The 43,794-nt window shown below is 66.3% G+C and carries 37 protein-coding genes; 12 read left to right on the top strand and 25 right to left on the bottom strand.

Translation table 11 applies throughout. From position 1 onward, the window contains the following. The 3 genes from I7X43_RS15780 to I7X43_RS15790 all read right to left on the bottom strand — a co-directional run. On the bottom strand, nucleotides 1-877 hold an 877-nt coding region (locus I7X43_RS15780), incomplete at its 3' end, for a biotin/lipoyl-containing protein (RefSeq protein ID WP_375140400.1). 13 nt (nucleotides 878-890) lie between these two features. Next, nucleotides 891-3,572 carry an alpha-ketoglutarate dehydrogenase gene (mdeB, locus tag I7X43_RS15785; protein WP_198101919.1) on the bottom strand — a complete coding sequence of 894 codons (2,682 nt, stop codon included), beginning with the start codon at nucleotides 3,570-3,572 and terminating at the stop codon, nucleotides 891-893. 19 nt (nucleotides 3,573-3,591) lie between these two features. Continuing rightward, nucleotides 3,592-4,809, bottom strand: a complete 1,218-nt coding sequence (locus I7X43_RS15790) for a methionine gamma-lyase (protein ID WP_198101920.1) — start codon at nucleotides 4,807-4,809, stop codon at nucleotides 3,592-3,594. 109 nt (nucleotides 4,810-4,918) lie between these two features. On the opposite strand from I7X43_RS15790, the gene I7X43_RS15795 reads away from it, so the two are divergent. Further along, nucleotides 4,919-5,410: an Lrp/AsnC family transcriptional regulator gene (locus I7X43_RS15795; protein WP_310737588.1), complete on the top strand. Its 492-nt coding sequence runs from the start codon at nucleotides 4,919-4,921 to the stop codon at nucleotides 5,408-5,410. 10 nt (nucleotides 5,411-5,420) lie between these two features. Here the strand turns inward: I7X43_RS15795 and I7X43_RS15800 are convergent, their stop codons facing one another. From I7X43_RS15800 to I7X43_RS15820, 5 genes are all read right to left on the bottom strand, one after another. After that, the gene (locus I7X43_RS15800; protein WP_198101921.1) at nucleotides 5,421-5,957 is read right to left on the bottom strand and encodes an OsmC family protein; all 537 of its coding nucleotides are present in this window, start codon (nucleotides 5,955-5,957) and stop codon (nucleotides 5,421-5,423) included. Between the two features lie 16 nt (nucleotides 5,958-5,973). Beyond that, entirely contained in the window at nucleotides 5,974-7,290 is a 1,317-nt protein-coding gene (locus tag I7X43_RS15805; protein ID WP_198101922.1) for a trans-sulfuration enzyme family protein, read from the bottom strand. A gap of 139 nt (nucleotides 7,291-7,429) precedes the next feature. Further along, nucleotides 7,430-9,439 (bottom strand): alpha/beta hydrolase family protein, encoded by a 2,010-nt coding sequence (locus I7X43_RS15810; protein ID WP_198101923.1) that lies wholly within the window; start codon nucleotides 9,437-9,439, stop codon nucleotides 7,430-7,432. A gap of 116 nt (nucleotides 9,440-9,555) precedes the next feature. Continuing rightward, complete coding sequence (locus I7X43_RS15815) at nucleotides 9,556-12,186, bottom strand: TonB-dependent receptor plug domain-containing protein (RefSeq protein WP_198101924.1); 2,631 nt, start codon at nucleotides 12,184-12,186, stop codon at nucleotides 9,556-9,558. Nucleotides 12,187-12,375: 189 nt separating this feature from the next. Continuing rightward, complete coding sequence (locus I7X43_RS15820) at nucleotides 12,376-13,515, bottom strand: branched-chain amino acid ABC transporter substrate-binding protein (protein WP_246480475.1); 1,140 nt, start codon at nucleotides 13,513-13,515, stop codon at nucleotides 12,376-12,378. Between the two features lie 194 nt (nucleotides 13,516-13,709). On the opposite strand from I7X43_RS15820, the gene I7X43_RS15825 reads away from it, so the two are divergent. Beyond that, nucleotides 13,710-15,290 (top strand): sigma 54-interacting transcriptional regulator, encoded by a 1,581-nt coding sequence (locus tag I7X43_RS15825; RefSeq protein WP_198101926.1) that lies wholly within the window; start codon nucleotides 13,710-13,712, stop codon nucleotides 15,288-15,290. Between the two features lie 16 nt (nucleotides 15,291-15,306). On the opposite strand, the gene I7X43_RS15830 is transcribed toward I7X43_RS15825, so the two are convergent. Continuing rightward, nucleotides 15,307-16,767 (bottom strand): S8 family serine peptidase, encoded by a 1,461-nt coding sequence (locus I7X43_RS15830; RefSeq protein WP_198101927.1) that lies wholly within the window; start codon nucleotides 16,765-16,767, stop codon nucleotides 15,307-15,309. A 502-nt stretch (nucleotides 16,768-17,269) separates the two neighbouring features. On the opposite strand from I7X43_RS15830, the gene I7X43_RS15835 reads away from it, so the two are divergent. Then, nucleotides 17,270-17,989 (top strand): substrate-binding periplasmic protein, encoded by a 720-nt coding sequence (locus I7X43_RS15835; RefSeq protein WP_198101928.1) that lies wholly within the window; start codon nucleotides 17,270-17,272, stop codon nucleotides 17,987-17,989. A 7-nt stretch (nucleotides 17,990-17,996) separates the two neighbouring features. Here I7X43_RS15835 and I7X43_RS15840 read toward each other — a convergent pair whose 3' ends face one another. The 3 genes from I7X43_RS15840 to I7X43_RS15850 are packed head-to-tail and all read right to left on the bottom strand — an operon-like array spanning nucleotide 17,997 to nucleotide 19,833. Continuing rightward, complete coding sequence (locus I7X43_RS15840; RefSeq protein WP_198101929.1) at nucleotides 17,997-18,860, bottom strand: pirin family protein; 864 nt, start codon at nucleotides 18,858-18,860, stop codon at nucleotides 17,997-17,999. A 12-nt stretch (nucleotides 18,861-18,872) separates the two neighbouring features. Then, the gene (locus tag I7X43_RS15845; RefSeq protein ID WP_198101930.1) at nucleotides 18,873-19,214 is read right to left on the bottom strand and encodes a DoxX family protein; all 342 of its coding nucleotides are present in this window, start codon (nucleotides 19,212-19,214) and stop codon (nucleotides 18,873-18,875) included. Nucleotides 19,215-19,224: 10 nt separating this feature from the next. Next, complete coding sequence (locus tag I7X43_RS15850; RefSeq protein ID WP_198101931.1) at nucleotides 19,225-19,833, bottom strand: FMN-dependent NADH-azoreductase; 609 nt, start codon at nucleotides 19,831-19,833, stop codon at nucleotides 19,225-19,227. A 130-nt stretch (nucleotides 19,834-19,963) separates the two neighbouring features. Between I7X43_RS15850 and I7X43_RS15855 the strand changes: the two genes are divergently transcribed. Both I7X43_RS15855 and I7X43_RS15860 read left to right on the top strand, forming a co-directional pair. Beyond that, entirely contained in the window at nucleotides 19,964-20,905 is a 942-nt protein-coding gene (locus I7X43_RS15855; RefSeq protein WP_198101932.1) for a LysR family transcriptional regulator, read from the top strand. Next, nucleotides 20,902-21,450, top strand: a complete 549-nt coding sequence (locus tag I7X43_RS15860) for a hypothetical protein (protein WP_198101933.1) — start codon at nucleotides 20,902-20,904, stop codon at nucleotides 21,448-21,450. Before I7X43_RS15855 ends, I7X43_RS15860 begins: the two co-directional genes overlap by 4 nt. A 1-nt stretch (nucleotide 21,451) precedes the next feature. Here I7X43_RS15860 and I7X43_RS15865 read toward each other — a convergent pair whose 3' ends face one another. Then, entirely contained in the window at nucleotides 21,452-22,612 is a 1,161-nt protein-coding gene (locus I7X43_RS15865) for a methyltransferase (protein ID WP_198101934.1), read from the bottom strand. Between the two features lie 107 nt (nucleotides 22,613-22,719). Between I7X43_RS15865 and I7X43_RS15870 the strand changes: the two genes are divergently transcribed. Together I7X43_RS15870 and I7X43_RS15875 are read left to right on the top strand one after the other, a co-directional pair. After that, nucleotides 22,720-23,190: a YeeE/YedE family protein gene (locus I7X43_RS15870; RefSeq protein ID WP_198101935.1), complete on the top strand. Its 471-nt coding sequence runs from the start codon at nucleotides 22,720-22,722 to the stop codon at nucleotides 23,188-23,190. Beyond that, nucleotides 23,187-23,627, top strand: coding sequence for a DUF6691 family protein (locus tag I7X43_RS15875; RefSeq protein WP_198101936.1), 441 nt, complete (start codon nucleotides 23,187-23,189; stop codon nucleotides 23,625-23,627). The genes I7X43_RS15870 and I7X43_RS15875 overlap by 4 nt, the downstream gene beginning before the upstream one ends. Before the next feature lie 57 nt (nucleotides 23,628-23,684). Here the strand turns inward: I7X43_RS15875 and I7X43_RS15880 are convergent, their stop codons facing one another. From I7X43_RS15880 to I7X43_RS15895, 4 genes are all read right to left on the bottom strand, one after another. Continuing rightward, entirely contained in the window at nucleotides 23,685-24,368 is a 684-nt protein-coding gene (locus I7X43_RS15880; protein WP_198101937.1) for a Bax inhibitor-1/YccA family protein, read from the bottom strand. A gap of 160 nt (nucleotides 24,369-24,528) precedes the next feature. Further along, nucleotides 24,529-27,204 carry a formate dehydrogenase subunit alpha gene (fdhF, locus tag I7X43_RS15885; protein WP_198101938.1) on the bottom strand — a complete coding sequence of 892 codons (2,676 nt, stop codon included), beginning with the start codon at nucleotides 27,202-27,204 and terminating at the stop codon, nucleotides 24,529-24,531. A 79-nt stretch (nucleotides 27,205-27,283) separates the two neighbouring features. Continuing rightward, nucleotides 27,284-27,832, bottom strand: a complete 549-nt coding sequence (locus I7X43_RS15890) for a peroxiredoxin (RefSeq protein ID WP_198101939.1) — start codon at nucleotides 27,830-27,832, stop codon at nucleotides 27,284-27,286. Between the two features lie 175 nt (nucleotides 27,833-28,007). Beyond that, the gene (locus tag I7X43_RS15895; RefSeq protein ID WP_198101940.1) at nucleotides 28,008-28,463 is read right to left on the bottom strand and encodes a DUF3617 domain-containing protein; all 456 of its coding nucleotides are present in this window, start codon (nucleotides 28,461-28,463) and stop codon (nucleotides 28,008-28,010) included. 218 nt (nucleotides 28,464-28,681) lie between these two features. On the opposite strand from I7X43_RS15895, the gene I7X43_RS15900 reads away from it, so the two are divergent. After that, complete coding sequence (locus tag I7X43_RS15900; RefSeq protein WP_198101941.1) at nucleotides 28,682-30,736, top strand: alpha/beta hydrolase family protein; 2,055 nt, start codon at nucleotides 28,682-28,684, stop codon at nucleotides 30,734-30,736. Between the two features lie 237 nt (nucleotides 30,737-30,973). On the opposite strand, the gene I7X43_RS15905 is transcribed toward I7X43_RS15900, so the two are convergent. From I7X43_RS15905 to I7X43_RS15925, 5 genes are all read right to left on the bottom strand, one after another. Continuing rightward, entirely contained in the window at nucleotides 30,974-31,717 is a 744-nt protein-coding gene (locus tag I7X43_RS15905) for a proteasome-type protease (protein WP_198101942.1), read from the bottom strand. A 7-nt stretch (nucleotides 31,718-31,724) separates the two neighbouring features. Then, entirely contained in the window at nucleotides 31,725-32,522 is a 798-nt protein-coding gene (locus tag I7X43_RS15910) for a transglutaminase family protein (RefSeq protein WP_198101943.1), read from the bottom strand. 91 nt (nucleotides 32,523-32,613) lie between these two features. Beyond that, nucleotides 32,614-33,582: an alpha-E domain-containing protein gene (locus I7X43_RS15915; RefSeq protein WP_198101944.1), complete on the bottom strand. Its 969-nt coding sequence runs from the start codon at nucleotides 33,580-33,582 to the stop codon at nucleotides 32,614-32,616. Then, nucleotides 33,582-35,030 carry a circularly permuted type 2 ATP-grasp protein gene (locus tag I7X43_RS15920; protein WP_246480477.1) on the bottom strand — a complete coding sequence of 483 codons (1,449 nt, stop codon included), beginning with the start codon at nucleotides 35,028-35,030 and terminating at the stop codon, nucleotides 33,582-33,584. The genes I7X43_RS15915 and I7X43_RS15920 overlap by 1 nt, the downstream gene beginning before the upstream one ends. A gap of 183 nt (nucleotides 35,031-35,213) precedes the next feature. Further along, nucleotides 35,214-36,170, bottom strand: coding sequence for a LysR family transcriptional regulator (locus I7X43_RS15925; RefSeq protein ID WP_198101945.1), 957 nt, complete (start codon nucleotides 36,168-36,170; stop codon nucleotides 35,214-35,216). A gap of 101 nt (nucleotides 36,171-36,271) precedes the next feature. Between I7X43_RS15925 and I7X43_RS15930 the strand changes: the two genes are divergently transcribed. Further along, nucleotides 36,272-36,514, top strand: coding sequence for a DUF2917 domain-containing protein (locus tag I7X43_RS15930; RefSeq protein WP_198101946.1), 243 nt, complete (start codon nucleotides 36,272-36,274; stop codon nucleotides 36,512-36,514). On the opposite strand, the gene I7X43_RS15935 is transcribed toward I7X43_RS15930, so the two are convergent. Next, entirely contained in the window at nucleotides 36,460-36,855 is a 396-nt protein-coding gene (locus I7X43_RS15935; RefSeq protein WP_198101947.1) for a TfoX/Sxy family protein, read from the bottom strand. The genes I7X43_RS15930 and I7X43_RS15935 overlap by 55 nt on opposite strands. Nucleotides 36,856-37,104: 249 nt before the next feature. On the opposite strand from I7X43_RS15935, the gene I7X43_RS15940 reads away from it, so the two are divergent. Beyond that, nucleotides 37,105-39,105: a M3 family metallopeptidase gene (locus I7X43_RS15940; protein ID WP_246480479.1), complete on the top strand. Its 2,001-nt coding sequence runs from the start codon at nucleotides 37,105-37,107 to the stop codon at nucleotides 39,103-39,105. 49 nt (nucleotides 39,106-39,154) lie between these two features. Here I7X43_RS15940 and I7X43_RS15945 read toward each other — a convergent pair whose 3' ends face one another. Next, entirely contained in the window at nucleotides 39,155-40,174 is a 1,020-nt protein-coding gene (locus I7X43_RS15945) for an NAD-dependent epimerase/dehydratase family protein (RefSeq protein ID WP_198101948.1), read from the bottom strand. Nucleotides 40,175-40,442: 268 nt separating this feature from the next. On the opposite strand from I7X43_RS15945, the gene I7X43_RS15950 reads away from it, so the two are divergent. Continuing rightward, complete coding sequence (locus tag I7X43_RS15950) at nucleotides 40,443-41,786, top strand: S8 family peptidase (protein ID WP_198101949.1); 1,344 nt, start codon at nucleotides 40,443-40,445, stop codon at nucleotides 41,784-41,786. A gap of 179 nt (nucleotides 41,787-41,965) precedes the next feature. Here the strand turns inward: I7X43_RS15950 and I7X43_RS15955 are convergent, their stop codons facing one another. Beyond that, nucleotides 41,966-43,144 (bottom strand): response regulator transcription factor, encoded by a 1,179-nt coding sequence (locus I7X43_RS15955; protein ID WP_198101950.1) that lies wholly within the window; start codon nucleotides 43,142-43,144, stop codon nucleotides 41,966-41,968. Nucleotides 43,145-43,249: 105 nt separating this feature from the next. Between I7X43_RS15955 and I7X43_RS15960 the strand changes: the two genes are divergently transcribed. Further along, nucleotides 43,250-43,597: a 4a-hydroxytetrahydrobiopterin dehydratase gene (locus tag I7X43_RS15960; RefSeq protein ID WP_216860168.1), complete on the top strand. Its 348-nt coding sequence runs from the start codon at nucleotides 43,250-43,252 to the stop codon at nucleotides 43,595-43,597. The last annotated feature ends 197 nt before the right edge of the window (nucleotides 43,598-43,794 follow it).

Raw genomic sequence — 43,794 nt, forward strand, 5'->3', positions numbered from 1 at the left:
CCAACTCATCGCCGTCCAGCGAGGCGTTGAACTCGGGGAACTTCTTCAAGGCCGCCACGCAGGCCTTGATCAGGAAGGCGAGCATGGTGAACTTGACGCCCGACTTCTCGTGCTCCTTGTTCATCTGAACGCGGAAAAGCTCCAGCTCGGTGATGTCGGCCTCGTCGTGGTTGGTCACGTGCGGAATGACCACCCAGTTGCGGTGCAGGTTGGCGCCCGAAATCTTCTTGATGCGCGACAGCGCCTTGCGCTCCACGCTGCCGAACTTGGCGAAATCCACCTGGGGCCAGGCCAACAGGCCGGGGAAGGCGCCGCCGGCCGGGGAAGGCGCCGCGGCCGGGGCGCCAGCGCGTGCCGCCAGCGCCTGCTGCACATAGGCTTGCACATCGCGCTCGGTGATGCGGCCCTTGGTGCCCGTGCCGCTGACCTGCGCCAACGGCACGCCCAGCTCGCGGGCGAACTTGCGCACGCTGGGGCTGGCATGCGGCGGCCGATCTGACGCCGCGGGAGGAGCCGGTGTCGCCACCGATGCCGGCACAGGGGCAGGAGACGCCACCGGCGCGGGCGCGGGCGCAGCCGGGGCCGGCGCGGCACTCACCGGTGCCCCGCTGGCGGCTGGCGCGACCGCAGGGGACGGCACCGTGGCGCCCGCGGGCTCCATCCAGCCGATCACATCGCCTTGCGACACCTTGTCCCCCAACTTGACGCTCAGGGACTTCAGCACCCCAGCCGCCGGGCTGGGGATCTCGATGGAGGCCTTGTCGCTTTCCAACGTCAGAAGGCTTTGCTCGGCGCGAATCGTGTCGCCGGCTTGAGCCAGCAGCTCGATGACGGCCACGTTCTTGAAGTCGCCGATGTCGGGGACGCGAATTTCCATGGGGATTCCCATCTCAGCAACTCCAGGGCGATTGGGGGGCGATGCGAACGGCATAGCGTTCACGCGCTTGGGCCAGCACGGCCAGGGGCAGGGCGCCCTGGTCCACCAAGGCCTGCAAGGCCGCCAGCACGATCTGGTGGCGGTCCACCTCAAAGAACCGGCGCAGTTGCTGACGCGTATCGCTGCGGCCGAACCCGTCAGTGCCCAGGGTCACATAGGGCGCGTCCACGTACTCCGCGATGAGCTGGGGCCAGGCCCGCACGTAGTCGGTCGCGGCAATCACCGGCTCGGCGCCCGGCAAGAGGCGGCGCACCTGGGGGGTCTCGTGGGTCAGGCCCAGGCGCTGGGCGCGCTGCTGTTCGCGGGCCTCTTTGGCCAGTTCGCTGAAGCTCGTGACGCTGAACACGTCCGACTCCACCTGCCAGTCCTGGTCCAGCAGCTCCGCCGCGGCCAGGACCTCGCGCAAGATGGTGCCCGAACCGAGCAAACGCACCCGTCCCTTGAGCTGCGCCACGGGCCGTCGCTCGTACAAGTACATGCCACGCAACACGTCGGCATGGGCGGATTCGGGCAGGCTCGGTTGGGCGTAGTTCTCGTTCATCACGGTGACGTAATGGAACTCGTCGCGCTGCTCCTCCATCATCCGGCGCGTGGCATTGTCCAGGATCACGGCCAGCTCGCCGGCAAAGGCCGGGTCCCAGGCGCAGCAGTTGGGCACCAGGGCGGCCATCACCAGGCTGGAACCATCTTGGTGCTGCAAGCCCTCGCCCCCGAGCGTGGTGCGGCCGGCCGTGGCGCCCAGCAGCAAGCCACGGGCGCGCTGGTCGGCAGCGGCCCAGATCAGGTCGCCCACGCGCTGGAAGCCAAACTTCGAGTAGTAGATGTAGACCGGCAGCAGGGCCTGGCCGTGCACCGAGTAGCTGGTGGCGGCGGCGATCCACGACGAGATGGCGCCGGCCTCGGTGATGCCCTCTTCCAGCAACTGGCCATCCACGGCCTCGCGATAGCTGAGCATGGAGCCGGCATCTTCCGGCTCGTAGCGCTGGCCCTGCGGCGAGTAGATGCCGATCTGGCGGAACAGGCTGGCCATGCCGAAGGTGCGGGCTTCATCGGCCACGATGGGCACGATGCGCTCGCCCAGTGCACGGTCCTTGAGCCAGCCGCTGAGCATGCGCACCACGGCCATGGTGGTGGACATTTCCTTGCCCTCGGCCTGCAGCGCAAACCCGCCCCAAGCCTGCAGCGGCGGCACGGCCACGGGCGCCGCGCCGGCTTGGCGGGCCGGCAGCGGGCCGCCCAGCAGGGCGCGGTGCTCGCGCAGGTAGCGCATCTCCGGGCTGTCCTCGGCCGGTTTGACGAAGCGCAGCGCCTCCACATCGGCGTCGCTGATGGGCAGTTGGAAGCGGTTGCGGAAGGCCAAGAGCGCGTCCAAGTCCAACTTCTTGGCCTGATGCGCCGTCATGCGCGACTCCCCGGCCCCGCCCATGCCGTAGCCCTTCTTGGTCTTGGCCAGGATGACGGTCGGGCGGCCCTTGTGCGCCACCGCGGCCGCAAAGGCAGCGTGCAGCTTGCGGAAGTCGTGGCCGCCGCGCTTGAGCGCATCGATCTCAGCCTCGCTCATGTGGGCGACGAGCTTTTGCACCTCCGGGTTCTGGCGGAAGAAGTGCTCGATGTTGTAGGCCCCGTCCTTGGCGCCCAGGGTCTGGTACTGGCCGTCCACCGTCTGCGAGAGCGCCCGCAACAACACGTGTTCGGTGTCGCGAGCAAAGAGCGCGTCCCAGTCCGAGCCCCACAGCACCTTGATGACATTCCAGCCGGCACCGGTGAACAGCGCCTCCAATTCCTGAATCACCTGGCCATTGCCGCGCACCGGGCCGTCCAGGCGCTGCAGGTTGCAGTTGACGATGAAGGTCAGGTTGTCGAGCTGCTCCCGCGCCGCCAAGGTCAGGCCGGCGATGGACTCGGGTTCGTCCATTTCGCCATCGCCGAACACGCCCCAGACGCGCCGACCTTCGGTCTGCAGCAGGCCGCGGTTTTGCAGGTAGCGCATGAAGCGCGCGTGGTACACCGACGTGATGGGCCCCAGGCCCATCGACCCTGTGGGGAACTGCCAGAAGTCCGGCATCAGCCAGGGGTGGGGATAGGAGCACAGGCCGCCGCCGTCCACCTCCTGGCGATAGTGGGCCAGCTGCTGCTCGCTCAGGCGCCCTTCCAGGTAGGCGCGGGCATAGACGCCCGGCGCCGAGTGGGGCTGGAAGAACACCAGGTCCGCCTGGCGGCCGGGCCCGTCGCCCTTGAAGAAGTGGTTAAAACCGAGTTCGAAGATCTCGGCCGCCGAGGCGTAGCTGGCGATGTGGCCGCCCAGCTCGCCATAGGCCTGGTTGGCGCGCACCACCATGGCCAGCGCGTTCCAGCGCATCCAAGCGGTCAGGCGCTCCTCGATCTCCAGGTCGCCCGGGTAGGCGCCCTGCTGCTCCAGGGGAATGCTGTTGCGGTAGGCCGAGAAGGGCTGGGCATGGGGGAACAGGCCGAGCTGCTGGGCCTGCTGGTCCAGTTGCTGCAACAGGTAGAGCGCCCGCTCCGGTCCGCCAGATTGCAGGGTCGCGCGCAGCGCGTCCAGCCATTCGCGGGTTTCAGCGGGGTCGGCATCGGGGGGAATCGGCGGCATGGCCGGATCGGTGCAGCGGGCGTTCATGGACTTCTTTCGCTCGGGTTCAAACAGAAACAGGTTGAGAACGGGGGACCTCAGACTGCGCCACCGCAGCCAGGGCCTGGCGCACATCGGCCAGCAGGTCGTCGGGGTCTTCCAGACCGGCAGACAGGCGCACCAACCCGTCGGAGATGCCCGCTTGGGCGCGCTCCTCGGGGGTGTAGGTGGAGTGGGTCATGCTGGCCGGGTGCTGGGCCAGCGATTCGGCGTCACCCAGGCTGACAGCCCGGGCGATCAATTGCAGGGCGTTCATGAAGGCCCGGCCCGCAGCCTCGCCGCCCTTGAGTTCGAAGGCCAACATGCCGCCGAAATTCTTCATTTGGCGCTTCGCCAGGGCGTGGAAGGGGTCGCTGTCCAGGCCCGGAAAGTACACGCGCGTCACCGCGGGGTGGGCCGCTATTTCCTGGGCCAGGGCCAGGGCGTTGCTGGCGTGGCGTTCCATGCGCAGGTGCAGGGTCTTGAGGCCGCGCAGCAGCAAGAAGGCATCCTGCGGCGACATGACGGCGCCCGTCATGTCTTTGAGGCCCTGCAAGCGGATGCGCTGCGCGATCTCGGCATCGGCCGCCACGGCCAGGCCGGCGGTCACGTCGCCATGGCCGCTGAGGTACTTGGTGGCCGAGTGGATCACCACGTCAGCCCCCAGCGCCAGCGGCTTTTGCAGGTAGGGCGTGCAGTAGGTGTTGTCCACCACGGTCAGGGCGCCCTGGGCCTTGGCCAAGCGCGTGACGGCGGCGATGTCCACCAAGCGCATGTTGGGGTTGGCCGGCGTTTCCAGGTACACCAGCTTCGGGCCGCTGAGCAGGGCCGTGGCCAGTGCGTGCAGGTCCGTCATGTCCACGTGCGTCACGCGCACACCGAACTCACCAATGCCGTGATGCAAAAAGGCGTAGGTACAACCGTAGACCGTGCGGTCCACCAGGATCTCGTCGCCCGGGCGCAGCAGGGTCCACAGCGTGGCCGTCACGGCCCCCATGCCGGAGCCGAAGGCAATCGCCCCCGCACCGCCTTCCAGGGCGTTCAGGCGCTGTTCCAGCAGGTCCAGCGTGGGGTTGGCGATGCGGGTGTAGAAGTACCCGCCCTCCGTACCGGCAAAGCGGGCCGCGCCCTGCTCCACCGAGGTGAACGTAAAGGTAGAGCTCAGGTAGATGGGCGGCACCAGGGCGCCCTGCGCGCTTCGTGGGTCGTAGCCGTGGTGGATGGCGGTGGTGGCAAAACCGGTCATGAGAGTCCCTCGTTGGGTGAGTGCTGATGGCAAGAATTCTGTTGCGCCGGCCGCAGAAAGTGCTTGCTTTTCAGCCCTCTAGCCCCTGTAGTGGAGGTACATTCATCCCTTGATCGTTTTGTTTTCGGAATGTTTTGCCATGGACCTGGATCGCATCGACCGTCAGCTGCTGCAAGCCCTTCAGCACGATGCCCGTTTGACGGTCGCGGAGCTGGCCGAACGCGTGGCGCTGTCGGCCTCGCCGTGCTGGCGCCGCATCAAACGCCTGGAAGACGCCGGGCTGATTCAGGCCTACCAAGCCCGGCTGTCCAGCGAAGCACTGGGCTACGGCGTCACCGCCTTCGTGTCCGTCATGGTGGGCAGCCACAGTCAGGACGCGGCGCGCGCCTTTGAGGCGCGGGTGACCGAGATCCCCGAGGTGATTGCCTGCCACAACGTCTCCGGCCGCTACGACTTCTTGCTGGAGGTGGTGGCGCCCGACCTCAACACGTTCGGCGAGTTCGCGCGCAACACCTTGCAAACCCTGCCGGGCGTCAAGGAGCTGTACTCGAGCTTCTCGCTGAAAGCGCTGAAGACGGAACGCCATCTGCCGATTCCTTGAGGCGGCCGCGTCAGGCCAGGATGTGCAGTTCGCTGTTCAGCGACACGCCCTGGGCCACGGACATGGCGTTGGGACTGTGGGCGATGGCCTCGCGGCGCAGGCGCTCGAATTGCTCCGGCGTGCCGTCGCCCTTCACTTCAATGCGCACATCGATGCGGCGCAGTGCGACCTGATCGCTCAGGCCCAGGAAGCCCGACAAGTCCATTTCGGCGCGCATTTCAACGCGCAGCGACTCCAGCTGAACCCCCAGCACCGAGGCGCCGACGGTGAAACCGACCATGATGCAGGCGCCCACGCCGCCCAGCAGCAACTCTTGCGGAGAGGGGCCATGGTTGCCGCCGCCCAGTTGGCGCGGCTCGTCCACGATCCAGCTGTGGCCGCGGCTGACCGTGTGGCGGCCAAACTTCAGCGGTAGCGCGCTGATCAGCGCCCGGGTGCCGTTTTGCCAGTCCACGCCGACCCCGCACACCACCATGCCCTGCTGGGGGTCTTGGCGGATTTCATCGGTCAATTCGGAGACGGCGGCGAGAGGAATGCCATTGCGCATGGTGTGAGTCCTTGATTCAGTTGAAAACAGCGGCCAGGGCCTGGTTCAGATCGGCGATCAGGTCGGCGGGCTCTTCGATGCCGACCGAGAGGCGCACGCACCCGGGCTGGATGCCCATGCGCTCCCGCTGTGCGGCCGTGAACGCGGCGTGCGAGGTGTTGAAGGGCAGGCTGACCAGGGTCTCGACCCCGCCCAGGCTGGTGGCCTTCTTGCCCAGCTTCAAGTGGTCCAGCAACTCGACGGCCTGTTCGTCCGTGCCGTCGATCTCAAAGCAGACCATGCCGGTGGGGTTTTTCAAGATGCGCTGGGCCAGCTCGTGGTCCGGGTGCGAGGGCAAGCCCACATGGAAGACGCGCCGCACGTTGGGGTGCTGTTCCAAGAACTGCGCCACCGCAGTGGAGCTCTCGGCGTGGGCGCGCATGCGGATGGCCAGGGTTTTCAAACCCCGCTCCAACATGAAGCAGGCGTGCGGGTCCAGGCTGCCGCCGTAGGACAGGCGGCGGGGCCAGCAAGCGTCCATGAGCTTGCGCGACCCGCAGGCCACACCGGCAATCAGGTCCGAGTGGCCATTCAGGTACTTGGAGGCCGAATGCACCACCACGTCCACGCCCAGGGCCAGGCCTTGCTGGGCGATGGGCGAAACGAAGGTGGCATCGATCACCAGGCGCAGGCCGTGCTTCTGGGCCAAGGCCACCAAGGCCGGCACGTCCACCACCTTGAGCAGCGGGTTGGTCAGCGCCTCAAAGAACAGCACCTGGGTGTTGGGACGGATGGCCGCTTCAATCGCCGCCAGGTCACGCGGATTGACGTAGCTGCAGCTCATGCCGAGCGTGGGCAGCTCGCCCTGGAAGAAGGCGTACGTGCCCCCGTAAAGCTCGTTGGACGCCACGACATGGCCGCCACGGTCCATCAGGGTCAACATCACGGCCGAAATGGCGGCCATGCCCGAGCTGAACACCAGGGCCGATTCAGCACCCTCGAGTGCCGCGAGCTTCTGCTCCACCGCCCACTGGCTGGGGTTGCCGTAGCGGGTGTAGATGAAGCGATCCCGCGCGTAGCCTTCCTCGATGGAGCGGTACTGATCCCCCTCCAGCAAGAAGGTACTGGTTTGGTAGATCGGGGTGCCCACCGCGCCGGTGGCCGGGTCATCGCGGGTGCCCGCGTGCACCGCCAAGGTGGAGGGCGACAAACCCGTCAGGTCGGGATGCCCAATGAAGGGGCCAGGCAAGCGTTCGCGCGCCAACTCGTTCGTCCAGCTGGGCGCGTTGTCCAAGGGCGAGGCGCTGGCCGGGTCGCCGCGAACGACACCGACAGGGGTGGTGATGGGAGACATGCGAGGGTGAGGTAGTGGGTCCACACTGGCTGTTGCAGGGATCGTGCCAACCCACCACCCCCCGCCCAATCAAGCATTTAGCGGGTTTTCGCGACAAAGTGTCATGATTGAAATACGTTTTCGTAATGTTTTACAAACATCATTTTTGTTGTTCCGTTTTCGTTACGACACGATCACCCAGACTACGCGCCATGAATGCCTCCACCCGGCGTGCAAAGTCCAGTCGGTGGGCGGGCAACGCCCAGCCGTGCGCTTCGTCGGGATAGACCACCCACTCGGGCGTCTGGCCAGCCGCCTGCAGCGCATCGCGCAACTGCGTGCCATGGGCCAGCGGTACCGTGAAATCGGCCGAACCATAGGCCAACAGCACGGGCACGCGGATGCGCGCCGCCTGCCGCACCAAGGACGAGTGCCGGATCAGGGTCTCGTCCCGCGGACCCACGTGGGTGTGGGGCGCCAAGTGCTGGAGCCAGGCGCTGCCCGCGTAGGCCGCGGTGGGTTCGCTGAAGAAGAGCGCCATTTCCGTCGTACCGGCCCAGCTCACCCCACACCGAAAGCGCTCCGGCGCCTTGATCAACAGCGCCATCGCCAAGTAACCCCCGGCGCTCTTGCCCATCGTGCAGACGCGCTCGCCATCCACCTGGCCCGCCCGCACCACCTGCTCCACGCCATCGAGCAGGTCGTCCACACTGCCGTCAAACCATTGCCGCCAGCCCTTGCGGTACAGCGACCAACCCAGGCCGAACGAGCCGCGGTACTGGGGCTGCAGCACGGCATAGCCGCGCGTGGCCAGCAATTGCACCAACGGCTCGTTTTCATCCCAGTACACGCCCCAACGGTCGCGCTCGGCCGGCCCGCCATGCGGGAACACCACCAGCGGTGGCTTGACTCCGGCCGGCAAGCCGGGCGGCAGCGTCAAATAGGCCGGAATACGCAAACCATCGCGGGCGGTGTAGGTGAAGCCCTCTTTGCGTGCCAAGGCCTGCACCGGCAGGCCGGGCAAGTGGCGCCCCAGCACCTGCAAACGACGCGCCGCGGCGTCGTAGCTGTAGAGCGTGCCGGGGTCCTGGTCGCTGCTGCTGATCACCAAGTGCAGCGGGCCCGTGCCGTCGATGCGGTTACGGCGCCCGGGCAGGGCCTGGTCGATCTGCGCTTGCAGACGCGCGGCCGCCTCGTCAAAGAAATGCCGTTCAGGCCGCAGGCCCTGCACCTCCACGCCCACCAGCGCCCCACCCGCCCCCCAGAGCAACTGCCCCCGCTGCACGTCCGCGAACGGGTGGCGCAGCAGCAGTTCGCCGGGGCGGCCCGCGTCCGCATCCCAGCGCATCAAACCCAGCGTGTCCTCCCCCGCCCCACGCGCGGCCACCAACAGTTGCCCATCGGCCTCGAAAGCCAGGGGCGTGAAGCTGGGCGCCTCCAGCCCCTGCTCCCCCAGCAACTGCCAAGGCGCTTCGCCATCGGGCCGCCACCATGTCTGCTGTTGAACCCCGCGCTCGGGGTCCACGCGCAGGCTCGACGCCGCGCGCACCCGCCCCTGGGCATCGCCCACCCACGCCTGCACCTGCCCGGGGTTTTCCAGCGTCAGCAGGCGCCGTTTGCCCGTGCGGGTGTGCAGGGCATAGACATCACTGCCCGGGAAGCGGTCGGCCGAGGGCGGCGGCGCCCGGTCCGCCACGGACACCAGCACCTCCTCCGAGCCCGGCGCACCCGGGCCCAGCACGGTCAGCACATGCCAAGGCCGGCCTTGGGCCTGCGCCTGGGCGACCGTGTCCCAGAGCTGGCGCGGCCGCTGGGCGTCGGCATCGATGGCGTAATGGCCACCGGCGCGGTTGTTCGGCCAGGTCGACTGGAAGTCCCAACTCTTGTAAATCAGCCGCTGCGGCCCCACCCATCGGGGCTCGACCAGATCCCAATCGGGGTCTTGGGCAATGACCGTGACCTGCCGGCTGGGCAAGGCCATCACGGCGATCACCCGGCGCCCCGCCGTCTTCAGCGACAGCGCCAAGCGCTGGCCATCGGGCGACAAGGCCACATCACTCACCTGCGGGGCCGCCAACAGCTGTTCGATGCTGGGCGCCACGGGTTCGGGCCTTGCTGCGGCGACGCCCCAGGTCAGCAGCAGACTCAAGAGAACCCCAAAGCGTTTCATGTTCACCTCACGAAAAAAAACCCCATCCGTCGCCAGATGGGGCCAAAGTCAGGGCCCTTCCCAGCGCGCTCCCCGAGGGATCACCCCAGCTCGCACGCAGGCCCTGCGGAGCAAGATCAGTACTTGTATTCCAGCGTCATGTAGCCCGTGCGGCCGTCGCTGTTGTCTTCGTACAGCGTGCCCAGGCGGCCCAGGCGATCAAACGGCGCCTTCTTGCCACTGAGGTTGCCCACGCCAGCCGCCAGACTCAGACCCTTGGCCAGGCCGCGATAGGCCACGTAGGCGTCCATCGTGGTGAAGGACTGGACCATGATGATGCTGCCGTTCGGGCCGGGCACGGCCTGCTCAAATGCACCGCGGTGATTGCCCGCCAGGGCCACCGTCCACTTCGGGTTGGACCAGACCAGATCCGCCCGGTGGCGCCACTTGGGATAGCCGTACTTGCCCGAGTAGTCCGTCACCGCACCGCGGAACTCCACCTCGTACTGACTCATGTTGGACGAGGTCAGCGAGGCCTTCAGGTTGCCCATTTCCCCCAGGGACCAGCGGCTTTGCAGCGCAATGTCCAGGCCCCGCACATCGGTCTTGCCCAGGTTGACGTATTGCGCCCGGAAGGCCGCCGGGGCGGCATTCGAGGCCGGCGCAATCTGCGTGAACCAGCTCACATCCAAGGGGTTGCCAATCGAGGGCCCGTAGACCTGGTTGCGGCGCTCAATCGCCCAGGCGTCCACCGAGATGCTGTGGCCCTTGATCGGCTCCCAGACCAGCCCCAAGTTGCTGGACTTGGACTTTTCCGGCTCCAGGTTCGGGCTGTCCATGAAGGTCACCGTGACCTGATTGCCCCAGACCTGGCTCGGCGCCGGGCAGATGGGGTTCGTGGCCTGCACGCAGTTCACGTAGGTGCGGATGCCGCCGTGCATCTCAGCCAGCGAGGGCGCGCGGAAGCCGGTGGTGTACGAGCCACGCAGCGCCAGCTGCGCGACCGGGGTCCACTTCAGCGCCAGCTTGGGGTTGACGCTGGAGCCGGCATCGCCAAAGTGGTCGTAGCGCAACGCCACCTGCGACTCCAGGGTCTTGGCTAACGGGATCGACAGTTCGGCGAAAGCGGCCTGGGCGCTGCGGCTGGCCGAAATGGGCAGGCGGATGGAGGCGTTCTCCACTTTGCCAGCGTTCGAGGCGGCATCGATGCCGTCCGACATCTTTTCGTGACGCAGGCTCGCCCCCACGGCCAGCTGCAGCGGGCCGGCCGGCAGTTGCGTCAGCTCGGTCGAGGCCGAGACGTCAAACAGCGTGAAGCTGCTGGTGCCTGCACGGGTGTGCGTGGTCTTCAGCGCCGCCATGTTGGCATCCGTCAGTCGCTGGAAGGGGTTGATGGCGCCGCTGGCAATGCCGTCGTACCAGACGTCCGAGCGGATGTAGTTCGTCCCCAGGAAGTCCGTGCTGTTGGTCGCACGGGTCAGGGCCGCCTCCCAGTCCCAGCCGGCGTTTTCACCCTTCAGGCCGGCCACCAGTCGGGCCGACTCGGAGCTGACATCGCGCAGCTTGGGGCCGAGCTCGTCGTACAGGCGGGCGTAGTAGCCCCAGCCGGCCGGCGCCTGGGCAAACGGGAAGTGCGGCGTGCTGTCACCGTCGTAGTAGTCGTTCTTGAACGTCGGCCAGTACTCGTACTGTTGCTCGATCGACGCAGCCGAGAGTTCGGCAAAGGCGCTCAGCGTGGCGCTGATGTCATAGCCCATGCGACCGAACACACTGACCTTGCGGGTCTTGGGGTTCAGGGTGTTGAACCGGTCGGTTTCCGTGTCCAAGCACATGCCTTTGGCCAAATAACCGTTGTACGTGCCGCTGTAGAGGACGTTGGGCGCATTGCAAGCGCCGGCGGCGTAGTAGCCCGCCTTCCAGTTGTCGTTGGGGTTGGGCGACCACCAGTTGCCGTTGGAGGTCGAGGTCGAAGGGAAGTTGCCGCCGATGCCCGTGCCCGTGGTCAGGCTGGTGCCGGTGTAACCCGCGGCCAGGGCCATGGCGGTGCGCTCGCCCTGCCGACCGCCAAACCGATCGGACACCTGCACCGGCTCCGAGCCGTGAATTTCCAGGATGCCCATCAGCGAGAGCTTGCCCTCACCGCCGCCGGCCGACAGCGTCATCGTGTGGTAGTCGTTGTCCTTGTAGGTCAGCGAACGGCCGCCGGTCACGCGCAGGTCCATGCCGCGGTAGTTGCGGCGCAGGATGAAGTTGACCACGCCCGCCAGCGCGTCCGACCCGTAAATGGCCGACGCCCCGTCCTTGACGATTTCCACCCGCTCAACCGCCGAAATGGGGATGGAGCCCAAGTCCACGAACACCGAGGCGTCGCTGAATCCGTAGAAGGCCATGCGACGGCCGTTCAGCAACACCAGGGTGGAGTTGGGGCCCAGGCCGCGCAGCGAGACGGCCGAGCCGCCCACCACGGTGTTATTGGTGTTGTTGGTGCGGTACTGGCCGCCCGCGTTGTTGTTGGCCGTGATGGTGTCCAGCAACTCGGCCGCGGTCGTTACACCGCTTTGTTCGATGTCGGAACGGCTGATGACCTGGATGGGCGACGGGCCTTCGGCCGCGACGCGCTTGATGTGGGAGCCGGTGACCTCGATCTTCTCGAGCTTCACGGGCTCGGCGTCGGCGGCAGCGGCCAGTTGAGGCAACGCACCCGCCACCAGGGTGACCAGAAGCGTGCGGGCAAAGGGGGCGCGTCCGAGCGCGGAAGCAAACGTCATGCAGATCTCCTTGGAGAGAAAAAAGAAACGGACTGGCAGCCCTATGCAGGGGTCGTGCCAATCCGTTTCATGACGAAGAATCAAGTACTTACATGACTCTCAACTTTGCACGTAGCCCATTCCATACAAAGTTGTTTTCATTTCGGTACGAAAAATTCGCCGTACTGCTTTCAACACGAGCGTTAACCCTTAACGCACCACGCTGATGAGTTCGCGCGCACCGCCCTTGTAGGTGAACAAGGTCAGGGCACCGTTCTTGATGTCGCCTTTGGCGTCGAAGCCAATCTTGCCCGTAACCCCGGGGTAACCCTCAGTTTTGGCCAATACCGGCAGGTACTTCGCGGGATCGGCGCTGCCCGCCTTGACCATGGCCGCCGCCATCAGGTTGACCGAGTCGTACACGTAGGGGGAATACACCTGCACGTCGACATTGAACTTGTTGCGGAACTTTTCCTTGAAAGCGTCCAGCCCCTTTTTCTGCTCACCTTCCACGCCACCAGCCTCGGCACAGATCACCTGGCCATCGGCCATGCTGCCCGCCGCCAGTTTGGGGAGCTCGCCCGTGCAGATGCCGTCGCCGCCCACGAGTTTGGCCGTGATGCCCAGCGCCTTCATCTGGCGCAGCATGGGGCCCGCCACGGCATCCATGCCGCCAAAGAAGATCAAGTCCGGGTTTTTGGCTTTCAGCCCGGTCAGGATGGCACTGAAATCCGTGGCCTTGTCGTTGGTGAACTCGCGGCCCACGACCTTGCCGCCCGCGGCCTTGGCCCCTTTTTCAAATTCGTCCGCCACGCCCTGCCCGTAAGCGGTGCGGTCGTCAATGATGGCGATGACCTTGGCCTGCACGGTTTTCACCGCATAGCGGCCCAGCGTGCCCCCCAACTGACCATCGTCGGCCACGACCCGGAAGGCCGTTTTGAAACCCTGCCGCGTGTACTTGGGGTTGGTGGCCGAGGGGCTGATTTGCGGAATGCCGGCGTCCGAATAAATGCGCGAGGCCGGAATGGTCGTGCCCGAGTTCATGTGACCGATCACACCGTTGACCTTGGCGTCGACCAGCTTTTGGGCTGCCGCCGTACCCTGCTTGGGATCCGCGGCATCGTCTTCGGCCAGCAGCTCGAAGCGGGCCTTCTTGCCGCCAATTTGCAGGCCCTTGGCGTTGAGTTCTTCGATGGCCAGGCGGGCCCCCAGCTCGTTGTCCTTGCCCAAGTGAGCAATGCCACCGCTGGTGGGGGCCACGTGACCGATTCTGATCACCAGATCTTGCGCGAACGCCGGGCTCACGGCCCCGGCGGTGATCAACAAAGAGAGAACAGGACGCAGTTTCATAAAGGACATCTCCTGGGTAGGTTTCGCCCAGCACCCGCTGGGCGTGCTACTTCCGCCGCACAAACCGTGCCAAGGCTCCGCGTAAAGCAAATCAATGACTTATCGATGTTCGAAAGATCAGACATGGTTAGCCCTGGCTCAATTTCGTAACCCAATCGATACGATTGCCCTGTCGTACTTAAATCGGAACACCCATGCAGCTGCGCCTGATCACCGAGGACCGCCTCGGCATTACCCACGAGGTGCTGGCGCTCATTGCCCAGCGTGAGCTCGATCTGGCCACCATGGAAATGGGCCTGCACAACATTTACTTGAACGTGCCGGACCTCAAACCCGCGGCACGCGCCAGCATCGAAAACGAGTTGCTGGCCGTGCCCGGGGTCAAGCGCGTGGAACCGCTGCAGTTGATGCCCGGCGAAGCGCGGCGTCAGCAACTCGACATCCTGCTGGCCTCCCTGGCCCAACCGGTCTTCGTACTGGACCGTGAAGGGCAGATCGTCATGGTCAGCAAGGCCGCCCAGCGGGCCTCACGGCAGCGCCAGCCCGAGTGGATTGGCTTGCCCCTGTCGGCGTTGTTGCGCGTCCCCTCGCTGTGGGAGGACCTGCGCGCGGCCGGGGGCGAAGTCAGCAGCTTGGAGGTGCAATTTGCCGGGCGGGCCTGGCTGCTGTACGCGAGCCCCCTGGTGGAGTCCGACCGCGGTGCCCTCACCGGTGCGGTGGTGACCCTGCGTGACGCCGGCTGGCTGGGCGAGCAGGCGGCCCACCTGCAGCGCATGGAACCCTCGGGCGGCTTGAACTCACTGCTCGGCGACTCCCTGCCCTTGCGCGAACTGCGCGCCCGCGCCGAACGCATGGCCGGCGTAGACGCCCCCCTGCTGATCCTGGGAGAAACCGGCACGGGCAAAGAGCTGATCGCCCGCGCCTGCCATGAGCTGAGCGCGCGGGCCCAGGCCCCCTTTCTCGCCCTGAACGCCGCCGCTTTGCCCGAGAGCCTGGCCGAGAGCGAACTCTTTGGCTATGCCCCCGGCGCGTTTTCGGGCGCCCAGCGCGGGGGCAAGCCCGGACTGCTCGAAATGGCGCACGGCGGCACGGTGTTCCTGGATGAGATTGGCGAGATGTCGCTCTACCTGCAGGCCAAGCTGCTGCGCTTCTTGAACGACGGCAGCTTCCGCCGAGTGGGCGGCGAAAAAGAACAAAAGGTGGACGTGCGGGTGATTTCGGCCACCCATCGCCGTCTGGATCAAATGGTGGCGCGCGGCGAGTTCCGCGAAGACCTTTACTACCGCCTCAATGTCTTGAACCTGCAGGTGGCCCCGCTGCGCGAGCGGGGCGACGACGTGCTGCTGCTGGCCGAGCACTTCATCGAGCGATCTGCCCGCCAAATTGGCCGAGAGCCCCCCGCCCTGAGTGCCCCCGCTCGCGTCGCGCTCAAACGCGCCAGTTGGCCGGGCAACATCCGCCAGCTGCAAAACCTGCTGTTCCGGGCCGTGACGGTGTGCGACAAGGCAGAGCTCGAGGTGGACGATCTGGACCTGGACGCCCAATCCCCGGCCCCCGCCAGCCCGCTGCCCGCGCGGGGCGCGGGCCTACCACCCCCACTGCCCGCCCCCCCGGACGAGGAACCAGCGAGCTGGGCCGACGCCGTGGCGACGTTTGAGCACGACCTGCTCGCCCGCCTGTACCCGCGCTACCCCAGCAGCCGCAAGCTGGCCGCGCGGCTGGGGATCTCGCACAGCGTGATCGCCGGCAAGCTGCGGCGCTACGGCATCGGGTAGCTCCAACCGGTAGGTCTCAGCGAACGGGCGTCACGCTCAGGTAGTTTTCGGTGTGGGAGTACCCCGAGGTGTTGGTGAAGCCGCTGGTGCTCGTGGACGCATTCAACATCTGCTGGCGGATGTTGAGAAAGGCGCTGTAGCTGTTGCCTTGGGGCGACTTCTTCAAGAACAGGGCGGCGGCCCCCGCGGCGTGCGGCGCTGCCATCGACGTCCCCGTCATCGACACGTAGCCGCCATTGTTTTCAAGGCGCGTGGTGGAGTAGATGCCGTAGCCCGGGGCGCCCAGCGCCACCGGGGCCGACGGCCGGGTGTTCCAGCTGGAGGTTTCATTGCCCCAGTTGCTGTCGTTCCACCACCAATCCCCGCCCGTGGAATCCGGCCCGCCCCAGGCGGCGCTGATGGCCATCACCGCGTCGTCGTAGGTGCTGGGCAGGAAGCCGCGTGCGTTGACACCAAAATTGCCCGCCGACACGGTGATGACCACCCCGGCCTTGGCCGCTTCGCAGAACGCCCGGGCATAGTTGTCCGTACCCGTGTAGCCGTTGGCGTTGCAGTAGCCCGACTTGCTGCCACCACCGCCGATTGACACGTTGGCCACCGTGGCTGTGCCCAAGGCCAGCGTGCGCTGGGCCACGTAATCCATGCCCGCAGCGACCTTGGCCGCGGTGGTGTTGTTGAACCGGTCCAAGACTTTCACAGCCCGCAAGCTCACGCCAGGTGCCACCCCCACCACCCCTTGGCTGTTGTTGACCGCAGCAATGATGCCGGCCACGTGACTGCCATGCCCCTGGTCGTCGTCCCAGGTGGCCGAACAGCTGAACTTGCCCGACGAGACACAAGCCTCCACGGCATAGCCGTCCAGAATGTTGGCGGCCAGATCCGGGTGATCCCGGTCAATGCCCGAATCCACCACAAACACGTGCACGCCCGAGCCCGTGTTGGCCGCACCCGCGGCGTTGATGCGGGTGACGCCCCACGGTGTGGTTTGCGTCGTGGAGCCGCCCCCGCCGCCCCCTGGGCGGGCTTGTGCCGTCATGGGCAAGTCCAGCGACAGGCTTTCCACCTCGGGCGTGCGGCGCAGCGCATCCACCTGGGCCTGGGTCAACTGCGCCGAGAACCCCGCGAAGGCCCCGCCATACGTGAACTGCGGTTCGATGCCCAGACGGCGAGCCAGCGCCGTGGCCCGCGCCTTGTTGGCCCGCGCTTGACCGTCCACCACCTGCTCGCGGCGGGCGGCACTCAGGGCTTGCCCCCGCGACCGCTCCAGCGCCTCCTCCCGGGCGAGGTTTTCGTGAATTTGCGCCCCCCCACGCAGAGACACCAAATAGCCCGTGGTCCCCGAGGTTTGAGACCAAGCCACCGGCAGCCACCCCGCGGCACAGCCGGCAACGAGGGCCAAGGCGGCGAATTCATTCACACGACGCGCGGGACGTTGGGTGGGGCTGCGGCGCGACCACCAGTGAGCTAGGGCTTTCATTACATCGACTCCAAAACGGTTGGATTGATTCGGCCGGTCGTGCACCCGAATACTGCAAGGGTGGTGTGCGGGCACCACCCGACCGGTCTTTAACACCCGCGGTCTGTTCCTTCAAAAGAAGGACGCTCCCTTCTTTGCAGAAAGCGTGCCAATGACGCTCGGGGGCAGCTGGGGCGCCCAGCTGCCCGGGCGGGATCCCGCCCTCGCCGCACCGTCGTTTCATAGACAAACAGGCGGCTTTCCGAACCGCGGGCCGATGCGGCCGATCGATGCATAAAGGCCCAAAACCTAGGGAAACCACAGGGAAAGAAGCGCAGCCGCCTTGCCCCCCAGGACAACCCTAGCGTGTTCGCCGCGCCAACCACTTTTGTGCCGCTGCCCGCACAGCGCGCGGCGAGCGTTCGGACGCACAAACAGGGGCTTGCCACCGTCGCCGCCAAGGCATACCGTGGAAACCCGAGGATCCCCCCTCGCCGATCCCTCCACTGCCGGGAGCGCCATCATGACCAGGCTTTGCGCGTTGCTGTTGCTGCTGATGGTCCCGGTCGCCGGGGCGCGCCCCTTGGTGCTGAACACCGAGGACGCGGCGCCGTACAACATGCTGGTCAACGGCCAGGTGGTGGGCATCGGGGCCGACAAGGTCAAGCTGATGATGGAACGCATCAAGCAGCCCTACAAGATCGAACTGCTGCCGTGGCGGCGCGCTTATGAGGACGCCCTGCGCGCGCCCCACTCCTGCGTGTTTTCGACCACCCGCACGCCCGAGCGCGAAAACCTGTTCAAGTGGGTCGGCCCCATCGCCTTCAACGAATGGGTGTTGTTCGGCCGCGCAGACGCGCCCCTCAAGCTACAGCAGTTGGACGATGCCAAACCCTATTTGATCGGGGCCTACAACGGCGATGTGCGCGAACACCACCTGCGGGCGCGGGGGTTCAAGGTCGAGACGGTGGTGGCCGACTCCTTGAACCCGCGCAAGCTGGTCCTGGGGCGCATTGACCTGTGGGTGTCCGGCCGCTACGACGGGGCGATCCTGATCGACCAAGGCGGCTGGAACGGACAGATCGTGCCGGTGCTGAGCTTTCACCGCTCGGAGCTCTACCTCGCCTGCAATCCGCAGGTCGCCGACGAGGTGATCGATCGCCTCAACGTCATGCTGGGCGTCATCAACCGCGACGGCAGCGCCAGCAAGATCGATGCCCGCTACGCCCATTGGCCCAAATAGCGTCCCGTCAAGGCTGCACGAACCGCCCGCTGCGGAAGTCCCGCACGGCTTGCACCAATTCCGCTTCGGTGTTCATCACAAAAGGTCCATGCTGCGCGATGGGTTCGTTCAAGGGGGCACCAGCCACCAGCAGCAATCGGGCCCCGCCCTCGCCCGCCCGAAGCTGAACGCCATCGGCCCCCGCGTCATTGCGCAGAATGGCCATGCGCTGGGCCGGAACCGTGCAGCCGCTGGGGAACTGGGTCCCGCCGCGGTACACGTACACAAAGGCGTTGTGGTGGACAGGCAGCTCCCGCTCAAAGCACGCACCGGGCTCCAGGTGGACGTCCAGCAACAAGGGTTCGGTGGCCTCGCGCTGCACGGCGCCCACCACGCCGGCATGCGCCCCCGCCAGCACGCGCACCCGCTGGCCGGGGCCTGCCCATTCGGGAATCTCGCGGGCGGCCACGTCCCGATACCAGGCGGGGCACATCTTGTCGCGCGCCGGCAGGTTGAGCCAGAACTGGAAGCCTTCCATGCGGCCTTCCACCTGTTCGGGCAACTCCGAATGAATCACCCCCCGACCCGCGGTCATCCACTGCATGCCGCCCGTCTGCAGCAGGCCTTCGTTGCCGGCCGAATCCCGGTGGCGCATGCGCCCCTCCAGCATGTAGGTCACCGTCTCAAAGCCGCGGTGCGGGTGGTCGGGGAAGCCGGCGATGTAGTCGTCGGCTTGGTCCGAGCCAAAGGCGTCCAACATCAAGAACGGATCCAGGCGCCGCTGCAGGTTCTGTGTCAGCACCCGCGTCAGCTTGACGCCGGCGCCATCGCGAGTGGCAAGTCCGGCCACCACGGACTCCACCGCACGGGGTTTCAGTACCGTTGTTGTCATGCGACCTCCGATTCAGTTTTGGCGCTCAGCGCGCACAGCCAACCAGGCGCTCAAGCCCAGCAAGATCAAGGCCGGAATGCCTTGCTCCCAGGGGGTGTAGCGCCAATGGAAGAACACCGCGCCAGCCATGATGGGAACCAGGCCCGCCGCGGCCAGGCGGCGCAGGCGCGGAAGGAACAGGCCCATGGCCCCTGCCACTTCCGCCGCCCCGATGAAATAGCCAAACCAAGCGGGCAGGCCCATCAAGCCAAAGCTCGCGTGCACCTGCGGCACGCCCAACAATTTCGCTCCGCCACCCAGCAACAAAGGCAAGGCCAAAAGGATCTGCGGCAAATAGCGTCGTAGGTTTTTCATGATCATCCTTTCAGGCGTGCACCGGCACCAAAGCGTCCATCTCGGCCCGGGCGTTCGCCAAACCCGCGGCTTGGGCCTCGGGCCCCATGTTCAAGCCCTCAGCGTAGATGAAATGGACCTCGGTCATGCCCAGGAACCCCAGCACCGTGCGCAGGTAGGGCACCATGCTGTCTTGCGGCTGGTCGCGGTGAATGCCCCCGCGCGTCAACACCACGTAGACGGTTTTGCCAGGCAGCAGGCCCTCAGGGCCCTGTGCGGTGTAGCGAAAGGTCACGCCGGCCTTGGCGATGGCATCGATCCAATTCTTGAGCGCGGCCGGCACGCCGAAGTTGATCATGGGCACGGCCAGCACCAGCGTGTCTGCACGGCGCACTTGATCGATGTAGGCGATGTCTTGCGCCACCCGCGCGGCCTGCGCGGGGCTGCGCTGCTCGGCGGGCATGAACATCGCTTGCAGCGCCGCTTCGTCCAGCACCGCGGGCGCTTGCTGGCCCAGTTCCAGGACTTCCAAGGCCACCTCGGGGCGTTCAGCCCGCAGCCGCGACACCCATTCCGTGGCCAAGCGGGTGGAGAGGGATTCATGGGCCGAGCGGGCGCTGGTGTTGATTTGCAGAATCATGCGAGGCTCCAAATTCAGTTCAAGGGTTGCGGTGGAGTGAACTGTATGGATGCATCAATGAATGAAAAAGACGGTCAAATGGATATGATCGTTCCATCAATGGAACAAATGACGAAACGCTCGGTACTCGATGAATCTGGACGCCGATGACTTGCTGCTGTTTGCCCGGGTGATGGATGCCGGGAGCCTGGTCAAGGCCGCCGAGCGCGTTCAGCTGCCCAAGTCCACGGTTTCGCGTCGGCTATCGGCCTTGGAAGCCCGACTGGGTGAGAAGCTGCTGCAACGCACCACCCGGCGACTGGCCCTCACCGAGTTTGGTCAGGGTGTTTTGGAGCACGCGCGCGCGCTCAGCGCCGAAGTGGACGGGGCCTTGGCGCTGGCCCTACACCGCCAACAGCAGCCCAGCGGGCGGCTGCGGGTTTCGATGCCCGCCGACTTTGCGCATCAGGCGGTCCCTGCCGTCATCGAACGTTTCGTGCGGGACCACCCACGCGTGCAGCTGGAGTTGGATCTGTCCCCCCGCCGGGTGGACTTGGTGGGCGAAGGATTCGATTTGGCGGTCCGCATCGGCCCCCTGGCCGAAGACAGCCAATTGGCCGCCCGCCGCTTGGCCCTGATCGAAACCGGCCTGTACGCCAGCCCGCACTACTTGGCCCAGCAGGGAGAGCCCCAACACCCCGATGCCTTGCGGCACCTGCACGGGCTGATGATCCTCAGCCGCCAGGGCGAGCCCCTGCCCTGGGCCCTGTTCCCCACCCTTCCTGACGCCGCGCCCCCGTGGGAGGGCGCACCCGCTCAGCGGACTCTGATCAACGCCCCAGACATGCTGCTGCGCCTGGCGTGCGCCGGCCTGGGCGTTACCGCCGTGGGCACCCACTTTGCCGCGCCGTATGTGGCACGCGGGGAGTTGGTGCGGGTGTTGCCCGCCTGGTGCCTGCCGCCCACGCCCTGCTGGGCGGTCTTTCCCGGGCGGCGGCTGTTGCCCCTGCGCACCCGCGTGTTCTTGGAGGCCCTGGTCGCGGAGCTCGCCGCCTGCCCGGCGGCCGCCGAAGCCGCCGCACGCACACCATGACCCCAGCGCGCCGCCCCCCGTACCGCTTGATGGGCCTGTTGGCAGTCCCGCTGCTGCTCTGGACCCTGGGCGGGCCGCACCGGGTGGACGTCGAAGTGGTGGCCAAACCCTGGCGGCGCGAGGTTGAAATCGAGCGCCAAGTGCGGGAGCGCGATTCCAACTGGTGCGCGCAAATTCCCGCAGGGGCCGAGGTCTTGGAGCGCGAGCGCCGCGACGACCCCAGCGGCATCCAGCCGCCCGCCGACTACTGCCGCTACCTGGCACCGGTCTGGCGCAAACGGCGATCGGCCATCGCCTCGGGGCTCGCCCCCCAAGTGCCCGAGTGGCCACTGGTGGCCCTGCGCGAGGCCAGTGAAGCCGAATCCGCGGAACGCCCCGGCAAGCGCCACGCCACGCAGGAGCTCAGCCTTCGGGCGGTCGATGGCAGCGAATGGACCTGTCGCCCCGCCTTCGAGGCTTGGACCCGCTTCACCGTCGGCCAAAAACTCAGCCTGCAGGTCGACCGCTGGGGCGTGGCGGACTGTTCCAGCCTGCGCCCGCTGTAGGTCATGCGGCGCCCAGGCGCCACACACTCGTCACCTCACGCTTGCGGGCGGCATGCAGCGGGTCGCCCGCGTCTTGGGCTTTGCCGTGGCGCGGCCGCGTGTCCAGGCGGCCCAGCACCCGCAAGCCTGCGCCGGCGATCCAGCCTTCCAGTTCGGCCCGACTGCGCAACCCCAAGTGCTCCGCCAAGTCCGACAGGATCAACCAGCCTTCGCCACCGGGCACCAGGCGCGCCCCCAATCCTTCAAGGAAACCGCGCAACATGCGGCTCTCGGGGTCATACACCGCAGCCTCGATGGGGCTGCTGGGCCGCGCGGGCAACCAAGGCGGGTTGCAGACGATGAGCGCGGCGCGCTCTGACCCCAGGGGGAACAGATCGGCCGACTGCAGTTCCACGCGGTGTTGCAGGCCCAGCGCCTGAACCGTCTCCATCGCGTTGGCCAACGCCGTGGCCTGCACATCGGTGGCGACCACACGGGCCGCACCCCGGCGCGCCAGAAGCGCCGCAATCACCCCCGTCCCCGTGCCAATGTCGTAGGCCAAACCGTGCGCCTTGAGTGCAGGCGGCAGCGGCGCTTCGGCGAGCAGATCCAGGTACTCCCCCCGCACAGGGCTGTAAACGCCGTAGTGGGGGTGGATGCACGCGCCGCCCAACGCAGGCACTGCCACGCCCACCTGCCGCCACTCCCAGGCCCCCATCCATCCCAGCAACTCCCGCAGGCTCACGACATAAGGACCGGTCTGTTCGCCAATCGCCGCCTGGGCGGCGGCCTTGACGGACTCCGGCGCGCGCCGCAGCGCCAGGGTGTGCTGCCCATCCAAGGCCATCACCAACAGGCCCAAGATGCGCGCCCGCTCGGCCTGCGCCTTGCGGTGCTGGTGAAAAGCCTGCGCCGGGCCCAAGGGGGCAGCGGCGAGCTTGCGACGAGCCCGCGCTTTGTCAATGCGGTGCGCCAGCGCGGTCAGCATTTGGCGCGCTTGGTGGTAGTCCCCTCGCCACAACAGTGCGTGGCCCTCGCAGGCGAGCTTGTAGGCCGTGTCGGCGTTCAAGGTGTCATCCACCACACGCACGCGTTTGGGCAACGGCGCCCCTGAGGCGGACTGCCACCGCGCCGCGTGCGCAACGCCTTGCTCGTCCCAAGTGAGTGGCAGGGCGTTCACCATGCGAGGCCGGGTTCAGGATTCAAGAACATGCAGTCAGTATGCGGTAGGGCTGCGCGCGTCATACTGAAACCGACTAGAAATCCTGCGCGGAACACGGAGCAGCGCCCATGCAAACTTGGAGTTCGTTTTTCCCTTTGGGTTGGCAGCCTTACCTGCTGGGCGGCCTGCTGGTGGGCGGTGGCACAGCGCTGCTGTTTGTCTTGACAGGGCGCATCGGTGGCATGAGCACGGTGCTGTCCAGCAGCTGGTCCTATGTCATCCAGCGGCCTTTTTTCCAGCAGGAGCCATTCATTGCCTCGCGCCAGTGGCGGCTGGTCTATGCCCTGGGCCTGATCCTTGGCGCCTTCCTGTGGTGGGCCACGCTGGGTGAAGGGCAGCCCCAGCGCACGTCGGTACCGGTTTGGCAATTGGCGCTGGGCGGCTTCGTTGCCGGCTATGGGGCCCGGCTCGGCAACGGCTGCACGTCCGGGCACGGCGTCTGTGGATTGGGCTCACTGCAGCTGCCCTCCCTCGGTGCCGTGCTGACCTTCATGGCAACCGCTTTCTTGACCGCCAACCTGATGCGAACCGTGTCATGAAACCCCAAACCCAGACCCTCGGCCGCGCGGCCAGCACCTTGCTCTGCGGCGCCCTCTTTGGCTTCGGGCTGGCCCTGTCCGGCATGGTGAGGCCGGACATCGTGCTGAGCTTCCTTCACTTCCGGGACCTGGGCCTGATGCTGGTCATGGGCGGCGCCGTGGCCGTCGTCCTGGTGACCTACAAGGCGGTCCCCAGGTGGATGCGCCACCCGCTGTGGGGCGGCGAGTTTCAAACCCACCCCAGTACCTGGAACAGCAATACCGCTTTGGGCGCCGCACTCTTTGGAGTCGGATGGGGCCTCAGTGGCCTGTGCCCAGGTGCGGCCATCGCCGCACTGGGCACGGGGAGCGGCGACATCCTTTGGGGCGTGGGCGCCATGGCGCTGGGGGCCTTGACACAAGGATGGGTCAAGGACCGCCGCCCATCCCGAGGCTGAGTAACGGCCCGCGCCCCACCCTCGATGCCGGTGGGGCGCCAATCGCCCAGAGGTCAATCACTCGCTCTGACCGCCGAAGCCGAACAGCGCCAGCAGGCTGGTGAAGAGGTTGTAGATCGATACAAACAGCCCCACCGTGGCCATGACGTAGTTCGTCTCGCCGCCGTGCACGATGCGGCTGGTCTCAAACAAGATCAAGCCCGCCGAAAGCAAGGCCACAGCCCCGGCTACGGCCAGGGACAGCGCCGGGATTTCGAAAAAGAAACCCACCAAGCCGGCGAGCAACGCGATCACCATGCCCGCAAACAGGAAGCCCCCCAGGAAAGAGAAGTCCCGCTTGGACTGCAGGGCCCAGGCGGACATGGCCAGGAAGGTCACCCCAGTGGCGCTGAGCGCCATCGCAATGGTTTGCGCGCCGCCCGGCAGCTGCAGGTAGGCGTTCAGCACCGGCCCGAGCGTGTAGCCCATAAACCCGGTCAGCGCAAACACAGCGGGGATGGCTGCGGCACGGTTTTGAAGCTTATGGACCAAAAAGAGAAGGCCGAAGGTTCCGATCAAACTGACCAACATCCCCGGGTGCGGCCAGTTGAAGAGCACGCCGGCCCCGGCCACCGCGGCGGAGAACAGCAAGGTGAGCGACAGCAGCGCATAGGTGTTGCGCAGCACGCGGTGGGTGCTGATCAGCGAGGAGCGCCCAGCGCTCGTGCCCCAGGCCGGGGCGGCAACAGTGCGAGTTTCCATGGTGAGTCCTTTCAACGGTCAGGTGCAAAAAAGGCCGTGCAGGGGCGGCGCAGGCCGGCGGCATCGTGCCGAATTCAGGCCCCCAGATAAAGCAGAAGCCGGTTGACCGTTTGTCAGAAAAAAAGAGAGGGTTCGGCAAAGGCTTGGGCAAGGCCCAGCGCTACGCCGGCTGAATCCGAATCGCCGTTCGTTTGTAGGCGGGCGTGTGGGCCACGGCATCGCGCCAGGGCCCGATGAGACGGTTGACCTCCCGCTCCGGGTCATGGAACGTCGCAAACGCCATGCCCGGTGCCACGCGGGCATCGACGCGCAGCGGCAGCACCGCCTCCCCATGGCGGCTGCACACGCGCACGGCTTGCCCCTCCGCCAACCCCAGCGCCTCGGCCTGCTCTGGGGCCAGGTCCAGGGTGTCCGCCGGGCGCAGCGCCTCCACCGCGCTGGCATGGCTCATGGTGCCCGCGTTGAACTGGTAGAGGTTGCGGCCGGTGATCAGCAGCACCGGGAACTCGTCGTCCGGCCGTTCCGGCGACCCCAAGAACTCCAGCGCTCTCAGGGTGGCGCGGGGGCCGATCGAAAACCCGCTGCGGTGCAGCAGGGTGCTGCCCGGATCTTGCTCGTCCCGGCACGGCCACTGCAGCCCGGCCGCATCCAAGCGCGCATTGCTCATGCCGGCGCCCGCCGGCCACACGCGGCGCACCTCGTCCCACACCGCAGCAGCATCCTCGAACTCAAAACCCTGGGGGTGCCCACAGGCTTGGGCCAGCGCGCACTGAATCCACCAATCGGGGCGCGCCTCACCCCGGGGCGACACGGCGGGCCGCACCCGCTGCACACGGCGCTCGGCGTTCATGAAGCTGCCACTTTTCTCAGCGGCACTGCAGGCCGGTAAGAACACATGGCCGAAACGCGCGGCCGTCTGCGTCAGCACCAGGTCCTGAACCACCACCAGTTCCAGCTTCTCCAGCGCGGCCCAGGTGCGCTCGGAGTCGGGCAGGCTGTGGGCAATGTCGTAGCCCACGACCAGCAGCCCCTTGAACCGGCCCTGCCCGGCTGCGTCCATCATTTCCATCAAGGTCAGGCCGCGCGCCTCGGGCAGCTTCTGTCCCCAGACCGCCTCGCAGGTGGCGCGGCCCTGCGCCAGGCTTTGGCCACCCGGCAAGCTGCCGGGCTCACAACCCATGTGGGCCGAGCCCTGCACGTTGTTTTGCCCGCGCAGCGGATTGACGCCGGAGCCAGGTTGGCCGATGTGCCCACACAGCAGAGCCAGATGGACCAAGCCCATCACCGCATCCACCCCCTGAACCTGCTCGGTCAGGCCCAGTCCGTGGATGGACATCGCCGGCCGCGTGCGCGCATAGAGCTCGGCCGCGGCGCGAATGAGGGCCGCTGGCACGCCACAAACCCCCTCGGCGCGTTCGGGCGTCCATGCGTTCACCGCCTCGACGAACGGGGCCCACCCCTCCAAGCGTTCGGCGGCAAAGGCTGAGTCCTGCACGCCGCTTGCCAGGATGTGCTGCGCCATCGCGTTGAACAGCGGCACATCGGTGCCCGGCCAAGGTGCCAAGTGCAGGGTCGCCAACTCGGCCAGTTCGGTGCGTCGCGGGTCGATCACGATGGCCTGCGCCTGGCCGCGCAGCAGCTGCTGTTTCAGGCGGGCGCCAATCACCGGGTGGTTCTCGGTCGGGTTGGCCCCGACGATCAGAAAGAGCCGGCTGTGCTCGATGTCGTCGAACGAATTGGTCGCCGCTCCGGTGCCCAGGAGGTTCTTCAGAGCCACCGCCGTCGGCGCATGGCACACGCGGGCGCAACAGTCGACGTTGTGGGTCTCCAGCACCAAGCGCGCAAACTTCTGGGCCAGGTAGTTGTCTTCATTGGTGGCGCGGGCCGAGCCCAGCACTCCCAGCGCCTGGGGCCCGTGCGCCGCCTTGAGCGCCATCAAGCGCTCGGCGGCGTAGGCCAGCGCTTCGTCCCAACTGCAGGGCACCCACGCGCCGTCGCGGCGAATCATCGGGGTCGTCACCCGGCTGGGCGCGTCCACGTAGCCTTGGCCGAAGCGCCCTTTGACACACAAATGGCCTTTGTTGACCGGCCCATCCAGGGCCGCGCGCACGCCCACGATGCGGTCTTGAGCGTCGGCACCGAGCTCCAGCTCGCAGCCCACGCCGCAATAAGGGCAGACAGTGCGCGTCCAGCGCACCGCCGTGTGGGGCTGGAGGCCGCTGGTGTCGGTGAGCGCTGCGGTGGGGCAGGCATCGACACAGCCCCCGCAGCTCACGCAGTGGCTGTCCCCCAAGCCCGTCGCGCCATCGGAGAGGAGTTGAATCCCCTCCCCCCGCCCCAGTTGGTGCCACACCCCCTGGCCCTGAATCTCGTTGCAGACGCGCACACAGCGCTGACAGGCGATGCATTGATCCAGGTCGACCTGGATCAGCGGGTGAGTCGAATCCAACGATCGACCACAGCCGCCCTCCTCCAGACGAGGGGCCACGCGCGCGGCGCTCAGGGCGCGATGCAGACTCCGCTCCGGGTGGCGCTGCATCGCCGCCGGCTCCACATGGCCGGCCAAGCGCTCCAGCCACTGGTGGCGGTACCCCGCGAGGTCCGCGCTTTGGGTTCGGACCGACAGCCCTTCGCGCACCACCAGGGCACAGGCCGGCTGCGGGTGGGGCTCCCCGGCGACTTGCACCTCGCACAGCCGGCAGCGCGGTGCGGGCGGCAGGCGCGGGTCGTGGCACAGCGCGGGCGGCGCCATGCCAAGGCGCTGCAACAGGGCGAGCAGCGTCTCCCCCTCCCGCCCCTCTTGCCAAACCCCGTCGATTTCAAGCTTAAGCGTCATGGCCTGCACCTCGCAGCCCACGATACGCCATTCCTCCCGCCGGGCCGGGCCCCGTCAGGGGTTTACACCGGCAGCGCCGTTAGCGCTGGTTGGCTTTCTTCCACTGCTCCACCGCCTTCAGCATGGCCTGGACGTGACCTCTCGGGTCCATGGCTGCATGCACGGCAGCAATGCGGCCGTCGGGGGTGACGAGGTAAGAGATGCGGTCCGCCATGTCGGGCACCAGCATCAGCTTGGCGTCGTAGGCGCGGATCACCTTGGCCTGGGGGTCAGAGGCCACGGCGAACTGCTTTCGGCAAGCCTCGATGCTGAAGCGTTTGAGGGTGTCGATGTCGTCGTGCGACAGGCCGATCACCCGCGCGTCCAACGCTTGGAACTGCGGCGTGGCCTCGGCAAAGAGATGGGCCTCCAAGGTGCAGCCACTGGTGAAGGCCTTGGGGTAGAAAAACAGCACCACCGGGCCTTGCTTGAGCGCTTCTTTCAGCTCGAACTTGAAGGGCTCACCGGCCAGCGCCGCTTCGGTCGTGAAATCCGGGGCCGGGTCACCGGGCTTGAGGGCCGCGTGGGCGCCGAGCGGGGTCAAGACCAGGCACAGGCCTAGCCAAGCGGCGGTCAGAAGTCGGAGCATGGTGAGTCATCCTGCTGGGGTGGGCGCCCATCTTGCCGGAATCCGGCTCCGACTCGCAGGCCAGGGTCAAAGTCCCCGGCAGCGCCGGGGCCAATACCGTGCCGAATCCCGCCCTGGGTGCCCTTTCGAATAACCCCGCCCACTGGGCCGACAGACGAGATGCTTGCCTTGGTTGTCAGCAGTCGCCCTGACGGGTCATCACCATCGTCATGGTAGAGCTGCGCATGTTGTCCGGCATGCTGCCTCCTTGCATTTTCTGTTTGACATCCAAAGTAATCGTGCCGCCCGTGACCTTGCCGTCGTAATCCGCCACCATGGTCATGTCCCCGGGGATCTTGCAGGTGGCCGTGTAACTGAACCGCCCTCCGCCAGACTTGGCGTTGGTGTACTGGCAATCCACACCGGCGTCCTTTTGCGTCCGCAAAGCGCGACCTTCGTCGATATCCTTGGCCGTCACACATTGGGTGAAGCTCATTGGCGGCATCTTGAACGGCACAGCCGGGTTATGGCTTTCCATAACGTAGGAGTACTTTCCCGGCTTCATGTCGAACTTGGGCAAGTTCTGCGCTTGGGCCAATCCCACACCTGCCCCGAGTACCCCAGAAACAAGGAGGAAACGAGTGAGTCTCATCACAGTTCCTTTTGAGTGAATACACCGAGAAATCCTACGCCCAAGCGCCGGCGGTCAGGGCGCCGGCAGCCTTAGAGACTCGATGCGCCGTCTGGCGGCTTGGGGTCTTCACTGCACCTCCACTGGCGACTCCGCATCAGTACACCCACTGCCGCCACAATGCCGCGGCAGCCTGCATCGATCGGGCGCCGCGCATCAATCAGGGAGTCTTCATCACCATGTTCCGTTTCTCACCGCTGGCTTGGCTCCAGGCCCGTATCGTCGTCCTGCCCCTCGCCCTCTTGAGCGGATTGGCTACGGCGGCCGCCCAACCCAGTGCCGAGACCTTCTTTCGCAAACCCGCCGTCATGGATGCCAGCCTCTCGCCCAGTGGCAAGCGGCTGGCTTTTAGCGCGCCGTACGGCCCCACAGGCCGGGTGGGCGTATTCGTCCTGGACCTACAGACCGCCGAGCTCACGCCCACCCGCGCCGCACACTTCTCGGACGCCGATGTGCCGAGCTTCGATTGGGTCGATGACGAGCGCATCGTGTTCAGCGTCGTCGACCTGCAAGCGGGCAGCGGCGAAGACTACCGCACCGCGCCAGGCCTCTTTGCCGCCAAGTTTGATGGCAGCGAGCTGCGTGCCCTGATCGAGCGTGAAGGACGCAGCTTCGTGCAGAGCGCCGAGAGCCGTATTCGCACGCTGCACTGGAACCACAAATTACTGCATGTCCCCGTGCCCAGCGAGGATCCGCGCGGTGCCCGCGCTGATGAGGTCATCGTTGGGGAAATGAGCGGCTCGGGCAATGAGTTGCTGAGCGTGGAGCCACTCTGGCTGAATACCCGTACCGGCGCCACAAGAAGCTTCGACACTTATCGCCACCCCAGGGGCGCGCTGAGCTGGTGGTTTACGCCCCAAGGTGAACCGCGTCTTGTGCTCACGCGCGATAAGGGGAGGCTGGCGTATCACTGGTTCACACCCGACGGGCAAGGCGGCGGTAGCTGGAAACAGATCAGCGAAGGAACGATGCTCAACCCGCCGCCCAGCCCAGCCTGGGTAGGGGCTGACACGCTGTACCTCGAACAGGTCATGGGCCCGGTGGGCGAGTCCTACGTCGTGCCCTTTGATTTTTCCAAAGGCGAACCCAGTCAAGAGCCCCTGGTAAAGGCACCCGGCTTTGACTTTGCAGGTTCCTTCATCAGCGGGCGGGATGGGAGCCTCCTGGGTGTTCGCATTGATACGGATGCTGAGCAAACGATTTGGTTTTCTTCGGCACGAAAGGCCCTCCAGGCTTTGGTCGATGCCGCCCTACCAGGCCGTGTCAATCGTCTGAGCTGCCGCCGCTGCGAGGCGGATGATGCTGTGGTGCTGGTGCGCAGCTTCAACGATCGTGACCCCGGCCAGTTGCTGCTGCATACCAGGGCGGATGGAAAGTGGCGGCGACTGAGCCAGGTGCAGCCCGGCATCGAGCCCAGCCGCATGGCCACAACCGACTTGCAGCGCATCCGCGCCCGCGACGGACGCGACTTGCCCGTCTGGATCACCGGCCAAAAGAAAGGTACAGACGGCAAACCCCTGGCCCAGCCTGCCATTGTTCTGGTACACGGCGGACCCTGGGTCCGCATCGGTCATTGGCGCTGGGAGCCCATGCGGCAGTTCCTGGCCTCACGAGGTTACCTCGTCATTGAGCCGGAGTTCCGAGGCAGCGAGGGCTACGGCATGGAGCACTTAAAGGCGGGCTTTAAGCAATGGGGGCAAGCGATGCAGGACGACGTGGCCGACGCCCTGCTGTGGGCCCAAAAAGAAGGCTGGGCCAACGACAAAGCGTGCATCGCGGGCGCCAGCTACGGTGGCTACAGCACCCTGATGGGTCTGATCAAACACCCCGATCTGTACCGATGTGGCGCGGCCTGGGTGGCGGTCACCGACCCCTTTCTTTACGTCGAAGGCAGTTGGTGGGTTCGAGATGACATCGCGGACTCCGGGCGTCGCTACGGCCTCAAGGACATGGTGGGCGACCCGAAAACCGACGAAGCCATGCTCAAAGCCAACTCCCCTGTGGAACAAGCGGCTTTGATTAAGGCGCCCTTGCTGCTCGCCTTTGGCGAGGATGATTTGCGTGTACCCCTGGCGCATGGCAAGCGCCTGCGCAGCGCCCTGGAACGTGCGGGCCGCGCGCCGGCCGACTGGGTGGTCTATGCGCGTGAGGGACATGGCTGGCGCAAGCCCGAGAACCAGATCGATTTTGCCCAACGCCTGGAACGCTTTTTCGCACAGCATCTGCAGCGGTGATGGCGGGCCAGCTCAGCAGCGGGTGTCCGAGGTGTCGCCCCAAAAAGATCCACCACTCCAAACAGGCGGCAGAGATGAAGCGCGTGGCACCCGAAGTCTCAAAAACTCCGTCTGCCGCGCACCTCGGTTCATTTCAACCGCCAGGCACGCCCCTTCCACTCACGGGGCGGGGCAATTCGCTCAACTTACCCCGGCGTGCCAGCGCCCACACGTAGCCGGCACTCGGGGGGCAACAATTCAGGTTTCAAACCAGGGCTCATCGGGCAAGCCCTCGAACACCTTGCGCAGGCCCTCGCCCCAGCCTTTGCGCAACTGTTGGAAGTAGGCCGAGTCGGCCCCCACGCGATGGGCCTTCATCGGCTCTTCGAAGCGATTGGCGCGCAACAGCACCATGTCGATGGGCAGGCCCACGCTGAGGTTGCTGCGAATGGTGGAGTCAAAGCTGATAAGCGTGCACTTGGCGGCTTCGGGCAGCTGGGTGGTGTCGTAGTGCACCACCCGGTCGATGATGGGTTTGCCGTACTTGCTCTCACCGATCTGGAAGTAAGGCGTGTCCTCGGTGGCTTCAATGAAGTTGCCCTGCGGGTAGATGTGGAAGAGCCGGGGCCCCTCGCCCTTGATCTGCCCACCCAGCAGGAAATTGGCGCCAAAGTCCACGCCCTGGCTGGGGCTGTGCTCGGCGTCGGCATCGCGGGCCACCACCTCTTTCAAGGTTTTGCCCACCAGCACCGCAGCGTCATACAGACTGCACACGTTGAGCATGTGCTCCGGGTCTTCCGAGAGCCTCTGCTTGAGCAGCGACACCACCGACTGCGTGGTGGCCAGGTTGCCCGCGTTCAGCAGCACGATCTCCCGCTGGTGCGGGATGTGGAACAGGTGCATCTTGCGGAACTGGGCGATGTGGTCAACGCCCGCATTGGTGCGGGTGTCCGACGCAAACAGCAGCCCGGCGCGCAGGCGCATGGCAACGCAATAAGTCATGGCGCAATCACTGGTCGGACTGGGCCGACACGCGAACGAAAGTCGCCAATTGTTCCAGCCCGCCGCCACTGCGCATGCCCCGCACCGGGCAAGCGTCCGCGTAATCGGCCCCAAAAGCGAGCCGAACGTGACGTCCGTCCGCCCGGCAGCGGTTGGACACATCAAAGGCCACCCAGCCGGCGGGCAAGCGCACCTCGGCCCAGGCGTGGCTGGCAACGTGTTCGGCGTCCGTGGCCAGATAGCCGCTGACGTAACGGGCCGGCAAGCCCAACTCCCGCGCGCAAGCGATGAACACCTGCGCATGGTCTTGGCACACGCCGTGCCCGGTGGCGAAGGCCTGGGCGGCCGAAGTGGCGGCATCGGTGCCGCCCTGGATGTAAGGCATGTGCCCGAGCAGCGCCTCGATCAAGCCCATCAACCCCGCCTCGGGCTCGGCCCGAATGGCAGCGGCGTGCGCGGCCGCAAAGGCTTGGATGGCCGCGTCGGGCGTGGTGAGCGGCGTGGCGCGCAGGAACACGTGCGGCGGCAACGCACCGTCGGGCTCGGGCACCTGCGGCCCGTCGGGCGTTTCCACTTCGCCGAAGGCGCGCAGATGGATTTCACGCCGGTCGCCCTCGAGCGTGAGCACATGGAGGGTGTTGCCCCAAGCGTCCATTGCCTGCACGGCGGCACCGGGCAGGTCCAGCTGCCAGCGGCGCACGACCAAACCTGGCGTGGGGCGCGGGCTCAGGCGCAGGTACTGGGTGCTGAAGCGCAGCGGCGCGTCATAGCGGTAGGTGGTGTCGTGAGCAATGTGCAGGAGCATGAAAGGCTTTCAAGATCCGTGTTCGCCGGGCCGCCCCGAGAACACGGGGCCCCCTCGGGAGGGGGCGACCGCAGGGAGACCGGGGGCGACGTCAATGCGCCTCAAAGTAAGCGCGACTGATGGCACTCGACAACTGAGCGCTTTCGTCCAGGAAGTGCGTGATCCAAGCATGCAGGCCGGTATCCAGAATGGCGTCGATGTCAGCGTGCTGCAGCTTCAGCGCCATCTGGCCGGCCAGGAGCTTGGGCGTGCGGCCGGCATCGAGACTGCCCGCTTGGCATTGGATCTCGGGCAGAACGGCCGCCACCTGCGCGGCGCAGCTGCGCAAGCTGCGCGGCACGTCGCCGCGCAAGATCAGCAGCTCGGCCACGCGGCGGGCGTCCAGGCTGTCGCGGTAGACCGCGTGGTAGGCCTCGAACGCAGACAGCGAGCGCAACAGCGCACTCCAGGCGTAGAACTCGGCACTGCTGTCCTGGCGTGCGGCCACGGGCTGCAGGCTGTCCTCGGCGGGCTCAATGAGCTGGCTCTTCACGTCCAGCAAGCGCGCCGTGTTGTCGGCCCGCTCGATGAAGGTGCCCAGGCGGATGAAACAGTAGGCGTCATTGCGCTGCAGCGTGCCCACCGTGGCACCGCGCATCTGGTGGCTGCGCTCCTTCACCCAGTCGAAAAAGGCGGAGGGGCTGCCGCTCAGCCGCTTGGGCAGGCCCTTGGCTTCCAGCCAAGTCGCGTTGACGGCCTCCCACATTTCGGCGGTGATTTGCCCGCGCACGGCATGCGCGTTCTCGCGGCTGGCGCGCAGGCAAGAGACGACCGAGGCGGGGTTGTCGAGGTCGAGCGCCATGAACTCGAACAGGCGTTTGGCGTCGAACTTGGTGTGTTTGGCTTGGTAGGCCTGCAGGGCGCCCGTGACGGCCAGGGGCGCGGCCAGCTCGGTGGCGGCGCCGCGGCTTTGGGGCATGAGGCTCAGAGACTGCGTGACGTCGAGCATGCGCACGAGGTTTTCGGCGCGCTCCATGTAGCGGCTCATCCAGTAGAGCTGGGAGGCGGTGCGGGACAGCATCAGTTCACCTCCTTGGTCTCAGGGGCTTCCAAGATCCAGGTGTCCTTGGTGCCCCCCCCTTGGCTGCTGTTGACGACGAGCGAGCCCGCTTTCAGCGCCACGCGCGTCAGCCCGCCGGCCACCATGTTGACCTCGCGCCCCGTGAGCACGAAGGGCCGCAGATCGATGTGCCGCGGCGCAATGCCGTTCTCCACGAAGGTGGGGCAGCTGCTCAGTGCCAGCGTGGGTTGGGCGATGTAGTTGCTGGGGTCGGCCTTGACGCGCTCGGCGAACTCCGCAATCTCCGCCTGCGTGGCCGCGGGGCCCACCAACATGCCGTAGCCACCCGCGCCGTGCACCTCTTTCACCACCAGATCCTTCAGGTTCGCCAGCACATGGGCGCAGTCTTCGGCCTTGCGGCACTGCCAAGTGGGCACGTTGCGCAAGATCGGCTCCTCGCCCAGGTAAAAGCGCACCATGTCGGGCACGTAGGGGTAGATGGACTTGTCGTCCGCAACGCCGGTGCCGATGGCGTTGGCCAGCACCACGTGGCCCAGCTTGTAAACACTAAGCAGACCGGGCACGCCCAGCATGGAGTCGGCGCGGAAGGCCAACGGGTCGAGGAAGGCGTCGTCGATGCGGCGGTAGATCACGTCCACCCGCTTGGGGCCGACCGTGGTGCGCATGAAGAGGTAGCCGCCTTTCACGAATAGGTCTTGGCCTTCTACCAGTTCCACCCCCATTTGCTGGGCGAGGAAGGCATGCTCAAAGTAGGCGCTGTTGGCCGGGCCTGGGGTGAGCACCACCACGGTCGGGTCCTCGGTGGTGGCCGACTGGCGCAGCGCGTTCAGCAGCAGCGTGGGGTAGTGGGCCACGGGCGCCACGGCGTACTGGTCGAACAGCTCGGGGAAGAGCCGCATCATCATTTTGCGGTTTTCGAGCATGTAGCTCACGCCGCTGGGCACACGCAGGTTGTCCTCCAACACGTAGTAGTGGCCGTCGGCGTGGCGGATCAGGTCCACCCCCGTGATGTGCGCGTAGACCTGGTGCGGCAGGTCCAGGCCCTGCATGGCCGGCTGGTATTGCGCGTTGGCAAACACCTGGTCGGCCGGAATCAAGCCCGCCTTGACGATGGCGTGCTCGTGATAGATGTCATGCAGGAAGCGGTTGAGCGCATTCACCCGCTGCCGCAGGCCCTGCTGCAGCGTGGCCCATTCGTCGGCCGGCACGATGCGGGGCACGGTGTCGAAGGGGATCAGGCGCTCGGCACCGGCCTCATCTCCGTAGACGGCAAAGGTGATGCCCACCTTGTGGAACAGCAGGTCGGCCTCCGCCCGCTTGGCAGCCAGCGCCTGGGGCGTTTGGGCCTGCAGCCAGTCGGCAAAGCCCTGGTACTGCGGCCGGATGGCGCCACTGGCCAGCAGCATTTCGTCAAAGTGATGGGGCGGCGGAAGTTGAAGGGCGTGCATACGTCTCCTGGTGGCACAGAGGCTGAAAGCAAACCTTGTGCCTGCTCGTTCTGTACCCAAGCATGCCCGAGCCGCGCCAATTTGGGGCTAAGGGTCGGCCCCCGCCCCACGAGCTTACGAAGCCTGCACCAAAGCGGCGCAGATCGGGCGCCTAGGAGCCCGCATCCTCTGGTCGTCTGCAGGTCAAGCCCTCAAGGCTTCCCGCGTGGCCTCGGCCTCGGCCCGCAGCCAGTCACAGAAATGCTGAACCTCGGGCTTGTGGGCCGCGCCCTCGCTCAGGCGCAGCCAGTACTGGGCCGGAGTTTGCAGCCGCCGTGCGGGGCCAAAGCTTTCGATCAGTTCGCCGCTGGCCAGTTGCGGCAGCACCAAGGGCAGGCGCGCCAAGGCCACCGCCTGCCCCGAGAGGGCGGCCTGCACCTGCTGGTGAGTGAAGTTCAACAGCAGCCACCGGCGCGGCTCCAGGTCGGGCAGGCCCTGGGCCTTGAGCCAGTTGCGCCATTTCGCATGCACATTGGCGGGGCGGTCATCGTCTTCCTCGGCCAGGGTGTGGCCGACCAGATCGGCGGGCTCGCGCAACGGGGGCAGGTTGAACTGCTCGCCGCGCAGCACGCGCGCGGGGCTGTGCACGGGTGTCAGCACCTCGCCAAACAAGGCTTCCGCCCGACCCTGGCGGGGCGACTGGAGGAAATAACCCAGCCCGAGGTCGAAGCCCGCGGCCTCCAGGTCTTGGGTCTGATCATTGGCCGAAATGCGGATGTCCAGTTGCGGGTGCTGACGCTGGAAGGCTTCCAGGCGCGGCAGCAGCCAGAGGCTGGCAAACGAAGGAAAGGTGGTGAGGTGGATGACCTGCCGCCCGGCATCGCGGCGCATTTGCCGCACGGTCTGGTCCAACTGCGCCAGCACGGGCAGCGTCGCCGCCCGCAGTTGGTGGCCCGCGCCGGTGAGCGCCACATGGCGCGTGCCGCGCTCAAAGAGCAGCAACCCCAGCTCGTCCTCCAAGGCCTTGATCTGGCGGCTCACCGCCGGCTGGGTCAGGTGCAACTCCTCGGCAGCGGCCCGAAAGTTCAGAAGCCGTGCCACTGCCTCGAAGGTGCGCAGCGGGCCAATGTTCAGGGGGCGGGTCCGGATCGATTTATTCATAACCAAATCGCATCAATGTGCGCCAGGATTGTGATTGGCCTTTCAGGTCACTGTCTAGAAGAATTGCCTCCATCGCCAACATGGCGGAAGCGGAGAGAGACATGGAAACGCATCAATCATCTACCCCTTGGATGCTCCAACCACGACAGGTTTGGCGCCACCGCGTGCAGCGCGCGGAGAAGCTCTCGGTGCGCAGCGGTCGCCTCTGGCTGACCCGCGAGGGCAGCCTGGACGCCCCGGCAGAGGACCGGGTGCTGGAGGCAGGTCAGGCCCTCTTTTTGCGGGAGGGTCAGGACTGGGTGGTGGAGGCCTTGCGTCCCGCCGTCTTCGACTTGCGCGGCTGAGCCGTCTTGCGGGCCGCGAGTGCAGCCTCCAGCGCGCGTTGCGCCCAGGGGCGCATCTCCGCGGGGGACTCCAACGCTTGCTCGGGCGCGGTCCAGTAGTTCAAGCTAGCGCTCGTTCCATCTTTCATCGGGTAGACAAAGCGCTCGCAACCCGCGGCCTCAAAGGCCGGCCGATGGGCCTCGCTGACCTTGAGGTAGAGGCGATCGAACGCAATCAGGGCGATGAAGAGCTCATCCACATAGAGACCCACCCCGCCAAACATGCGCCGGGCACGCGTGGGCCCCAGACTTTGCAGCAACTCGATGCAATGCAGGGCAAAGGGGTCAGTGGGTTGGGTCATGGTGCGCGCCGCGCTCGGGATGGGTGTCCGCCGTGATTCTGCGCGGGACGAAGCGCCCAGGGGTGCGAGCCATCTGCATCTTGTCCAGCCCCAAGAATGAGGGCAAACCGCGGGGCGACGCCCGGTTTACGGCTGGCGGTGGCAACATGCCGCCCCATGCGCAAACTCCTGCTCCCCCTGCTGCTCGCTGCCGGCTTCACCGCCGCCGGCGCCCGTGACAACCCGCTGTTCCAGCCTTCCTAGCTGCCATTGGGCTACCCCCACTTCGACCAGGTTCAAGACGCCGATTTCGCCCCGGCACTGCTCGCCGGCATGGCCCTGCACTGGCGCGAGGTGGATGTAATTCTGAGCAACCCCGCCCCGCCGAGCTTTGCCAACACCGTCGAGGCCTTGGAGCGTGCCGGCCGTCTGCTGGGCCGGACACAAACCTTGCTGGGCGGACTGAGCGCAGTGGACAACAACCCGGCGCGTCAGACGCTTCAGCAACGCTTTGCGCCGGAGTTGGCGGCCCACCGCGACCGCGTGCTGCTGGACCCGCGCCACTTCGCACGCCTCGACGCTCTGCTGCAATCCAAGCCCAAGCTGGATGCCGAGCAACAGCGCCTGCTCGAGCGCATGCACCGCAACCTGCGCCGCGCCGGTGCCCAATTGCCCGCAGAGCAACAGCAGCGCCTGCGCGCGATCAACGGCGAATTGGCGCAAATGGGTGCCGAGTTCAACCGCAAGGTGCTCGCCGGCGTCAACGCGTCGGCCGTCTTCGTCAGCGACCGCGCCGAACTCAAGGACCTGAGCGACGCCGAAATCGAGGCCCTGAAGCAAGCCGATGGGCGCTTCAAGATCGCCTTGCAGAACACGACGGGCCAGCCACTGCTTGAACGATTGCAGCATCGCCCCTTGCGAGAACGCCTGCACCAAGCCTCCATCGCGCGCGGCAGCGCCGGCGACGCCAACGACACCACGGCCCTGGTGAGCCGCTTCGCCGCGCTGCGCGCCGAGCGCGCTGCCCTGCTGGGCTATGCCACGCATGCGGACTTCGAGCTCGAAGTCCAAACGGCCAAAGAGGTGAAAACCGTCAACCAACTGCTGCGCCAGCTGGCGCCGGCTGCCGTTGCCAAGGCGCGCGAGGAACAGGCCCTGCTGCAGCAACTCGCCGACCGCGAGCAAGACCACGCCGGCCAGCCCCGTTTCGCCCTGCAGGCATGGGACTGGGCCTACTACAGCGAGCGGCAGCGTGCCGTCCAGCACGGCTACGACGGCGAACAACTGCGCCCCTATCTGGAACTGCAAAACGTGCTGGAGCGCGGCGTCTTCCATGCCGCCACCCAGCTCTTTGGGATCACCTTCAAGCGCCGCCACGACCTGCCGACCTACCACCCCGACGTGCAGACCTGGGAAGTCTTCGGGCCGAACGGCAAGACGCGGGCGCTGCTGCTGCTCGACTTCTATGCCCGCCCCAGCAAAGGCGGCGGCGCCTGGGCCAATGGTTACGTGCGCCAAAGCCACCTGTTCGGCGAGCAGCCGGTGGTCGGCAACCACATGAACATCCCCAAGCCGGCCCCCGGCCAGCCCACCCTGCTGACCTGGGATCAGGCCAACACCCTGTTCCACGAGTTCGGCCACAACCTGCACAGCATCCTGTCCGACATCCGCTACCCGGGCCTGGCCGGCACACCGCGCGACTATGTCGAGTACCCGTCGCAAGTCAACGAGATGTGGCAGAGCTGGCCCTCGGTATTCAAGCACTATGCCCGCCACCACCAGACCGGCGAAGCCATGCCCGAGGCCTTGTTGCAGAAGGTGCTGGGGGCCAAGACCTTCAACCAAGGCTTTGCCACCACCGAGTACCTTGCAGCCACGGTGCTCGACCAGCGTTGGCACCAACTGAAATCGGCGGAGGTGCCCAAGCCGGACCAGGTCATGGCCTTCGAAGCCCGCGTGCTCAGCCAAGAAGGCTTTGGCCCCGAACACACCCTGGTCACGCCGCGCTACCGCACGCCCTATTTCAGCCACATGGTGGGCGGCTACTCCGCCGGCTACTACAGCTACCTGTGGAGCGAACTGCTCGACGCGACCACGGTTGAATGGATTGAGAAGCACGGCGGTCTGAACCGCGCCACAGGAGAGGCGCTGCGCCGCCATGTTCTCTCGATCGGGGGGAGCAAAGACATCATGGCCGAGTTCCAGAAGATGGTCGGCACCCCGCCGCAACTCGACCCCTACCTGCGCCGGCGCGGCCTCCAGCTCCGCTGACGCGCATCCCGCCGAGCCGCCCATCGCGCGGCCCCTGCAGCCGACTCCATCAAGCCCCAGCGCCCAGCAACGCCCGCTCGCGCGCGGCGCTGAGGCCCGCCTTGTCGAAGCCCTGCTGATCCGCCGGCAAGCCCTGCCACCAGGCCAGGGTGTCGCGTGCCGTCTCCACCACGCTGCGGGTCTGCAGGCCCCACGAGACGGCGCGCGCATTGGCATTGCGCATGAAATGGGCGTACTCGCCGTCGGCGGGCAGCCAGAGCGGTAAATCGTTCCAGGGCTTGAGCTCGGCGGCCAGCAACTCGGCGTCGCTGCGCCACACCCAGCGAGGACGGCGGCCCAGGGCGGCAGCCATCTCGGCCAGCACGGCGCCCAGGTGCATCGCGTCGGGGGCGGTGTGCACATTCACGGCCCCATGACGGCCCGCTTCAAGCGCTTGCAGCGTGAAGCAGGCCAGATCGCGGGCATCGATCCACTGCACCGCCGCTTCTGGCCGGCCCGGCGCCAGCACGGGCTCGCCGTCCTGGGCCCGCGCCAGTCGGGCCGGCCAGTAGGTGAAACGCTGCGTCGGGTCCTGGGGGCCCACCACCAGCCCCGGGCGAATGCGTAGGCAATCAGCCTCAGCCCAGTGCTGCAGCGCGGCCGCTTCAGCCATCGCCTTCAGCGGCCCATAGGTGCGGCCGTTCACCGTGCCGCTCAGCACCTCAGGGTCGTCGTCGGGCAGGCTGCCCAAAGGGCTGTCTTCTTGGTTGGGCTGCGCAAAGCCCGCATAGGCGGAAACACTGGAAATCAACACGTAGCGCGCCGCCCGCCCCTGTAGCGCGGCGGCCAGGCTGTGCACCTCGCTGGGCAGGTAGGCACAACAATCCACCACCGCGTCCCAGCGGTCCTGAGGCTGGCGGAGTGCACGCAGGTCACTGCGACGGTCGCCCACTCGAACGTCCACGCCAGCGGGCCATTCGGTGCAGCTTTTACCACGGTTGAACACCGTGACTTGATGCCCGGCGTGCAGCGCCGCTTCGAGCAAATGATGGCCAACGAAGCGGCCACCGCCAATGAATAAAAGTTTCATGGACTCAGGGTAGCGGACAGAAACAGGCAGCTGCGCGAGGACGGAGCCAGCCCCGATCCGCTTCCCGCCCCGGGGCCTGCATTCGGTGCCCTGCCACCGCTTGGCCGCCACCTTTGATACACCTTTGCGCGCTTACCCCTAGTCCTCCAAAAGGAGGAGGCGCCTATCATTCTGGGCACCCGCAATCGGACCCATGGCATGGCGCCCACCCGGCGCAGCAGGCGGTACCCGCTCAGAACCCGTGGTCCACCCCTTCGATGGAGTTGATATGAAATTCTCGGTTCTGGCCCTGGCGGCCATGGTGGCAAGTGGCTCGGCAATGGCCGGCGGTCGTCCGGACTTGGTCGAAGCCGCTCTGAACGGGGGCAAGGCCCAGTACGTGCCCAATGAAATGCTGGTTCAGTTCAAGGCCGGCACCAGCGCCGAAGCCCAGGCATCGGCCATGGCTTTCGTGGGCGGAACCAAGAAGGGCACCCTGCGCGCCGCTGGCGTTCGCGCCCACAACCAGGGCGACCTGCACGTGATGTCGCTGCCCGTTGGTCTGTCGATGGCGTCCGCTGTGCGCGCCATGAGCCAACACGCGGATGTGGATTTCGCAGAGCCGAACTGGATCTACACCCACAGCGCGACCTCGAACGACACCTATGTCACGAACGGCAGCCTGTGGGGCATGACGGGCACCTATGGTTCTCAGGCTCAGACGGCTTGGGCCAACAACAAGCAGGATTGCAGCAATGTCATCGTCGGCGTGATCGACGAAGGCATCTATGCCAAGCATGAAGACCTGACCGCCAACATCTGGGTCAACCCGTACGACCCGGTGGATGGCATCGACAACGACGGCAACGGCAAGGTTGACGACTACAGCGGTTGGGATTTCGACGGCGGCAGCAACAACATCAACTCCGGCGGCGCCAACGACGATCACGGCACGCACGTGGCCGGCACCATCGGCGGCATGGGCGGCAACGGCAAGGGTGTGGCCGGCGTGTGCTGGAGCGGCATCAAGATGATCAGCGCCAAGTTCCTTGGCGGCCGCGGCGGCACCACCGCCAACGCCATCGCGGCGGTGGACTACATCACCGACCTCAAGACCCGACACAACCTGAACATCGTGGCCACCAACAACTCCTGGGGCGGCGGCGGTTTCTCGCAGGCGCTGCAGGACGCGATCGGTCGCGCCAACACCGCCAACATCTTGTTCATCGCCGCGGCTGGCAACAGCGCCTACGACAACGACGCTCAAGCCAGCTACCCGTCGAACTACCCGAACGCCAACATCATCGCGGTGGCCTCGATCACCAGCACCGGCGCGCTGTCGAGCTTCTCGCAGTGGGGCGCCACCACGGTGGACATTGGTGCCCCGGGCTCGGGCATCTGGTCGACGGTGCCCAAGTCGTCGAAGGGCAAAGTGATTTCCGGCTACGCCAGCTACAACGGCACCTCCATGGCCACCCCGCACGTGACGGGCGCTGCGGCGCTGTACGCCGCCCGCAACCCGGGTGCGACGGCCGCACAGATCAAAGCTGGCATCCTGAACAGCGCCACCCCCACCCCGTCGCTGGCGGGCAAGGTGCTGACCGGTGGCCGCCTGAACGTCAGCGGTTTCTAAGCCGGATTCGCTCCCCACAAGAGCCGGGCACAGCCCGGCTCTTTTTTTGTCACCGCGGTTTCGATTCATCCGCTGTGATCCGGCAGGCCCTGCACTCTTACAGCACGAGCCGCACGGGCCGCGCCCAACAAAAAAGGCCAACCCGATGGGCTGGCCTTTTTCTCTGCAGGGGCGATCCCTTACCGATCAAGCGTCCCCAACCGCTCAATGACCTCGCCGAGCTTGGCCTCGGTTTCGCGACCTTTGACCAAGGCCGCCAAGGCTTTGTCTTTGTATCGGCCGACCATGCTGGCGAGCGCGTCCTCCTGCTCAGGGAGCAAACCCAGGTGAATGAAGCTGTTGTTCAATTCCTCAGACAAAGCCTCAAACAAATCTTGCATCCGCATCGACTGTGCCTGGTTGCGGCTGGAGATATCCGCCAGCGCCATGCGCGTGGCGCCAACGATCTCGGCGTTCAGGCCCACCAACTTGTGCACAGCCTGCTGGTTGTCCAATGCCTGCACCTTGGTGGTGGCCCCTTCGGCCAACAGCGCGACGTTGTCGATTTGGCGTCCGCAGCGTTCTGAAAGTTCGGCCGGCATGTCGGCCGGTCGGTTCATCGGCAGGTCGCGCAGGAACAGGATGACACTGCCGAAATTGAAACTGGTGTGATTGCCAAAGGGTCGGATGTGAGGCTCGGTTCCCTGGGCCTCAATATGATCGAGGATGGACGCCTCCAGCGCGGTGCAATTGCCCTTGGTGTTCTGTGAGATCCGACCCATTTGGCCGGAAATGCGGACGCAGCCATCCAGGTTGTAGCGCTCGAAGGCGCCAAACAGATGCGCGGCGATGCCCTGGTAACTGTTGGTGCTGTTGAGTTGACGCTGAAAGTCCAGCACCACACCGACCTCACCCACCATGTCGGCACTGCTCATGACCGCGTTGACGGCGTCATTGAGTTGCTGATCGAGCTCTCGCTTGGAGGCCGCCGCCACAATATGGCGCTCGATCTTGGCCAACAGTTCGGCCATATCGAAGGGCTTGCAAATGTAATCGTCGCCGCCGGCCGAGTAGCCCTTGAGACGCTCCTCAATCGAGCTGAGGGCCGACAAAAAAACGACGGGCACACCCGAAGCGCTGGATCTGCGGATCTCCTGACAAGTCTGATAGCCATCCATGCCAGGCATCAAGCAATCGAGCAAGATCAAATCGGGCAGGCTGCCCGCGCTGCCGAGCCATTCCATCGCCTCGGATCCACTCGACGCCGTCTGAATGTTGTAACGATCACTGAGCAACTCCTCCAGCAGGATGAGCATTTCTGGCGAGTCGTCAACCAGCAGCAGCGTGGGGGCACCGGGCTTGTGAAGTGCGTGGGTCATGGGCTCGCAGGGGTGGAACTGGATGAGCCGTAAAGATAGCCCATTTGGCCCGTTTCGGCTTGGAAATCCAGACACTATGGGGGCTGTTTCCGTCCTGCCACAACCATGACACAAACCCTGAACTTGCTCACCGCCCGATGCACCGCCCACGCCCCCGCATTGAGCGCCCAGGACCAAGCCTTTTACCTGGCTCAGCTACCCGGCTGGGCCGTCGAGGGCAACGCCCTCGTGGGGCGCTTTGGCTTTGACAACTTCCGAGAGGTGATGGATTTCGCCAACGCCGTGGCCGAAGTGGCCGAGACGCACGACCATCACCCCGAGCTGAGCCTCCGCTACCGCCAAGCCGTAGTGCGCTTCAGCACCCACAGCGCCGGCGACCAAGTGACGCTGAACGACGTGATTTGCGCCGTTCAGGTGAGCCACCTGCCTGAAGCGGCCGGCCAACGAGGGTAGCGGCGCCCGCCCCCAGCGGGCTGGGGGAATGGGCCGTGGCGCGATTCAACGGCTCGTGGCTTACCGGCGCGCCGGCGGCACATCCGTACAAGAGCCATGCGCCACCTCGGCGGCCATGCCGATGCTCTCGCCCAGCGTCGGGTGCGGGTGGATGGTCTTGCCGATGTCCACCGCGTCAGCGCCCATCTCGATGGCCA

Source organism: Inhella gelatinilytica, assembly GCF_016093295.1.
GTDB classification, from domain to species: Bacteria; Pseudomonadota; Gammaproteobacteria; order Burkholderiales; family Burkholderiaceae_C; genus Inhella; species Inhella gelatinilytica.

Excerpts from the sequence above, each read along its gene's own strand:
- mdeB (WP_198101919.1), bottom strand. The coding sequence starts at position 3,572 with ATGAACGCCCGCTGCACCGATCCGGCCATGCCGCCGATTCCCCCCGAT.
- I7X43_RS15790 (WP_198101920.1), bottom strand. The coding sequence starts at position 4,809 with ATGACCGGTTTTGCCACCACCGCCATCCACCACGGCTACGACCCACGA.
- I7X43_RS15800 (WP_198101921.1), bottom strand. The coding sequence starts at position 5,957 with ATGCGCAATGGCATTCCTCTCGCCGCCGTCTCCGAATTGACCGATGAA.
- I7X43_RS15805 (WP_198101922.1), bottom strand. The coding sequence starts at position 7,290 with ATGTCTCCCATCACCACCCCTGTCGGTGTCGTTCGCGGCGACCCGGCC.
- I7X43_RS15810 (WP_198101923.1), bottom strand. The coding sequence starts at position 9,439 with ATGAAACGCTTTGGGGTTCTCTTGAGTCTGCTGCTGACCTGGGGCGTC.
- I7X43_RS15815 (WP_198101924.1), bottom strand. The coding sequence starts at position 12,186 with ATGACGTTTGCTTCCGCGCTCGGACGCGCCCCCTTTGCCCGCACGCTT.
- I7X43_RS15820 (WP_246480475.1), bottom strand. The coding sequence starts at position 13,515 with ATGAAACTGCGTCCTGTTCTCTCTTTGTTGATCACCGCCGGGGCCGTG.
- I7X43_RS15825 (WP_198101926.1), top strand. The coding sequence starts at position 13,710 with ATGCAGCTGCGCCTGATCACCGAGGACCGCCTCGGCATTACCCACGAG.
- I7X43_RS15830 (WP_198101927.1), bottom strand. The coding sequence starts at position 16,767 with ATGAAAGCCCTAGCTCACTGGTGGTCGCGCCGCAGCCCCACCCAACGT.
- I7X43_RS15835 (WP_198101928.1), top strand. The coding sequence starts at position 17,270 with ATGACCAGGCTTTGCGCGTTGCTGTTGCTGCTGATGGTCCCGGTCGCC.
- I7X43_RS15840 (WP_198101929.1), bottom strand. The coding sequence starts at position 18,860 with ATGACAACAACGGTACTGAAACCCCGTGCGGTGGAGTCCGTGGTGGCC.
- I7X43_RS15845 (WP_198101930.1), bottom strand. The coding sequence starts at position 19,214 with ATGAAAAACCTACGACGCTATTTGCCGCAGATCCTTTTGGCCTTGCCT.
- I7X43_RS15850 (WP_198101931.1), bottom strand. The coding sequence starts at position 19,833 with ATGATTCTGCAAATCAACACCAGCGCCCGCTCGGCCCATGAATCCCTC.
- I7X43_RS15855 (WP_198101932.1), top strand. The coding sequence starts at position 19,964 with ATGAATCTGGACGCCGATGACTTGCTGCTGTTTGCCCGGGTGATGGAT.
- I7X43_RS15860 (WP_198101933.1), top strand. The coding sequence starts at position 20,902 with ATGACCCCAGCGCGCCGCCCCCCGTACCGCTTGATGGGCCTGTTGGCA.
- I7X43_RS15865 (WP_198101934.1), bottom strand. The coding sequence starts at position 22,612 with ATGGTGAACGCCCTGCCACTCACTTGGGACGAGCAAGGCGTTGCGCAC.
- I7X43_RS15870 (WP_198101935.1), top strand. The coding sequence starts at position 22,720 with ATGCAAACTTGGAGTTCGTTTTTCCCTTTGGGTTGGCAGCCTTACCTG.
- I7X43_RS15875 (WP_198101936.1), top strand. The coding sequence starts at position 23,187 with ATGAAACCCCAAACCCAGACCCTCGGCCGCGCGGCCAGCACCTTGCTC.
- I7X43_RS15880 (WP_198101937.1), bottom strand. The coding sequence starts at position 24,368 with ATGGAAACTCGCACTGTTGCCGCCCCGGCCTGGGGCACGAGCGCTGGG.
- fdhF (WP_198101938.1), bottom strand. The coding sequence starts at position 27,204 with ATGACGCTTAAGCTTGAAATCGACGGGGTTTGGCAAGAGGGGCGGGAG.
- I7X43_RS15890 (WP_198101939.1), bottom strand. The coding sequence starts at position 27,832 with ATGCTCCGACTTCTGACCGCCGCTTGGCTAGGCCTGTGCCTGGTCTTG.
- I7X43_RS15895 (WP_198101940.1), bottom strand. The coding sequence starts at position 28,463 with ATGAGACTCACTCGTTTCCTCCTTGTTTCTGGGGTACTCGGGGCAGGT.
- I7X43_RS15900 (WP_198101941.1), top strand. The coding sequence starts at position 28,682 with ATGTTCCGTTTCTCACCGCTGGCTTGGCTCCAGGCCCGTATCGTCGTC.
- I7X43_RS15905 (WP_198101942.1), bottom strand. The coding sequence starts at position 31,717 with ATGACTTATTGCGTTGCCATGCGCCTGCGCGCCGGGCTGCTGTTTGCG.
- I7X43_RS15910 (WP_198101943.1), bottom strand. The coding sequence starts at position 32,522 with ATGCTCCTGCACATTGCTCACGACACCACCTACCGCTATGACGCGCCG.
- I7X43_RS15915 (WP_198101944.1), bottom strand. The coding sequence starts at position 33,582 with ATGCTGTCCCGCACCGCCTCCCAGCTCTACTGGATGAGCCGCTACATG.
- I7X43_RS15920 (WP_246480477.1), bottom strand. The coding sequence starts at position 35,030 with ATGCACGCCCTTCAACTTCCGCCGCCCCATCACTTTGACGAAATGCTG.
- I7X43_RS15925 (WP_198101945.1), bottom strand. The coding sequence starts at position 36,170 with ATGAATAAATCGATCCGGACCCGCCCCCTGAACATTGGCCCGCTGCGC.
- I7X43_RS15930 (WP_198101946.1), top strand. The coding sequence starts at position 36,272 with ATGGAAACGCATCAATCATCTACCCCTTGGATGCTCCAACCACGACAG.
- I7X43_RS15935 (WP_198101947.1), bottom strand. The coding sequence starts at position 36,855 with ATGACCCAACCCACTGACCCCTTTGCCCTGCATTGCATCGAGTTGCTG.
- I7X43_RS15945 (WP_198101948.1), bottom strand. The coding sequence starts at position 40,174 with ATGAAACTTTTATTCATTGGCGGTGGCCGCTTCGTTGGCCATCATTTG.
- I7X43_RS15950 (WP_198101949.1), top strand. The coding sequence starts at position 40,443 with ATGAAATTCTCGGTTCTGGCCCTGGCGGCCATGGTGGCAAGTGGCTCG.
- I7X43_RS15955 (WP_198101950.1), bottom strand. The coding sequence starts at position 43,144 with ATGACCCACGCACTTCACAAGCCCGGTGCCCCCACGCTGCTGCTGGTT.
- I7X43_RS15960 (WP_216860168.1), top strand. The coding sequence starts at position 43,250 with ATGACACAAACCCTGAACTTGCTCACCGCCCGATGCACCGCCCACGCC.